39 protein-coding genes (1 of these 39 only partly in view) are annotated in these 43,041 nt (G+C 64.9%); 9 read left to right on the forward strand and 30 right to left on the reverse strand.

Annotated elements, in window-relative coordinates:
* On the forward strand, nucleotides 1–723 hold the 3' portion of the coding sequence (rsgA, locus tag CH305_RS25110; protein ID WP_052077613.1) for a ribosome small subunit-dependent GTPase A. It extends 312 nt beyond the left edge of the window; only the last 723 of its 1,035 coding nucleotides appear in the window; its start codon lies off the left edge, out of view; its stop codon occupies nucleotides 721–723.
* A 45-nt stretch (nucleotides 724–768) separates the two neighbouring features.
* Here rsgA and CH305_RS25115 read toward each other — a convergent pair whose 3' ends face one another.
* The 5 genes from CH305_RS25115 to CH305_RS25135 all read right to left on the reverse strand — a co-directional run bounded on the left by CH305_RS25115 (nucleotide 769) and on the right by CH305_RS25135 (nucleotide 6,769).
* Nucleotides 769–2,019, reverse strand: coding sequence for a fatty acid desaturase (locus CH305_RS25115; protein ID WP_094705164.1), 1,251 nt, complete (start codon nucleotides 2,017–2,019; stop codon nucleotides 769–771).
* Between the two features lie 122 nt (nucleotides 2,020–2,141).
* Entirely contained in the window at nucleotides 2,142–3,443 is a 1,302-nt protein-coding gene (locus CH305_RS25120) for a fatty acid desaturase (RefSeq protein WP_032403549.1), read from the reverse strand.
* 108 nt (nucleotides 3,444–3,551) lie between these two features.
* On the reverse strand, nucleotides 3,552–4,667 hold the full coding sequence (locus tag CH305_RS25125; protein ID WP_037156208.1) for a ferredoxin reductase: 1,116 nt from the start codon (nucleotides 4,665–4,667) through the stop codon (nucleotides 3,552–3,554).
* 120 nt (nucleotides 4,668–4,787) lie between these two features.
* The gene (locus CH305_RS25130; protein ID WP_032376904.1) at nucleotides 4,788–5,312 is read right to left on the reverse strand and encodes a hypothetical protein; all 525 of its coding nucleotides are present in this window, start codon (nucleotides 5,310–5,312) and stop codon (nucleotides 4,788–4,790) included.
* A gap of 11 nt (nucleotides 5,313–5,323) precedes the next feature.
* Nucleotides 5,324–6,769, reverse strand: a complete 1,446-nt coding sequence (locus CH305_RS25135) for a wax ester/triacylglycerol synthase family O-acyltransferase (RefSeq protein WP_037155777.1) — start codon at nucleotides 6,767–6,769, stop codon at nucleotides 5,324–5,326.
* 197 nt (nucleotides 6,770–6,966) lie between these two features.
* On the opposite strand from CH305_RS25135, the gene CH305_RS25140 reads away from it, so the two are divergent.
* The gene (locus CH305_RS25140) at nucleotides 6,967–7,533 is read left to right on the forward strand and encodes an Rv3235 family protein (protein WP_141215925.1); all 567 of its coding nucleotides are present in this window, start codon (nucleotides 6,967–6,969) and stop codon (nucleotides 7,531–7,533) included.
* A gap of 32 nt (nucleotides 7,534–7,565) precedes the next feature.
* Here the strand turns inward: CH305_RS25140 and secA are convergent, their stop codons facing one another.
* The 14 genes from secA to CH305_RS25210 form a co-directional block, all read right to left on the reverse strand.
* Complete coding sequence (secA, locus tag CH305_RS25145) at nucleotides 7,566–10,472, reverse strand: preprotein translocase subunit SecA (protein WP_094610672.1); 2,907 nt, start codon at nucleotides 10,470–10,472, stop codon at nucleotides 7,566–7,568.
* 352 nt (nucleotides 10,473–10,824) lie between these two features.
* Entirely contained in the window at nucleotides 10,825–11,493 is a 669-nt protein-coding gene (gene hpf / locus CH305_RS25150) for a ribosome hibernation-promoting factor, HPF/YfiA family (protein ID WP_032376902.1), read from the reverse strand.
* Nucleotides 11,494–11,728: 235 nt separating this feature from the next.
* Entirely contained in the window at nucleotides 11,729–12,412 is a 684-nt protein-coding gene (locus tag CH305_RS25155; protein ID WP_080734611.1) for a ComF family protein, read from the reverse strand.
* 45 nt (nucleotides 12,413–12,457) lie between these two features.
* Nucleotides 12,458–14,239, reverse strand: a complete 1,782-nt coding sequence (gene lpqB, locus CH305_RS25160; protein WP_094705168.1) for an MtrAB system accessory lipoprotein LpqB — start codon at nucleotides 14,237–14,239, stop codon at nucleotides 12,458–12,460.
* Complete coding sequence (mtrB, locus tag CH305_RS25165) at nucleotides 14,236–15,936, reverse strand: MtrAB system histidine kinase MtrB (protein WP_032403073.1); 1,701 nt, start codon at nucleotides 15,934–15,936, stop codon at nucleotides 14,236–14,238. The genes lpqB and mtrB overlap by 4 nt, the downstream gene beginning before the upstream one ends.
* A complete protein-coding gene (mtrA, locus tag CH305_RS25170; RefSeq protein WP_027496508.1) occupies nucleotides 15,933–16,610 on the reverse strand; it encodes an MtrAB system response regulator MtrA in 678 nt (225 codons plus the stop codon). Before mtrA ends, mtrB begins: the two co-directional genes overlap by 4 nt.
* A 4-nt stretch (nucleotides 16,611–16,614) precedes the next feature.
* Nucleotides 16,615–17,280, reverse strand: a complete 666-nt coding sequence (locus CH305_RS25175; protein ID WP_094618769.1) for a dTMP kinase — start codon at nucleotides 17,278–17,280, stop codon at nucleotides 16,615–16,617.
* 6 nt (nucleotides 17,281–17,286) lie between these two features.
* The gene (gene ahcY, locus CH305_RS25180) at nucleotides 17,287–18,771 is read right to left on the reverse strand and encodes an adenosylhomocysteinase (protein WP_037155789.1); all 1,485 of its coding nucleotides are present in this window, start codon (nucleotides 18,769–18,771) and stop codon (nucleotides 17,287–17,289) included.
* 102 nt (nucleotides 18,772–18,873) lie between these two features.
* The gene (locus CH305_RS25185; protein ID WP_230592470.1) at nucleotides 18,874–19,977 is read right to left on the reverse strand and encodes an alkane 1-monooxygenase; all 1,104 of its coding nucleotides are present in this window, start codon (nucleotides 19,975–19,977) and stop codon (nucleotides 18,874–18,876) included.
* 251 nt (nucleotides 19,978–20,228) lie between these two features.
* Nucleotides 20,229–21,737: an amino acid permease gene (locus CH305_RS25190; protein WP_032403069.1), complete on the reverse strand. Its 1,509-nt coding sequence runs from the start codon at nucleotides 21,735–21,737 to the stop codon at nucleotides 20,229–20,231.
* 151 nt (nucleotides 21,738–21,888) lie between these two features.
* Nucleotides 21,889–23,118: a mannose-6-phosphate isomerase, class I gene (gene manA / locus CH305_RS25195; RefSeq protein ID WP_094705170.1), complete on the reverse strand. Its 1,230-nt coding sequence runs from the start codon at nucleotides 23,116–23,118 to the stop codon at nucleotides 21,889–21,891.
* Nucleotides 23,118–24,260 (reverse strand): tobH protein, encoded by a 1,143-nt coding sequence (locus CH305_RS25200; RefSeq protein WP_094705344.1) that lies wholly within the window; start codon nucleotides 24,258–24,260, stop codon nucleotides 23,118–23,120. Before CH305_RS25200 ends, manA begins: the two co-directional genes overlap by 1 nt.
* Before the next feature lie 69 nt (nucleotides 24,261–24,329).
* Entirely contained in the window at nucleotides 24,330–25,712 is a 1,383-nt protein-coding gene (locus CH305_RS25205) for a phosphomannomutase/phosphoglucomutase (protein ID WP_037155792.1), read from the reverse strand.
* Nucleotides 25,713–25,898: 186 nt separating this feature from the next.
* The gene (locus CH305_RS25210) at nucleotides 25,899–26,306 is read right to left on the reverse strand and encodes a DUF3499 domain-containing protein (RefSeq protein WP_170944848.1); all 408 of its coding nucleotides are present in this window, start codon (nucleotides 26,304–26,306) and stop codon (nucleotides 25,899–25,901) included.
* A 72-nt stretch (nucleotides 26,307–26,378) separates the two neighbouring features.
* On the opposite strand from CH305_RS25210, the gene CH305_RS25215 reads away from it, so the two are divergent.
* Nucleotides 26,379–26,864 carry a metallopeptidase family protein gene (locus tag CH305_RS25215; protein WP_032376893.1) on the forward strand — a complete coding sequence of 162 codons (486 nt, stop codon included), beginning with the start codon at nucleotides 26,379–26,381 and terminating at the stop codon, nucleotides 26,862–26,864.
* 48 nt (nucleotides 26,865–26,912) lie between these two features.
* Here CH305_RS25215 and CH305_RS25220 read toward each other — a convergent pair whose 3' ends face one another.
* Nucleotides 26,913–27,146 (reverse strand): WhiB family transcriptional regulator, encoded by a 234-nt coding sequence (locus tag CH305_RS25220; protein ID WP_027496498.1) that lies wholly within the window; start codon nucleotides 27,144–27,146, stop codon nucleotides 26,913–26,915.
* A 718-nt stretch (nucleotides 27,147–27,864) separates the two neighbouring features.
* Here CH305_RS25220 and cofD point away from each other — a divergent pair.
* From cofD to CH305_RS25235, 3 genes are all read left to right on the forward strand, one after another.
* A complete protein-coding gene (gene cofD / locus CH305_RS25225; RefSeq protein WP_094705172.1) occupies nucleotides 27,865–28,839 on the forward strand; it encodes a 2-phospho-L-lactate transferase in 975 nt (324 codons plus the stop codon).
* A 23-nt stretch (nucleotides 28,840–28,862) separates the two neighbouring features.
* The gene (locus tag CH305_RS25230) at nucleotides 28,863–30,215 is read left to right on the forward strand and encodes a coenzyme F420-0:L-glutamate ligase (protein WP_094705346.1); all 1,353 of its coding nucleotides are present in this window, start codon (nucleotides 28,863–28,865) and stop codon (nucleotides 30,213–30,215) included.
* A 106-nt stretch (nucleotides 30,216–30,321) separates the two neighbouring features.
* A complete protein-coding gene (locus tag CH305_RS25235; RefSeq protein ID WP_094705348.1) occupies nucleotides 30,322–30,783 on the forward strand; it encodes an NUDIX hydrolase in 462 nt (153 codons plus the stop codon).
* Between the two features lie 16 nt (nucleotides 30,784–30,799).
* On the opposite strand, the gene CH305_RS25240 is transcribed toward CH305_RS25235, so the two are convergent.
* Genes CH305_RS25240 through rfbD form a run of 3 tightly spaced genes read right to left on the reverse strand, consistent with a single transcriptional unit; the run spans nucleotide 30,800 to nucleotide 33,684 of the window.
* Nucleotides 30,800–31,894: a sugar phosphate nucleotidyltransferase gene (locus CH305_RS25240; protein WP_032376891.1), complete on the reverse strand. Its 1,095-nt coding sequence runs from the start codon at nucleotides 31,892–31,894 to the stop codon at nucleotides 30,800–30,802.
* Nucleotides 31,884–32,795, reverse strand: coding sequence for a glycosyltransferase family 2 protein (locus CH305_RS25245; RefSeq protein WP_032376890.1), 912 nt, complete (start codon nucleotides 32,793–32,795; stop codon nucleotides 31,884–31,886). Before CH305_RS25245 ends, CH305_RS25240 begins: the two co-directional genes overlap by 11 nt.
* Before the next feature lie 34 nt (nucleotides 32,796–32,829).
* Nucleotides 32,830–33,684, reverse strand: coding sequence for a dTDP-4-dehydrorhamnose reductase (gene rfbD / locus CH305_RS25250; protein WP_094705174.1), 855 nt, complete (start codon nucleotides 33,682–33,684; stop codon nucleotides 32,830–32,832).
* A 446-nt stretch (nucleotides 33,685–34,130) separates the two neighbouring features.
* Between rfbD and CH305_RS25260 the strand changes: the two genes are divergently transcribed.
* On the forward strand, nucleotides 34,131–35,567 hold the full coding sequence (locus tag CH305_RS25260; protein ID WP_032403064.1) for an LCP family protein: 1,437 nt from the start codon (nucleotides 34,131–34,133) through the stop codon (nucleotides 35,565–35,567).
* Between the two features lie 94 nt (nucleotides 35,568–35,661).
* Nucleotides 35,662–36,387: a TIGR03089 family protein gene (locus tag CH305_RS25265; protein ID WP_373454588.1), complete on the forward strand. Its 726-nt coding sequence runs from the start codon at nucleotides 35,662–35,664 to the stop codon at nucleotides 36,385–36,387.
* Between the two features lie 30 nt (nucleotides 36,388–36,417).
* On the opposite strand, the gene CH305_RS25270 is transcribed toward CH305_RS25265, so the two are convergent.
* From CH305_RS25270 to CH305_RS25280, 3 genes are read right to left on the reverse strand one after another with little or no spacing between them, the layout of a single operon-like run.
* Nucleotides 36,418–36,807, reverse strand: a complete 390-nt coding sequence (locus tag CH305_RS25270) for a hypothetical protein (RefSeq protein WP_249305490.1) — start codon at nucleotides 36,805–36,807, stop codon at nucleotides 36,418–36,420.
* Nucleotides 36,804–37,322: a 5-(carboxyamino)imidazole ribonucleotide mutase gene (gene purE / locus CH305_RS25275; RefSeq protein WP_032376886.1), complete on the reverse strand. Its 519-nt coding sequence runs from the start codon at nucleotides 37,320–37,322 to the stop codon at nucleotides 36,804–36,806. Before purE ends, CH305_RS25270 begins: the two co-directional genes overlap by 4 nt.
* The gene (locus tag CH305_RS25280) at nucleotides 37,315–38,517 is read right to left on the reverse strand and encodes a 5-(carboxyamino)imidazole ribonucleotide synthase (protein WP_371828263.1); all 1,203 of its coding nucleotides are present in this window, start codon (nucleotides 38,515–38,517) and stop codon (nucleotides 37,315–37,317) included. The genes purE and CH305_RS25280 overlap by 8 nt, the downstream gene beginning before the upstream one ends.
* A gap of 197 nt (nucleotides 38,518–38,714) precedes the next feature.
* On the opposite strand from CH305_RS25280, the gene CH305_RS25285 reads away from it, so the two are divergent.
* A complete protein-coding gene (locus CH305_RS25285; RefSeq protein ID WP_032376884.1) occupies nucleotides 38,715–39,275 on the forward strand; it encodes a GtrA family protein in 561 nt (186 codons plus the stop codon).
* Nucleotides 39,276–39,281: 6 nt separating this feature from the next.
* On the opposite strand, the gene CH305_RS25290 is transcribed toward CH305_RS25285, so the two are convergent.
* From CH305_RS25290 to CH305_RS25305, 4 genes are read right to left on the reverse strand one after another with little or no spacing between them, the layout of a single operon-like run.
* Nucleotides 39,282–40,601: a HAMP domain-containing sensor histidine kinase gene (locus CH305_RS25290; protein WP_094705182.1), complete on the reverse strand. Its 1,320-nt coding sequence runs from the start codon at nucleotides 40,599–40,601 to the stop codon at nucleotides 39,282–39,284.
* 6 nt (nucleotides 40,602–40,607) lie between these two features.
* Entirely contained in the window at nucleotides 40,608–41,288 is a 681-nt protein-coding gene (locus CH305_RS25295) for a response regulator transcription factor (protein ID WP_032403539.1), read from the reverse strand.
* 39 nt (nucleotides 41,289–41,327) lie between these two features.
* Nucleotides 41,328–41,927, reverse strand: coding sequence for a PH domain-containing protein (locus CH305_RS25300; RefSeq protein ID WP_037156216.1), 600 nt, complete (start codon nucleotides 41,925–41,927; stop codon nucleotides 41,328–41,330).
* Nucleotides 41,928–41,976: 49 nt separating this feature from the next.
* Nucleotides 41,977–42,804: a biotin--[acetyl-CoA-carboxylase] ligase gene (locus CH305_RS25305; protein ID WP_032403537.1), complete on the reverse strand. Its 828-nt coding sequence runs from the start codon at nucleotides 42,802–42,804 to the stop codon at nucleotides 41,977–41,979.
* Nucleotides 42,805–43,041: the final 237 nt, after the last annotated feature.

The raw sequence follows: 43,041 nt of genomic DNA on the forward strand, positions 1-43,041 counted from the left end.
GCTCGTATCGTGCGCGTGGCCGAGCGCCGCACGGTCCTGCGGCGCACCGCGGACGACACCGACCCGTTCGAGCGCGTCGTGGTGGCCAATGCAGACAGGTTGCTCATCGTGGCGGCACTCGCAGACCCGCCGCCGCGCACCGGTTTCGTCGAACGAGCTCTGGTCGCCGCGTACGTCGGTGGCCTCGAACCCGTGCTGTGCCTGACGAAGAGCGACCTGGCCGCCCCCGAGGAATTCACCGCGGCATTCGCCGATCTCGACGTTCCCGTGGTGTTGGCAGGTCAGTCCGAGGACCTCACTGAACTGACCGCGATGCTGACTAACGACGTGACCGCCCTCATCGGCCACTCGGGCGTCGGAAAATCCACTCTTGTCAACAGATTGGTGCCCGATGCCTATCGGGCCACCGGGGTGGTCTCGGGCGTCGGAAAAGGCCGTCACACCTCGACGCAGTCGGTGGCGCTACCGCTGCCGGGCGGCGGCTGGGTGGTCGATACGCCGGGTATCCGGTCGTTCGGACTCGCGCACATCTCCCCCGAGAACGTCGTCGCTGCGTTCTCCGATCTGGCCGACACGATCGAAGACTGCCCGCGTGGGTGCACCCACCTCGGCCCTCCGGCCGACCCCGAATGTGCCCTCGACTCCCTCACCGGGGACGCGGCACGACGCGTCGCTGCCGTTCGTCTACTTCTCGAAGCCGTTCGAACGAACGAAGCCTGGTAGACACCCGAAAGTGTCTACCAGGCTTCGCTACCCAATCGGCGGCGGTCAGGCTGCCTTGCCGACCAATTTGCGAATTCCCTTGCGCTTCTTGGTTTCCGCGATTGCAGTGCGCAGACCGCGACGCTTGCCGGTCTCCGGGTCGACGGTGAACAGGCCGGCGGGAGCATCGGCCCACTTGCGCTCCGACGCGGTCTCGGGAGCATCGTCGCTCGTTGCCTTCAAGTACTTGTTGGGCAGCGACAGCTTCGCGATGGTGCGCCACGACAGGAAGTACTGGTGCACGATCGAACCGGTCGTGTACGGCAGGTCGTACTTCTCGGCGAGCTCGAGAACCCGAACCTTGATCTCCCGCAGTCGATTGCTGGGGAGGTCGGGGAACAGGTGGTGCTCGATCTGGTAGCACAGGTTGCCGCTCATGAACTCCATGACGGGACCGGCATTGAAATTCGCGCTGCCGAGCATCTGACGCAGGTACCACTGCCCCTGCGTCTCGCCTTCCATGTCGGACTTGGTGAACTTCTCCGCACCGTCCGGGAAGTGACCGCAGAAGATGACGGTGTTGGTCCACACGTTGCGCATCATGTTGGCGACGATGTTCGCCGTCAACGTGCTCTTCCAGGCGGGACCGGTGAGCAACGGATGGAGGACGTAGTCCTTGCCGATCTGCTTGCCGACCTTCTCCAGTACTTCGCGCCGCTTCTGCTCGAATTCCTCGCGCGGGACTCGGCCCTTGGCCACCTTGCCCAGTTCGAGGTGCTGAAGCGCCACTCCGTACTCGAAGAACAACTGCAGCAGCAGGTTGTAGACGGGGTTGCCGATATTGAAGGGCTTCCACCGCTGATCGCGGGTGACCCGGAGCAGGCCGTAGCCCACGTCGTCGTCCATACCCAACACGTTGGTGTACTTGTGGTGGATGTAGTTGTGCGTCTGCTTCCAGTGCGCCGACGGACCCGTGTTGTCCCATTCCCACGAGGTGGAGTGGATCTCCGGATCGTTCATCCAGTCCCACTGTCCGTGCATGACGTTGTGACCGAGTTCCATGTTCTCGATGATCTTGGCGACCCCGAGCATGGCAGTTCCGACCAGCCACGCCGGACGATGGCGGCTGGCGAACAGAACGGCCCTACCGCCGATATCGAGGGAGCGCTGCAAGCGGATCGTGTTCTTGACGTACCGGGCGTCGCGTTCGCCTCGAGACGCCTCGATGTCCCGCCGAATCGCGTCGAGTTCGTGGCCCAACGTTTCGATGTCGGCATCGGTCAGATGCGCGTATTCTTTGACGTCCGTAATCGCCATGGCAAACAACCTCCTGGCAGTCGTGAACACACAGCACGCATGTATGCGCTATGTGCAATTCCGTCCCTACCGTACCGTAACTTACGGTTCCGTAGGTTACGGGCGGAAATCTGTGTGACGATTCACAATGAAACGCGGTCGCCCGAACGGCGAAGAGCCTTGGCCTGACGCTTGGCTTCCTTCTTGGCGTTGCGCAAGCTCACGCGCGCCTCTTGCATGGCCGAACGCAGGCCGCGACGCTGCCCGGTGAGCGGATCGATTCGGAGCGCATGAACTGCGGGCGAATCGCCGACCCGCCAACGCCGCTCGGACGACGTCTCGGGAGCGTTGTCGGACGTGGCTCGCAACCACGAGTCGGGCAGTGACAGCTTGTGGATGGTCCGCAGCGCAAGCAGGTACTGCTTGCCGAGCGACCCTGTGGTGTAAGGCAAGTCGTACTTCTCGCACAGTGCGTGCACCTTCTCCGCGATCTCCGAGTACCGGTTGCTCGGCAGGTCCGGGAACATGTGGTGCTCGATCTGGTAGCAGAGGTTGCCGCTCATGAAGGCCATGACGGGACCGGCCTCGAAGTTGGCGCTTCCCAGCATCTGACGCAGGTACCACTCTGGGCGCGTCTCGGTCTCGAACTGGCCGATCGTGAACTTCTCCGCACCGTCCGGGAAGTGGCCACAGAAGATAACCGCGTACGCCCACAGATTCCGGACCAGATTGGCGGTGGCGTTGGCGGTCAGCGTGGACTTCCACGCCGGGCCGGACAGTGCGGGAAACAGGACGAAATCCTTACCGACCTGCTTGGCGATCTTGCGCGCGAACGCGCGGCTCGCCGGAGACTTCAACAGACCTTTCTCGCCCTCGCCGTCCAACTGCTTCTGAGCGTCGTAATCGTGCAGTGCGATGCCCCACTCGAAGGTGGTGGCCAGCACGATGTTGGCGAGCGGCTGAATGAGATTGATCGGCTTCCACGGCTCGTCGCGGGTCATGCGCAGGATGCCGAAGCCGATGTCGTCATCCATGCCGACGATGTTGGTGTACGTGTGGTGCGAGTAGTTGTGGGCGCGTTTCCACTGCTCAGACGGTCCGGTCTGATCCCACTCCCACGAGGTGGAGTGGATCTCCGGATCGTTCATCCAGTCCCACTGGCCGTGCATGACGTTGTGACCGAGTTCCATGTTCTCGATGATCTTGGCGACGCTGAGCATCGCGGTCCCGGCAAGCCATGCCGGTCGATACTTGCTACCGAGCAACACCGCGCGCCCACCGAGTTCCAGTAGTCGCTGCAGTCTGATCGTTCGGCGAATGTAGGCGGCATCGCGCTCGCCGCGGCTGTCTTCGACGTCGCGGCGGATCGCATCCAGTTCGCGACCGAATGCTTCCATGTCTTCTTCGCTCAGGTGCGCGAATTCTTTGATATCGGTGATGGCCACCGGGTCCTCCAACAGTTGAGTGCAGTGCCCGAAATATCGTGGTTCGGCATGGGCAACCTACGTAAGCGTAACCGAACAGCCTGAGAAGGCAGTGTGCGAAAAACAGACCTACAGTTCCAATGTGCAGTCGCCCGCAGCAGCGGAAATGCACGTTTGCACACGATCGCCCTCGCTGTGCTCCTTGCCGGAACGAAGGTCGATGACGTGCCCTGCGGTCAACGGGACCACACACGTCTGGCAGATACCCATCCGGCAGCCGAACGGCATCTGAACTCCCAGACTCTCGCCGGCTTCGAGAAGGCTCGTAGCCCCGTCGACAGCAATGTTCCTGTCGGATTTGGAGAACGTCACGGTGCCGCCGGCACCGGAAGTGTCGGCTCGGGAGATCTCGAACCTCTCGAGGTGAAGCCTGTCCTCGATGCCCTCGCGCTTCCAGGTCTTCTCGATCTCTTCGAGGAGAGCCGCGGGGCCACAGGCCCAGGTGTCGCGCGTCCGCCAATCGGGGTACAGCTCGTCCAGCGAGGCCAGCGCGAACTTGCCGTCTGACCGCGTCAGCTGCACGTGGGAGGTGAAGTTGGGATGAGATTTCTCCAACGCGGAGAGCTCGGCGGCGAACATGACCTCGTCCTCGGTGGGAGCCGAGTGGATGTGCACCGTGTCGGGCATGTCCCCGTGTCGATCGAGTGCCCGCAGCATCGAGATGATCGGAGTGATTCCACTGCCCGCAGTGACGAACAGGATCTTGTTCGGCGGCGGAACCGGCAGCGCGAAATTTCCCTTCGGCGCGGCCAGCCGAACGATTGTTCCCTGCGGCACGCCGCCGACGAGGTGCGAGGACAGGAAGCCCTCGGGCATCGCCTTGACCGTGATGGAAATCAGCTTGTCTTCCCAGTTCGGCGGCGAGGTCAGCGAGTACGACCGCCAGTGCCACCGTCCGCCGAGGTGCAAACCGATTCCGATGTACTGACCCGGCTGGTAATCGAAATTGAAACCCCAACCAGGCCTGATCACCAGCGTCACCGCGGTCGCGGTCTCCTGCTCCACTCGCACGATGCGGCCTCGCAACTCACGCGCCGACCACAGTGGGTTCGCCAGATGAAGGTAGTCGTCCGGCAACAAGGGAGTGGTGATGCGGGTGAATGCACCGCGCACCATGTTCAGTCTGGGACGCCTGGGTGCCGAGACGCCGGCCGCAGGAGCTTCCAGCCATTTCTTCAGATCCATCGGGTGTTCCATCCCCTCGATCGAGACTCCGAGCCGCATCCGGCCATCGAGGTTACGCTACCGTAGGTTCGCGGTCAGGGTCACCTTTGCCACGACGGTGCGGGGACGATCACAGCGTACTCACAGCAGTTCGAGGAGAAACGACAACTCCTGCGGGGCGTACCACGCCAACGTGTGATCCTCGGCGTCTCCGAGCACGAACTCCGCGTCGGCGTCACCCATGTCGGCAGCATCGACTGCCGCCGCAGCCTTCGCGACTGCCGATTCGGCCCCTTCGAGGTCGACGTGCACCGACGCGACCTGATCCATCCGCAGGGGCTCTTTCAACCGAACGACGGCATCGTCGAGATCGGGTCGCAGGGTGGGGTCGTCCACATCGGCTGCGATCACCGCTCGTCGATACACCACACCCTCGGCGACCGTGCCGGAGTCGGCTTCGTCGTCGACGGCCGCTGCGATCAAGCGCAGCGAGGCCCTGGCGGCCTCCCCCATCGCCACCTCGGCCAGCTCCTCGTCGTCGCCGGAGGAATATGCCTCACGCAGAGTCGGCGTCACCGCGAACGCCGTCCGCGAGACCGGGCTGAATTCACCGTCCGCCGACAACACTTTCAAGAACTCCAGCGTCGCTGGAACGTAGACACGCATTGCAGAAGACCTCACACTCTCGATTCGTTACTCGCGTCGACCAATTCTTCCAGCGCCTCGTGCAGCAACGCCGTCACCACGTCCACGTCGGGCATGGCACCTCGATCGGCGTTGAGCCCGAAGAACACGAAACCGTCGTACGACGTCAAGCCGATGCTCATCGCCTGGTTCTCGAACAACGGCGAGACCGGATACATCTCGAGCATGCGTGCGCCGCCGACGTAGAGCGGAAACTGCGGTCCGGGAGCGTTGGTCACGATCAGATTGAACACCCGCTGAGACAGTCGGCTGCCTGCCCGCGCGCCCATGGCGTGCAGACTCGCAGGCGCAAATCCGGTGATGCGCATCAGCGTCTGCGCGGTCACGCCCCGGCTCTGATGTGCATGTGCCTCGGTGGCGTGTGCGATGTGCGAGAGCCGAACCACCGCATTCGACTCACCGACGGGCAGGTCGACGAGGAAGGACGAGATCTCGCTGCGATCGTCCTCGGCCGGCTCGGCAGGCCTGTCGCCCACATCGCCGAAACCGACGCGATCGGCGGAGACGTACACCGACATCGGCACCATGGCCCGGACCGTCGACGACGCGGTCACGGGTTCGCCGCGCGAAAGCAACCAGTTTCGCAGCGCGCCGGTGACGACCGCGAGCACCACGTCGTTGATCGAACAACCGAAGCGATTATGGATTTTGCGATAGTCCGACAGCTCGGTCTTGGCCACCGCGAATCTGCGGTTTCGCGAAATCGGAGCATTGAGCGGACTCGACGGAGCGCTCTGGGTCGCGGTGCGCAGCAAGGCCGCAACCTTGCCGGCAGCACGCACCGCGTCACCCGCGACACCGGCCATGCCGTTCACTGCGCCACGCAGAGCCTCGATACTCTCCCCCGGCCGCACGACCAACTCGGTCAGCGCGTCGATGACGAGAGCAGAATCCTTGGGCTCGCGAGCGGGCATCCACAGTTCCTCGGCAACCGGCGGCGGATTCTTGCTCGCGTCGAGGATCACCTGACCGATGTCGAGTGCGTGCTCGCCGTCGACGAGCGCCGAGTGGGACTTGGTGAAGATGGCAAAACGGTTCTTCGACAGTCCCTCGACCAGGTACATCTCCCACAAAGGCCGAGTGCGGTCGAGGGGTCGCGAGGTCAGCCGTGCGATCAGATCGTGCAACTGATCGTCCGAACCCGGCTTCGGAAGCGCCGAGCGCCGGATGTGGTAGGTGATGTCGAAATCCGCGTCGTCGACCCATACCGGTCTGGCCAGCCCGAAGGCGACTTCGCGAACTTTCTGCCGATACCGGGGAACCAGCGCCAATCGCTGTTCGACCAACGACAGCAGACGCTCGTAACTGAACCCGCTGCGAGGGGTTCGAAAGATCGCGAGCGAGCCGAGGTGCATAGGACTGCTACTGGCCTCGAGAAAGTAGAACGACGCATCCTGCGCTGTCAGCCTGGTCGCCATCGCGTGTTCCAGTCTCCGTCCTTGCGTGGAGTTCGCACCCGTTCGAGTAGGTCGGGCGCGCGGTGTGGCTCGAACCTAGAGTACGTGGCGGACCAGCGCCGGTCGTGGGGTCGGTCGAGGACACGTGTCGGCGGAATCGACCTGCTTCGTCGGGGAACCGAACGCCGCCGTGGACCGTCAATGTCGGTGTGAGCGTCATGGAAACGAACGAACCGCCGGACACCCCGCGTATTTCGGGGACGAGCCCCCGACCACACGCCGAGCCGCATTGCTTCCTCTCGCGTGCCGCTCCCTTCGAGCCGCCGCTCTCGTCCACGACCGTGCACACGTGGGATCCGGTGGCGGCCACCGAGCCGAGGCCGGTGGTACATCGAACGTCGGTGCGCAGCAACCGTTCTCGACGACGCACCGAGCCGGTCGGTCGACCGGTCGTACCCGCCGACGCGCGGTCGTCGGCGGACCGCGCGATGCGCATGCTGATCGAAGTGATCGACCGCCGACGGAGTGCCGATCAACTCTCGGTGTTGTTCACCACACCGATGATCGACCTGGTACGAACCATCGTGCGCAACCCACCGCCGGGGCGACGGCTCGGATTCGCCGCCGTGCACCGAGTCCACGTCGTGTATCAGTCCGATGTCTCCGCGGAGATATTCGGCTCGTACACCCGCGGCCCGCGAATGTTCGCCTTCGCGGGCCGGATCGAATTGGCAGTCGATCCACGCCGTCCCGGGTGGACGGTCACGTCGTTGCGAGTGGGGTGAGAGTCGCCTCGCGGTGAGGCGACCGTGATCCCCTACCTCTTGCGCTTGGAGCGAGCAGTCTTCTTGGGGGCCTTGCTCTGCGCCCTCGCCGCTTCGCGACGCTCACGGCGAGTGCCATCGACGGTGGAGTCACTGCCGCCGGCCGACGCACCCGATCGGCGGACATCGGTGCCGCCACCCTCGGCCGGACCGGAGAAGGTCAATCTCTGCTCTTCCTGCTCGTCGAGACCCTTCGCCCGCAGAGCCGAGGGCACTGCAGGAGTGGCAGGCGCAGGAGCAGTGGGTGTAGGAGCAGTGGGTGCCGGAGCCTTCGGTGCGGGTGCTGCTGCGGGTGTCGGTGCCGGGCGGCCCGAGCCCACCGGCGAGGCCAGTCCCGGAGCCACGGCAAGGCCTGCCGAGGCAGCAGGTCCTGTCGGAGCCGGCGTCGCCTCGACCTGCAGGTTGAACAAGAAGCCGACCGACTCCTCTTTCAGACCGTCGAGCATGCCCTGGAACATGTCGTAGCCCTCGCGCTGGTACTCGACCAGCGGGTCGCGCTGCGCCATCGCACGCAGGCCGATGCCCTCTTTCAGGTAATCCATCTCGTAGAGGTGCTCACGCCACTTGCGGTCGAGCACGGACAGCAGCACTCGCCGCTCCAGCTCGCGCATCCCGTTCTCGCCGGCGATACCGTCGATCTCGGCTTCACGGTTGGCGTAAGCGGACCGCGCGTCCTCGAGCAGCGCCTCACGTAGTTCGTCGCGGCTGAGGTCGCCCTTCTCGCCGTCCTCGTTCTCCCCGGCCAGAACCTTGTGGTCCACGCCTACCGGGTAGAGGGTCTTGAGCGCGGTCCACAGCTGCTCGAGATCCCAGTCCTCCACGTACCCCTCAGCGGTGGCACCGTCGACGTAAGCGGTGATCACGTCGGTGATCATCCCCTCGACCTGACCCTCCATGTCGGCACCCTCGAGGATGCGCCGCCGCTCCTCGTAGATGACGGTGCGCTGCTGGTTCATCACCTCGTCGTACTTGAGGACGTTCTTGCGGATCTCGAAGTTCTGCTGCTCGACCTGAGTCTGAGCACTCTTGATGGCCTTGGACACCATCTTGGCTTCGATCGGTACATCGTCGGGCAGGTTGAGCCGGGTCATGATCGACTCGAGTGCGCCGCCGTTGAATCGGCGCATCAATTCGTCGCCGAGCGAGAGGTAGAAACGCGATTCGCCCGGGTCACCCTGACGGCCCGAGCGGCCTCGGAGCTGGTTGTCGATACGACGCGAGTCGTGCCGCTCGGTACCGAGGACGTACAGGCCGCCGGCCTCGCGAACAGTATCCGCGTCGGCCTTGACCTGTGCCTTGACCTCTTCCAGAGCAGGCTCCCACGCGGCCTCGTACTCCTCGGGGGTCTCGACCGGGTCCAGGCCCTGCTTCCGGAGCTTCAGGTCGGCGAGGATATCCGGGTTACCGCCGAGAACGACGTCGGTACCGCGGCCGGCCATGTTGGTCGCCACAGTCACCGCGCCCTGCCGACCGGCCTCGGCGATGATGGTCGCTTCCTGCTCGTGGAACTTCGCGTTCAACACGTTGTGGGCCACGCCCCGCTTGGTGAACTGCTTCGACAGGTACTCCGAGCGCTCGACGCTGGTGGTACCGATGAGGACCGGCTGGCCCTTCTCGTGCCGCTCGACCACATCGTCGACGACGGCGTCGAACTTGGCCTCTTCGGTCTTGTAGATCAGGTCTCCGTTGTCCACGCGGACCATCGGACGGTTCGTCGGAATCGGAATGACGCCCAGACCGTAGATCTGATGCAGCTCTGCTGCCTCGGTCTCGGCCGTACCGGTCATGCCCGAGAGCTTGTCGTACAGGCGGAAGTAGTTCTGCAGTGTGATCGTGGCCAGAGTCTGGTTCTCGGCCTTGATCTCCACCTTCTCCTTGGCCTCGATCGCCTGGTGCATACCTTCGTTGTAGCGGCGTCCCACCAGGATGCGACCGGTGAACTCGTCGACGATGATGACCTCGCCGTCGCGGACGATGTAGTCCTTGTCCTTGGTGTAGAGCTCTTTGGCCTTGATCGCGTTGTTCAGGTAGTTCACCAGCGGCGAGTTGGCGGCCTCGTACAGGTTGTCGATGCCGAGCTGATCCTCGACCAATTCGACGCCTGCTTCGTGCACACCGATGGTCCGCTTACGAATGTCGACCTCGTAGTGGGTGTCCACCTTCAACATCGGCGCGATACGGGCGAACTCTCCGTACCACTTGCTCGACGCGTCGGCCGGCCCCGAGATGATCAGCGGCGTTCGAGCTTCGTCGATGAGGATCGAGTCGACCTCGTCGACGACGGCGAAGTTGTGCCCACGCTGCACGAGGTCGTCGAGCGAGTGCGTCATGTTGTCACGCAGGTAGTCGAACCCGAACTCGTTGTTGGTGCCGTAGGTGATGTCGGCGGCATACGCGGCGCGGCGTTCCACCGGCGTCATACCGGAGAGGATCACGTCGACCGAGAGACCGAGGAAGCGGTGGACGCGGCCCATCCACTCCGAGTCACGCTTGGCGAGATAGTCGTTGACCGTCACCACGTGCACACCGTCGCCCGAGATGGCGTTGAGGTAAGCGGGAAGAACACAGGTCAGTGTCTTACCTTCACCGGTCTTCATCTCGGCGATGTTGCCGAAGTGCAGAGCGGCACCGCCCATGACCTGAACATCGAAGTGCTTCTGCGAGAGAACGCGCCACGACGCCTCACGAGCAACCGAGAAGGCCTCGGGCAACAGCTGGTCCAGGCTCTCCCCTGCGGAGTACCTCTCCCTGAACTCCGCGGTCTTGCCGCGCAGTTCGTCGTCGGAAAGGCTCTCGACGTCGGGAGACAGGGTCGAGACGTGGTCAGCGATGTTCTTGAGGCGCTTGACCATGCGACCTTCACCAACACGGAGCAGCTTGGAAAACGACAGCGACGGCACGGGCTTTCTCGTCCTCGATCCTCGGTTCACGGGTACTGACACGAACAACTGCATCACGAACAACACTGCGTTGCGAACAACACTGCATCACAGTACGAGCTCACGGGTCCATCACCACGGCATCCGCGCGGCGGGTGACCCGAACGCGTCCATGGTAGGCGGTGCCGCTGCGGGCGCGGCAAACCGAGTGTCGGTCGTAGGAGATCCCGGGTTCGCCATCCGGACAACACCGACACGGCATCGACACAGCACTGCAGGCCCGACGTGGGGATCATGTCCCCCGGCATCGAGCCTGCAGCGGTGAAGTGATTTCACGGACGGCGAACGAACTCTGCCGCCGCGAACGGGCGGGTCAGGTGAGTCTGATCAAGCCGTAATCGAAGGCGTGCCGTCGATACACGACCGACGGTCGGTCGGTGGCACTGTCGTGGAACAGGAAGAAATCGTGGCCGACGAGCTCCATTTCGTACAGCGCATCGTCGACGCTCATGGGAGCGGCCGAGTGAATCTTGGTACGCACGATGTGCCCGGGGCCGCTCTGATCGTCCTCGAAGGAATCGAGCTTCGTATCGGGGTCGAGTGCCAGCGTGTCGTCCTCGGCGAGTTCGGCGGTGGCCTCGGCGACGGAGACAGGCCGTTTCTCTCCGTAGTGCACCTTCCGACGGTCCTTGGTTCGCCTGAGTCTGCTCTCGAGTTTCGACGTCACCGCTTCGAGGGCGGCATAGAAACTGTCGGCGCACGCTTCGGCTCGAACAACCGGACCCTTGCCCTTCGCGGTGATCTCCACGCGTTGACATGCTTTGGCCTGACGGCGATTTCGTTCGTGCTGCAGTTCGACATCGAACAAGTAGATGGAGGGATCGAAGCGCTCGAGGCGAGCCAGTTTTTCGGAGACATATATCCGGAAATGGTCCGGTATCTCGACGTTGCGGCCCTTGACCACAACGTCCGCGTTGCTCTTGGCGGGTTCTTCCGAAGGCTTCTCGTCGAAGAAAACCGAGGCTTGTGAAGGGGTCGTCACGCGTACCTCCCGATATCGGCCACGCCCACTGTTGGACGTGGCAAGTGTGCATGCCGAATGGGGAACCTTCCGGCATCAGAGTCCGGGGCATCACCTCGCATCACTGTCTCTTCGGGTCGTTCCTGGGGGCTTCGCTCCTACCCGTCAGGTACGTGTCCGCGACGTTAGTCGGTCATCGACTCGTGTGCCACCGTTCACCGGGAATTGGTTGTCGGCGTGTCTTCCTCGGGAGCTCTCAGGCACTGGCCACGACGAGTGCGCCGGCGATGGGTACTCCGAAATCGCTTAACACTCTTGCCGATTCGGCCAATGTGGCACCGGTGGTCACCACGTCGTCGATCAACAGAACGGTGAACGCCGCCGCCTGCGACGCACCTCCGCCGAATCGTGGGCGACGGACCCCCACTGCCTCGATCCGACCCGCCACGTTGTGCTGACGTTGTCCGGCCGACAACCCGACCGAATCTCTGGCTCCACCGGACATTCGCAGCAACTCGGGCACGAGAACTCGCTCCGGTGCCAATTCTTCGGCCGCGATCCGCGCGCATCGCAGGACAGGATCACCCCCACGCGCCCGGGCCGCGCGGGCCCGAGAGGGAGCGCAGACCAGAATCAGCGAGCCGAGCTCCGGGGGATCGATCTCACCCGCCTCACGCAGATGTCCGACGGCCACTGCCAACGCACGTCCGAGTGGCCGAGCCACCGACCGGCGACCCCGTTCCTTCACGGCGATGACGGCGCTGCGACGGGGTCCGCTGTACGTGCCGAGAGCCCAACACGGCACACCGGGATCGACACGCGGACGAACGGGGATGGGTGGAACGAACAGTGCCTCACGACACGCGCGGCACCAGTTCTCCCCCGGCACTCCACAACCGGCGCACTCGAGCGGGAGCACCAGATCGAGGAGTGTTCGCATGAGCGTCGAGTCTGCCCGCACCCACCGACACGGGACTCCGCGACATCAGCCGGGCAGAATCGGCACTGCTTTCACGCCGGCCAGGCCGGTGACCTCGCGCCAGTAACGGTCGCCGACCGGATCGGCGTTGTTGAGCGCAAACACCGCACGTGCGTCGGCCACGTACTCGGTTTCCGGCGACGCATCGACCGCCAGCACCGGAGTGGTCAGGTTGCGCGACGGAAGGGCGTCCATCCTGGATCCATCGACCGTCACCTGCACCACCGGTGTGTCCGTGGCGACTCTCGCGATCACGATGGTGTCTCCGGTGGACCAGTCCAAACTGGTGGCGTCACTGCCGAGTCCGATGGCCACAGCGCGGGGTGAGGTCAACGAGTACACGCCCGAGGGATCACGCACCACCGTCGCCACGTACACGACGCCGTCGACGATGAGCGCTGCTCGTACGCCGTCGCGGGCCAACCGCAGTTCGGTGATTCGGGTGCCCAAGGTCGTGACGGCGGTGGCGTCGACGGGGATCACGGAGACCTGACCGGTGGAGGGATCACGAGCGGCTCGGATGACATTGGTGCCGTCGATCACCGCCCAGGCCGCGTTGTCGTCCGACCCCCAGGTGGGCCGCGTGATCGACTGCCCTTCGGCCACCGGGAACGCGCCACCGTCGTAGCTGCCCACCATGAGAGTGCTCGACGGAGCAGGCGCGGGCCGCCCGGTGTCCGCGACTCCTGCCACGAGTGTGCCGTCGTTGGACAGCGCCACCGAGCGAAGATTGCGGGCCTGCCCGAAGTACCCGGGGGCGGGTGTGGTCTCCGTCTCGTCGACCTCGAGCAATCCGCCGGACGCGAGGGCGTGCAGCCCGATGGTGGCGTCGGTGCCGCCGAGTGGATCGAACGAGTCGACGCCCGCGGTCGTCCACCCGTCGGGCTTGGTCGTATCGATCGGTTGACCGTCGGCCAGCAGCACGTACGGGCCGGCCACCTCGGCCGACGCCAGGGTCCAGATCACCTGAGCGGCAAGGAGTTCGCGATCGCGGTCACCCTTGTTCTGTAGGCCGCCGAAGTCGATCTTGATGCCGCCGAGCCCCACCCCCACCTGAGAGGTCTGACCGTCGGCCTTGGTGATCGGCCCGCGGATGCTCACGTCGTCGGACAGTTCGTTGCTCACTGCCGCCGACAGAGCCGACTTGGGACCGTCGATGAGCAGCTGCACGAGTTGATTGGCCAGCTGGTCCTGCGATCCGCTCGTCCAGCGGACATCGGGCACGAGCACGCCGCCGAGAGGATCCACGAAATAGAGCGATCGCTGCTGATAGGTGTTCAGAAATGCGGATCGATCGATGACGACACCGGGCGGAAGCTTGGAGATTCGCCATTGACCGTCCACCCGCGTCATCTCGATCGCAACGTCGAAGGTGTCCGAACCTGCCTGATACTCCCCGCCCGAGGCCAGCATCCCGGCCGTCGTCGAACGAATCGTGAACTGCGCGGTATCGGCGGTACGTGGTCCGGACAGGGTGTCGATCCGGTCCGCGACGACGGTTCGCGCCCCGTCGTCCCAGGTCCCCGACGCCTCCTCGGTGAGAAATTGCCGAGCGGCCTGATGCCTGTTGGCGGAGACGGCGCTGGCCTCGAAGAAATCGTCCAGCAAGCGATCCGGTTCGCGTCCGGGCTCGGGGGCCGGCGCACTCGTCGGCACGGCACCGTCCGTCAGGGTTCCGATTGCCTGAGGGCTGGAGGACTCGGGCAGGCTGGCACACCCACCGACGAGCGCGATCGCCAGTGCGCAGATCGCCAGTACCCGACTACCGCGACGAGCCGATCGAATCACGTCACCGACTCCGAGGCCGACGACTTCTGCGCGGACGTCTTCGGGGCGGTGATCGCCGGAATCGGCTGCCCCTGCGCGTACTTCTTGGTGCTGGGCTTGAGGGGCAGCGGAGATCCGATGACCTTGTGCCCGCGCACGAGTGGCAACGTGAGTCGAAAGCATGCGCCTTCCCCCACTGCACCCCACGCTTCGAGCTTACCGTCGTGCAATCGGGCGTCTTCTACGCTGATCGCCAGCCCGAGCCCGGTGCCGCCGGAGCGACGGACGCGAGAGGGATCCGAGCGCCAGAACCGATTGAACACCAACTTTTCCTCGCCGGGTCGCAGGCCGATTCCCTGGTCGCGCACCACGAATGCTGCCGCGTCGGCATCCGAGCGCAGGCGCAGCAGCACCGGCTTGCCTTCGCCGTGATCGAGTGCGTTGGCCAGCAGGTTCCGCAGAATCCGCTCCACTCGCCGTGGGTCCACCTCGGCGACGACCGCGGTCTCGGGCATGTCGACGATCACTTCGGTGCCGGTCTCGCGCGCCAGGTGTCGAACGGTGGACACCGCTGCGCGCGCGCACATCCGAAGATCGAGTTGTTCGGCAGCCAGTTCGGCCACACCCGCATCGTGTCGACTGATCTCGAGCAGGTCGCCGAGCAAAGTCTCGAAGCGATCCAGCTCGTTGACCAGCAGCTCCGAGGATCTCTTGAGTGCGGGTTCGAGATCGTCACTGGCGTCGTGAATGAGGTCGGCGGCCATCCGCACCGTGGTGAGCGGGGTCCGCAGTTCGTGGCTCACGTCGGAGGTGAACCGGCGCTGCAGATTACCGAATTCCTCGAGCTGGGTTATCTGCTTGGACAGGCTCTCGGCCATCTCGTTGAACGACATCGCGAGCCTGGCCATGTCGTCCTCACCGCGAACCGGCATGCGCTCCTTGAGCCTGCCGTCGGCGAAACGTACTGCGATGCGCGACGCGGATCGAATGGGCAGCACCACCTGCCGTGCGACGAGCATCGCGATCGCGGCGAGGAGTACCAGCAGCACCACTGCCCCGATGAACAACGTGCCGCGTACCAACGACAGTGTCCGGTCTTCGCTGGCGAGCGGGAAGATGAGATACAGCTGCAGCGCCGAGATGTCGGATCCGGTGGGCGATCCCATGATGAGAGCCGATCCTGAATAGCCGCCGTCACTGTCGGTCACGGTCGCGTACTGCGAACTGATCAGGCCCTTCTTGACGAAGTCGCGCAAGCTGTTCGGGATCTGATCGACCGGCCCGACCGACGCCTCGGCCCGGGTGGCGTCACCCTCCACGATCAACACCGGATCGAACGATCCCGCCGACCCTGTGGTCGACGCGGCGTCCAGGTCCTGGTTGGTCAGTGCTGCTCGCGCTCGTTCCAGGCGCGTCGCGAGCCCGCTCGAATCGTCGGCACCCGCCAGATTGCCCTCGACGGTGGTTCGCGATCTGTCGAGCTCCTCGGTAGCCGCCGACAACTTGGCTTCGAGTAACCGATCGGTGATCTGAGAGGTCAACACCACACCGAGAATGAGGATGACCACCAGAGACAGCGTCAACGTCGACACGACGACGCGGAGCTGCAGAGACCGTCGCCAGGCATGGCCGAGCGACGTACTCAGCGAGCGAAACCACCGCAGCAAAGGGGAAAATTTGCCGTTGATTCGTCGCCGAGAGTGGGAAAAACCGATCACGGCGGTCCGGCCTTGTACCCGACCCCCCTCACGGTCAACACCACCTCAGGGTTTTCCGGATCTTTCTCGACTTTGGCGCGCAGACGCTGAACGTGCACGTTCACCAGTCGGGTGTCGGCGGCATGACGGTAGCCCCACACCTGTTCGAGCAGCACCTCGCGGGTGAATACCTGACGCGGCTTGCGGGCCAACGCCACCAACAGATCGAACTCGAGTGGTGTCAGCGACACCAGTTCGTCGCCGCGGCTGACCTTGTGTGCAGGCACGTCGATCACGATGTCTGCGATGGACAGCAATTCGGCGGGTTCGTCCTCGGTCCTGCGCAGGCGCGCTCGGACACGTGCGACCAGTTCCTTGGGCTTGAAGGGCTTCATGATGTAGTCGTCCGCACCGGACTCGAGGCCCAGCACGACATCGACGGTATCCGTCTTGGCCGTCAGCATCACGATCGGAACGCCGGAATCGGCCCGCAGTACGCGGCAGACGTCGATGCCGTTCATCCCGGGAAGCATCAGGTCCAGCAGCACCAGATCCGGCCGGTTCTCGCGCACGGCCGCCAACGCTTGGGTGCCGTCTCCGACCACGAAGGGCTCGAATCCCTCACCGCGCAACACGATGGTGAGCATCTCCGCCAGAGCCGAATCGTCGTCCACAACCAGAATCCGAGGCTTCATGCTCCTATGGTGTCACTTTCGGCTCGCCTGATGGCTGATTGGACAACTCGGCGGCGAGTCGATCGGGATCTACGTCGGCAGTGACGACCTGCCACGGCGATACCCAGTTCGCCGCCGCGAGAGCGGCGTACACGGCCGAGGTTCGGCTCTGCAGTGAGCCGTCCCGTTCGTACGCATCCCGGGTTCGGGCGACGTCCGCACTCTCACGCGCCGCAGCCCGCTCGGCGGCAAGTGCCACCGGCACGTCGAGCAAGATCTGAATGTCCGGAATCGGAACTCCGAAGCGCTCGAATTCGAGCGCCCTGATCCATTCGACGGCCCCACCGTCTGCAGTCTGTTCCAACCGAGCAGCGGTGTACGCGGCATTGGACGCCACGTACCGATCGAGAAGAACTACATCGTTGTGCGAGAGCAGCTTTCGGACCTCGTCGACCGCATCCCGGCGATCGAGCGCGAACAGCAGAGCCATCGCGTGCACGCTGCCGGCGGTATCGCCGTGTTCGCCGTGCAGCGCCTCCGCCGCAAGATCGGCGTGCACCGATCGGTCGTACCTCGGAAATCCGATACGCGCGACGTCGAGTCCGTCGCGTTCCCACGCCGAAACGAGCCGACGGGCGAGCGTGTTCTTGCCCGCTCCGTCGACTCCTTCGATGACGAAAAGCTGTCCCACCGTAGGTCAGTAGCGGTAGTGCTCGGGCTTGTACGGGCCCTCGACGTCGACGCCGATGTACTCGGCCTGCTCCTTGGTGAGCTTGGTGATCGAGCCGCCGAGTGCTTCGACGTGAATACGCGCGACCTTCTCGTCCAAGTGCTTGGGCAGGCGGTAGACCTCGTTGTCGTACTCGTCCGGCTTGGTCCACAGTTCGATCTGAGCAATGACCTGGTTGGAGAAACTGTTGCTCATGACGAACGACGGGTGACCGGTCGCGTTGCCGAGGTTCAGCAAGCGGCCCTCGGAGAGCACGATGATCGAGTGCCCGTCCTTGAACTGGTACTCGTCGACCTGCGGCTTGATGTTGATGCGCGTGACATCGGCGGCCTTCTCCAGCCCGGCCATGTCGATCTCGTTGTCGAAGTGGCCGATGTTGCCCAGGATTGCCTGGTGCTTCATCTTGCGCATGTGCTCGAACGTGATGATCGACAGGTTGCCCGTCGAGGTGATCACGATGTCGGCCTGCTCGATGAACTCCTCGACCGTGCGCACGTCGAAGCCGTCCATGAGCGCCTGCAGCGCGTTGATCGGGTCGGCTTCGGTGACGGTAACGCGTGCACCCTGGCCCTTGAGCGCCTCGGCGCAGCCCTTGCCCACGTCGCCGTAGCCACAGACCAGCACGGCCTTGCCGCCGATGAGGACGTCGGTGCCGCGGTTGATGCCGTCGATCAGCGAGTGGCGGGTGCCGTACTTGTTGTCGAACTTGCTCTTGGTCACCGAGTCGTTGACGTTGATGGCCGGGAACGTGAGTTCTCCGGCGGCCGCGAACTGGTAGAGCCGGAGCACTCCGGTGGTGGTCTCCTCGGTGACGCCCTGGACGGACGCGGCAACCTCGGTCCACTTGGACTTCGACGCCTCGAGCGAACGGCGCAGCAGGCCGAGGAACACCTTGTACTCGTCCGAATCGTGATCGTCGTCGGTCGGCGGGACGACACCGGCCTTCTCGAACTGCGCGCCGCGCAGCACCAGCATCGTGGCGTCTCCACCGTCGTCGAGAATCATGTTGGCGGGCTGCTCGGGCCAGGTGAGCATCTGCTCCGCCGCCCACCAGTACTCCTCGAGGCTCTCGCCCTTCCACGCGAACACCGGGACGCCCTTGGGCTCCTCGACGGTTCCGTACGGGCCGACGACGACAGCCGCAGCTGCATGGTCCTGGGTGGAGAAGATGTTGCACGACGCCCACCGGACCTCGGCTCCGAGCGCCACCAGGGTCTCGATCAGCACCGCGGTCTGCACGGTCATGTGCAGCGATCCCGAAACTCGCGCGCCCTTGAGCGGCTGTACGTCGGCGTATTCGCGACGCAGCGCGATCAGACCGGGCATCTCGTGCTCGGCGAGCCTGATCTCCTTGCGGCCGAATTCTGCGAGCGACAGGTCTGCGACCTTGAAGTCGATTCCACCGCGGTGCTCCACGGTGAGTGCCGATCCTGACGTAACTGAGGTCGTCATCTTGCCTCTCCTGTTGACTGAGTGTCTGTCCACCAGGCTATCGGGTCCGCGCGGTGGTAGTACCGACTGCCCGGGGGGACGAGTCCACACCGAGTGTCTGCGCTATCCGTTTCGTCCGGCTCGGGCCAGAATTCGGGCGCGCTTGCGGGGAAGGATGTTGGCACGGGTGACATCGCCTTGGTAGTGCGCGAGTACCCGTGGGTCCATCACTCGACGCCACAGCGGCGGGATTGCGGCGAGTATCACCATCGACGCGTAACCGGCCGGCAGCTGTGGAGCTTCGTCGCAGGAGAGCAGGGTCTGATAGCGCTTGCCGGGATTGGCGTGGTGGTCACTGTGTCGTTGCAGGTGGTAGAGAAATATGTTGGTGCAGATTCTGTCGCTGTTCCAGCTGTGGCGGGGTGAGCACCGAACGTATTTGCCGCGGTCGTTCGTTTCGCGGAGCAAGGCGTAGTGCTCCACGTAGTTCACCATCTCGAGCAACACGAATCCGACGACGGCCTGCAGCAGAAGATACGGCGCGATAGCGGGGCCGAACACGACCAGCAACGTGCCGAACAGCACTGCGCTCAGCAACCAGGTGTGCAGCAGCGCATTGGTCGGGCTCGCGACCGAGCGACCCTTGCGCCGTAGTCGCTGCGCCTCGAGCCTCCACGCAGAGACGAGTCCGAACACCGTGCTGCGCGGCACGAAGGTCCACACGCTCTCGCCGAGCCGCGCGCTCGCGGGATCGTCCGGGGTCGCTACTCGAACGTGATGACCGCGGTTGTGTTCGACGAAGAAGTGTCCGTAGAGCGTCTGAGACAGCGCGATCTTGGCCAGCCACCGCTCGTGCTGCTCGATGCGATGACCCAGCTCGTGAGCTGCGTTGATACCGGTGCCTGCCACCAGACCCACCGTCACGGCGAGTCCGATCTTGTCCACCACGGTCAGGTTTCCGTACGCCCACATCCAGCATGCAACGATCAGCCCGATGAACTGAATGGGTAGGAAAAGGTAGGTACACCAGCGGTAGTAGCGATCGTTCTGCAGTTTCTCGCTCGCCGACTCGTCCGGGTTGTGCCCGTCTTCACCGGCGATCAAGTCGATCACCGGAATGATCACGAAGAACACCAGAACACCGCTCCACCAGAAGATCTGCATGCCCGTCCAGTAGACCAACTGTGACGGCAGCAGCGCCGATGCCGGGGCCAGGAGCCCCAGCATCCACAAATAGCGTTTGTTGTCCTGCCAGCGAACCGAACGTCCACCGGCCTTCGAATCCCGCCCCCCGAAAGCGACACCCGAATCCTTCGTGGAAGTGATTCGGCCGTTCGCATTCACTGTGTCAACACCCTCTCATCGAACCGTAGGAGTCCTCCAAGTCTGTTTTCGAGGGTATAACATTCTGCGGGTCCGATGTGACGACGACCGAATTCGGCCGGGCATCCTAGGACGAGCTACAAAGACGGTACCGACTATTTCTCGGTCTTCACCTTCGCTGCTTCCCGCAGTCCCATCACCGAATGACGCCTGCTGTACAGCACGTAGATCACGACACCGGCGGCCATCCAGACCAGGAAGCGCAGCCACGTCTCGACCGACAGGTTGAGCATCAACCACAGGCACGCGAGCACGGCGAGGATCGGCACCAACGGAACCCACGGCACCCGGAACCCCCGCTCGAGGTCCGGTCGAGTCTTGCGCAGAACCAGAACACCCGCCGACACGAGCACGAATGCGAACAGCGTTCCGATGTTCACCATCTCCTCGAGCGTGCCCAGCGGAACGAAGGCCGCGAGAAGTCCGACGATGACGCCGACCAGAATCGTCGTCCGAACCGGCGTGCCCTTCTTTCCGGTATGTGCCAATCCGCGCGGCACCAATCCATCGCGCGACATCGCGAAGAGCACTCGGGTCTGGCCCAGCATCAACACCATCACCACGGTCGTGAGACCGGCAAGTGCGCCGAACGAAATGATGTTCTTGGCCCAGGTCAGACCGTTGAGCTCGAACGCCGTTGCCAACGTGGAACTGTCACCCGCCAGATCGGTGTACTTCACCATTCCGGTCAGCACCAGGGTGACGGCCACGTAGAGCACGGTCACGATCGCGAGGGAACCGAGGATGCCGCGCGGCAGTGCCTTCTGCGGCTCCTTGGTCTCTTCCGCCGTCGTCGCGACCACGTCGAAGCCGATGAACGCGAAGAACACCAGCGACGCTGCGGCCAGCAGCCCGTACCAGCCGAAGGTGCTACCTCCGGCACCGGTGACGAACGAGAACAAGGACTGATGGAGACCCTCGCCTGTGGAGCCGGGCTGCGACGGAGGAATGTACGGGTCGTAATTGGAGACCTTGATGTAGAAGGCACCGAGCACGACGACGAAGAGAACGACGATCACCTTGATCGCGGTGATCACGAGCGAGACCCGCGAGGACAACTTGGTGCCCGATGCGATCAGCACCGTCAGCACCACCACGATGAGCAGCGCGCCCCAGTCGAAGTTCAGCGAACCGATCTGGAGTACCGGCGCGGCCGTACCGAGCAGATCGCCCAAGTACAACGACCACGCCTTGGCCACAACAGCGGCCGCGAGGCCGAACTCGAGGATCAGATCCCAGCCGATGATCCAGGCGATGAACTCACCGAACGCGGCATAGGAGAACGTGTACGCGCTGCCGGCAACGGGAACCGTCGAGGCGAACTCCGCGTAACACAGTGCCGCCAGGCCGCAGGCGATCGCAGCGAGCACGAACGCCACCGACACCGCCGGTCCCGCCACGTTTCCGGCGGTCCGCGCGGTCAGGGTGAAGATGCCCGCACCGACGGCAACGGCGACACCGAACACGGTGAGGTCCCAGGAACCGAGTTCTTTCCGGAGTTTCGTATCCGGCTCGTCGGTGTCCTCGATCGACTGCTCGATCGATTTGGTCCGGAACCACCCCGTCGTGCGCGGGGTCTTGGCCGGCCGGTCTGCTCTGCTCATCTGGCCTCCGTAGCGCGTATTCGCCTCTGTCCACGGATCACACCCGTCGCAGAGTTCACTGTGACATCAGACTATTGCCTTCGGGCGCGCCGCTCGCGCACTTCCGCAGTTCGAAAAGACCTCCGCACAGGTGCGACAGGCCGCGAGGAATCTACTGGCGACCGACGGAGGCCACGAACACCTCGGCCACGCCCGAGTCGGCAGTCACCGTAACGGATCGATCCGCAGCCGGTATCCAGGCCGAGCTGCCCTGCGGCACCGTCAGCCCGGACTGGCTGCCGCCGGTACTCGCCACGACGGTGCCGTCGGTACACAGCAGAATGCGGGGACCGGATCCGGGTATTTCGACCGTCTCCCCCGGCGACACCGCCGTCCGACTCAGCGCGAATTCCGGTGCAGGCGTGCGGTACTGGTAGGTGGGCCGATCGTCCTCGCCCGGAGTGATGGGAGAGATATCGGCCGGCTCGAAGTCCAGTACGCGCAGCAGTTCCGGGACGTCGACGTGCTTGGGAGTCAGTCCTCCGCGCAACACGTTGTCGGAGTTCGCCATGATTTCCACTCCGGTACCACGCAGGTATGCGTGCAAGTTTCCGGCATCCAGGTACAGGCCTTGCCCGGGAGCCAAGGTCACCCTGTTGAGCAGCAGTGCTGCCAGCACACCGGCGTCGCCGGGATAGGACTCGCCGAGCTCGAGCAGAGTCCTGGCCTCGGCCGCGAATCGTCCCCCGTCGGTGCGCGCAGGACCGGAAAGGTAATCGATGCATCCCTGGGCAACGGCCGGAAGAATATCGTCCAGCGACTGCCCGGGAAGCGTGATCCACGAGGTGAACACCGTACGCAGTCCGGACGCATCGGGCTGTGCGGCCAGCAATGTGCGGTACCCACCGAGCGCGGCCACGGACAACGCGTCGAGCAGTTCCACGGTCTCCGCAGGGCTCCGGAAACCGGCCAGCGCCTCGAATTCGGTGAGCGCCACGATCAGTTCCGGCTTGTGATTCGGATCCCGATAGTTGCGCACCGGAGAATCGATGGGGACACCGGCCGCATTCTCGCGTGCGAAACCTTCATGTGCCTGCGCACTGCTGGGGTGGGCCTGCAACGACAAAGGCTCTTCTGCGGCAAGGAGTTTCAGCAGGTACGGCAGTCGGGACTCGTACTGCTGCGCCGAGCCTCCCAGCTGCGTTGCCGGATCCCCGTCGATCAATGTGAGCAGTGGGGTGCTGCCGCCCTCGTGCACCACGTGCGCCGAATCGGCTGGGTGAGCACCGAGCCAGATCTCGGCCTCGGGATGATCGGACGGAACCGGGCGACCCTGAATACGGGCCAGAGCGGTTCGCGACCCCCATGCGTAGGACCGAACCGCACCACGCAAGAGCTGCACTAGCTACCGCCCATCAACAACAGGTACGCGGCGGTCGTGTCCAACCGCGTCGCCAACACGGACATGGTGTCGAGCACCGAAAGTGTAGCCGGACCGGGAGACGCGACGGTGATGTCGAGCTCTGATCCCGGCCTCGCGCCGCCGAACAGCGCATCGGTCGACTCGGCGAGCAACAATTCCGACTCGGTGACACCGGCCAGTCGTCGTTCGGTCATGGCGCGATCGACGTCGGATGCGACGACGATGACGCGCATCGGCAGTGCGGGTGGTGGGCCGTCGAGCTGCTCGTCGTGAAAGAACGAATCGAATGTCTGTGCCGTGCCGGCAGATTCGGCAGTCCTCGCCCGGACGGACGCCGCGATGACATCGCCGAGTTCGCCGGCACCGACGAGCACACCCGCCACACGAAGTAGCACCTCACTGCCGTGCCGAGCCACCTCGACGGCTGCGGCGCTGCTGCCGGACAGCACCACCCGCCGACCGTTCATTCCGCTGGCGAGAGCCTTGGCCGGGTTGTGGAACACCTCGTTGGACGGGCTGTTTCGGACCGCCTCGGCATCGAGCAGGTCGGCCAGACGAGACAGATTGGGCAGCAACGTCTTCCATGATCCACCGGCAACCGCACCGAGAACGGCGACGAAGGCGGCGAGATAGCGCATCAGGGCGTTGTGGTCACGGACCGCGATTCGCGGCGGCAACCACATGACTCTGGCTCCTCGGACGGCACGCAGCGGGCCTTCCTCGGGTGCCACCACCACCACTTCCGCGCCACGACGTGCTGCGGCATCGACAGACTCGGCAAGGCGCGGATCGCCTGCGTCGTCGCCGGCAACCACCACCACATCGAGCGGGCCGATCCACGGCGGAGTTCCGGTACTACGCACCAGCGGAACACCGAGTCGGTCACCGAGCGCTGCGACGAGAAGTGACGCGGCACGACTGCTGCGCCCGTCACCGGTCACGATGACCACACTTCTGGGACGCAGATCAGCCAACCGAGAAAGCACCGCTTCGTCCACCGCCGTCGCGACAGCGCGAACCTGCGCGCCCGCCAGAGCAGCACTGCGCAACGCACCCTCGCGATCGGCCGCGATGAGAGCATCGGCATCATCGAGATCGACCAGAGACGACACTGCGGTCATGGCTGCGACACCTCCCTTCGTCACCGACCGGAAACGAACGCTTACCCACTCATGAACCCTCGGTAACCACTATTCCAGTCCGGCGCGAACGATGCCCAATATCTCGGTCGACAATGCATCGACATCCGCAGCGGTGCGCGCTTCCACGTTCAGTCGGAGCAGCGGTTCGGTGTTCGAGGCCCTGAGGTTGAACCAGGAACCGTCGGCGAGATCGACTGTCACGCCGTCGAGTCGGTCGATGCCCGAGGTTCGATCGGCGAACGCCGCGAGCACGGCCTCGGTACGACCCGCCGCGTCGTCGACGGTCGAGTTGATCTCGCCCGATGCGCTGTAGGTCTCGTAGTCGGCCATCATCTCCGACAGTGGGCGGTCCTGTGCACCGAAAGCGGCGAGGACATGCAGCGCGGCGAGCATGCCGGAGTCGGCACCCCAGAAGTCGCGGAAATAGTAGTGGGCAGAGTGCTCTCCACCGAAGATGGCTCCGGTGTCGGCCATCTGCTGCTTGATGAAGGAGTGGCCAACGCGGGTTCGTACCGGCGTGCCACCGAGCTCGGTGACCAACTCCGGCACGGAACGGGACGTGATGAGGTTGTGGATGATGACCGCGCCCGGTTCCTTGGCCAGTTCGCGCTCGGCCACCAGGCAGGTGACGGCCGAGGGTGAAACCGGGTCGCCCTTCTCGTCGACGACGAAGCAGCGATCGGCGTCGCCGTCGAACGCAAGTCCGATAGCAGAGCCGGTCTCGACGACGAAGCGCTGCAGATCCACCAGATTCGCCGGATCGAGCGGATTGGCCTCGTGGTTGGGGAAGCTGCCGTCGAGCTCGAAGAACAGCGGCTCGATCGTCACCGGCAACGGTCCGAACACTGCAGGGACGGTGTGCCCGCCCATTCCGTTGCCTGCGTCCACGGCGATCTTCATGGAACCGATTCCCGACAGATCGACCAGGTCTCGCAAGAACTGCGCGTACTCGTCGAGGACGTCGCGGGACGTCACCGTTCCGGCCGGGCCGTCGAACTCGGGTACCCCGTCCACCAGTTCGGCTTTGACGGTGGCCAGACCGGTGTCCTGTCCCACCGGCTTCGCGCCGGAGCGGCATAGCTTGATTCCGTTGTACTTCGCCGGATTGTGACTCGCAGTGAACATGGCCCCCGGGCATTCGAGCAGGCCCGAGGCGAAGTACAGCTGATCGGTGGACGCCAGGCCGATGTGCACCACATCGAGTCCTTGAGCGGTGACACCGTCTGCGAAGGCCCGAGACAGCGCCGGCGACGAATCACGCATGTCGTGACCGATCACGACCGACCGCGCGGCCCCCGCCTCGTCGCGTACCAGACGCGCAAACGCGGCTCCGACGTCTCGCACGAACGCCTCGTCGATCTGCTCACCTACGACTCCACGGACGTCGTAGGCCTTGATGACGGCGTTGACGGACTCTGCGGTTCGGGCCACGAAGATTCTCCTGGTGATCGTTCTTGCGACGCCGCACATCGGCGTCGTCGAGCGTGTGTGACGGTGCGTCCGCACCAGTATCGGCAGAACGGCACAGACCGTTTCGGTCCTGCTCGAAAACCTTGCCAGACGGCAGTCGGACCGGCCAGTCGGACGTCGCCACACCACACCGGTGTGCGCGGCGACTCAGGACGTGGGGTCGGGAAGAACTCGAAGGTGACCACGCCTGCCGGTTCGGACGGCCGGGGCGGATCGGCGTTCACCGTCGGACGGACGAGACGCCGACCGATCGATCTCACGGTCCTCGGAGCGGACGCGATCGCCGCGGCCCGCCTCTCGAACCGCCTCGGCAAGTGCCGTCAGGTCGTCCTCGTCGGGCGTCGACGTCGAGTAGCCACCCTCGTACCGAACGAGCTCCCAGCCCTTCGGCGCGGTGGTCGTCGACGCGTGAATCTCGCACAGATCCCACGAGTGTGGCTCGTCCACGGTGGCGAGCGGCCCGACGACCGCGGTGGAATCGGAGTAGACATATGTGAGCGTTGCAACAGCAGAACGGTTGCAACCAGGCCTGCAGCAGCCACGCAGTGATCTCACGAATGCAGAGTATCCGGTAGGCGCAACCGACCGAACGACCGACACACCGGACGAGCGCGATAACCTCCCCCCATGCCTCGATTCTCCTCCGCGCGCAGGATCACTTCTCGGTCCGTGGCACGGCACGGCCGCGGCATCCGCGGACCGGTTCTGCCCGAGGACATCCCTGCCAGGCGCTCACGGGCAGAGAAGTTCGACCGACTGGTACTCGACGCGTTCGCGCGAATCGATCATCGATGGCACGACAAGCTCTCGAAGCTGGATATCGCCGTCGACGATGTGCCCAAGATCAGGGCGTTGGATCCGGAGTCCGTGACATGGCCACCCGAAGTGGTGGCAGAGGGTCCTGTGCCGCTGTCGCGATTGGTGCCGGCCGGGATAGACAAGCGCGGAGAGACGACACGCGCCAGAGTGGTGCTGTTCCGGCGACCGCTCGAGCGTCGCGCAAAGCACCCCGAGGATCTGGAGGATCTGTTGTTCGAGGTTCTCGTGGAGCAAGTAGCGACATATCTCGGGATCGACCCGGACGAAGTGGATCCGAACAGCGCCGCAGAGTGATCTGCGGCAGGGTGCTCGATCGAGCACAACCGAGCGTCGGTGGAACGCTCAGCCGATACCGCGCTTGAGTCGACGCCGTTCCCGCTCGGACAGCCCACCCCAGATACCGAAACGCTCGTCGTTGGCGAGTGCGTACTCGAGGCATTCGTCCTTGACCTCGCAGCCGAGACAGATGCGTTTCGCCTCGCGGGTCGAGCCACCCTTCTCCGGGAAGAAGGCCTCGGGATCGGTCTGAGCGCACAGTGCGCGCTCCTGCCACTGATCCTCGATCTCCTCGAACATCTCGTCGAAACCTGCGACAAGACTGAGGAACGGCTTGGCCGGCGGAACCGACTCGGCAACGAACGGCATCAGGTCGGCGTCGGAATCGACATCGTTGTCGGTATCGGCGTCGGTCTCGATCTGCGTCTCGATCGTTCGACCCACGTACGCAGAACCCGCGTCGGCCGTGACGCTCGAATCTGCCCCGTTGTCGGCCTCGGTCTGCGGCGCGTCGTCGACAGCGCTGAGATGTGCAGTGGGTCCGCCCCGCTGATCACGTGTCACGTGCTCGTCATACATCGCTTCCGCCTCCTCACCTGTGGTAGCGCAGATACTTTCGGTCTTCGTGTGCTCGAATACCTTGCCCCGCGCAGGTATTCGATCCAACTGGCGCGTCCGAACGCTCGCGCGTTCGTCCAACTCTCGACCTCTACTCGACGTCCATGCAAGGACGAACAGGAAGGGAACGAGTGTTCGAAACCAGGCTCGCTGCAATCGAACTCGTGCTGCGAACACTGAATGACATACCTGTGATTAGACACGCACAGGTGTGTCGCGGTCAAGCCGATCGCGCAAATCCAATACCATCACATGCCCGAAATCGGCTGTCTCCCCGAATCGGAGCCCGTCCCGTGCGTGTCGCGGCGGTTATGGCACCTCCACACGGTCCGCTCGTACGGGTGCAGCACCGGGTGGGCGCTCGCCCGGCACCGCCGCAACCCCACTAGGCTCGTGCGTTGTGAAAGTTACTGTTCTGGTCGGTGGCGTCGGTGGCGCGCGGTTCCTTCAGGGTCTCAAATCCTTGTTCGGCGACAACCCCGAGCACGAGATCACTGCGGTGGTCAACGTAGGCGACGACGTGTGGATGCACGGTCTTCGCATCTGCCCGGATCTCGATACGTGCATGTACACCCTCGGTGGTGGAATCGACACCGATCGTGGATGGGGCCGCATCGCCGAGACCTGGAACGCTCGTGACGAGTTGGCGGCCTACGGTGCCGATCCCGACTGGTTCGGACTCGGCGACCGTGACATCGCCACACACCTGATCCGCAGTCGGATGTTGCGCACCGGATTTCCCCTGTCGGCCGTCACCGAAGCCCTCTGCAACCGGTGGCAACCGGGCGTCCGGCTGCTGCCCGTCACCGACGATCGGTCCGAGACCCACGTCGTCGTCACCGATCCGGACGATCCGAGCGGCGAGCAGCAACGCGCAATTCACTTCCAGGAGTGGTGGGTTCGTTACCGAGCGCAGATCCCGACCCACAGTTTCGCCAACATCGGTGCCGAACAGGCAAGCCCGGCACCGGGAGTGGTCGAAGCGATCACAGAATCCGATGCCGTGATCCTGGCCCCGTCCAATCCAGTGGTGAGCGTCGGCGCGATTCTTGCGGTCCCGGGCATCCGCGGGGCCCTCAGAACCACAGCAGCCAAGGTGGTCGGCCTCTCCCCCGTCGTCGACGGTAAGCCGTTGCGCGGCATGGCCGACGAGTGCCTGTCCGTCATCGGTGTCGACACCACAGCACAGGCAGTGGGCCGTTACTACGGAAGCCGAAGCGGCACCGGCATTCTCGACGCGTGGCTGGTGCACACCACCGACGCCGCGGTCGTCGACGGAGTGGACGTGCAGTCGGTCCCGTTGCTGATGACCGACCCCGAGACCACAGCGGTGATGGCGCGTACCGCGCTGCTCGCGGCTGGACTCGACCTGTGACCGATTCACGCGAGACCGCCTCGATGTCCACGGTACCGAGCGATCATGCACCGGGCGGTTCGATCGAAATGCTGCCGATCACCGGACTCCCGGAATTCAGGCCGGGTGACGACCTGGCTTCGGCGATCGCCGAGCGAGCGCCGTGGTTGCGCGACGGCGACATCTTGATCGTCACCAGCAAGGTCGTCTCCAAGGTGGAGGGCCGGTTGGTGCAGGCACCGCACGATGCCGACGAGCGAGACGCTGCCCGCAGAGTGCTGGTGGAGCAAGAAGCTGTGCGCATCGTTGCGCGCAAGGGCCGAACCCTGATCACCGAGAACCGGCTGGGCATCGTGCAGGCCGCGTCGGGCATCGACGGCTCCAACGTCGACGGTGGCGAACTGGCACTGCTGCCCGAGGACCCCGATGCCAGCGCCGCAGCCTTGCGCGCCGCTCTCGGCGAACTGCTGGGGGTGACGGTCGCCGTGGTCGTCACCGACACCATGGGTCGCGCCTGGCGGATCGGGCAGACCGACGCTGCCATCGGCTCAGCGGGTCTCCCGGTTCTGCACGCCTATGCCGGAGCCGAGGACGGTCAGGGCAACGAGCTCGTGGTCACCGAGGTCGCGATCGCGGACGAGCTCGCTGCCGCAGGTGATCTGGTGAAGGGCAAGCTGGGCGGTGTCCCGATCGCGGTCGTACGCGGCTTGGCACCGGTCGACGACGGTTCCACCGCGGCGGCTCTCCTTCGCGGCGGCGAGGACGACTTGTTCTGGCTCGGCACCGCCGAAGCACTCGATCGTGGCCGTCGGGAGGCTCTACTGCTGAGACGGTCGGTGCGCTCGTTCTCCTCGGACTCGGTCGATCCCGAGCTGATTCGAGCTTCGGTCGCCGACGCTCTCACCGCCCCCGCTCCGCACCACACTCGACCGGTCCGGTTCGTGTGGGTCAGGACCCCGGCGCTTCGGCGTCGGCTGCTCGAGACGATGCGCGAGCAGTGGCGCGCCGACCTGACCGACGACGGCCTCAGCGAGGAGCGGATCGCCGCGCGGCTGAGCCGCGGTGACATTCTGTTCGACGCACCGGAAATCGTCGTTCCGTTCTGTGTGCCCGACGGCGCGCACTCGTACCCCGACGAGAGGCGTCGAGCCGCGGAGGAGACGATGTTCACCGTGGCGGTCGGTGCCGCGGTCCAGGGTCTGCTCGTTGCCCTTGCAGTACGCGAACTCGGCAGCTGCTGGATCGGCTCGACCATTTTCGCCGCCGATACCGTGCGTGCCGAACTCGGACTGCGTGCAGATTGGAAAGCCATGGGAGCCATCGCAATCGGGCACCCCAACGAGCCGTCGACGGTCCGGGATCCGGTGGTTCCCGGGTCGTCACTGTTGGAGCTCTGACGTGTCGGCAACGACGCCGCCTCATTCGACTCTGTGGAATTCGGTCGGAGCATCGCTCGATCGATGGGCACCGTCCGATTCGAGCGACGAATCGCTCCGGCACACGATGCTGGCGTTTCTGCACAGCAACCCGGATGCGTGTCTGCGCGCCAACGAGGCCGGCCACTTCACGGCGTCCTCGCTGGTGCTGAACGAGTCCGGCACCCACGTGCTACTGACTCTTCACCCGAAGGTCGGTCGGTGGATTCAACTGGGCGGCCACTGCGAACCGACGGACCACACGGTGGTCGACGCGGCGCTGCGTGAGGCCACCGAGGAATCCGGGATCGCCGATCTGACCATCGATCCGGCACTGCTCTCGGCGCACACGCACCCGATCACGTGCTCGCTGGGTAGGGCGACCCGGCACCTCGACCTGAGGTTCCTGGTGCGCGCCCAGGACGGTGCCCGGGCGGTCCGCAGCGAGGAGTCGACAGATCTTCGATGGTGGCCGGTCGACGCTCTGCCGGACACCGCCGAGCACGAGACGATCGACCGTCTCGTCGCGCTCGCTGCACGCCGCCGGTAGCGACGAGCGGATCGGGTCAGACGTCGGTGGAGAAACGCACTCCGCCGTCGGGGAGCTTGACGCCGGGCCACACGCGCGCACCGCGGAGCAGTTCGCATCGAGCTCCGATGTCCGCACCGTCGCCGATGACCGCGTCGCGCACCAGGGCGCGGGGTCCGATGCGGGAACCGAAGCCCAGAATGGATCGCTCGACAACGGCCCCGGCCTCGACGACCGCACCGTCGAACACGACGGCACCGTCCAGGCGAGCTCCCGCTCCGATCTCGGCACCGCGGCCGACGACGGTTCCGCCGATCAACAGTGCGCCCGGTGCCACTCCTGCGCTCGGGTGAACCAAGGATTCGCCGCGATCTCCGTGCAGCGCGGGCGACGGCGCGATGCCGCGGACCAGATCGGCCGAGCCCTTGACGAAGTCTTCCGGCGTACCCATGTCACGCCAGTACGCGCTGTCGACGTGTCCGTAGACCTTCTTGTCCTCGGCGAGCAAGGCAGGAAACACCTCTCGCTCCACCGACACCGGACGGCCGGCCGGGATCGACTCGATGATCTCGCGCTTGAAGACGTAGCAACCGGCGTTGATCTGGTCGGTCGGCGGATCCTGAGTCTTCTCGAGAAACGCTGTCACGCGGCCGGATTCGTCGGTGGGCACACAACCGAACGCGCGCGGGTCGCCGACCCGAACCAGATGCAACGTGACATCGGCGTCGGTGGTTCGGTGCGTATCGAGAACTGCCGTCAGATCGGTGCCGCCCAGCACGTCCCCGTTGAAGACCATGACGTTCTCGGCGCGCAGTCGCGGCAGAACGTTCCTGATGCCTCCGCCGGTGCCGAGCGGCTCGGTCTCGAAGACGTATTCGAGATCGATGCCGAGTGAGGATCCGTCTCCGAAATGCTGCTCGAACACTTCGGCTTTGAACGACGTTCCGAGGACGACGTGCTCGATGCCCGCGGCCTTGATGCGGGCCAAGAGATGGGTCAGGAACGGCAGTCCGGCGGTGGGGAGCATCGGCTTCGGCGCCGAGAGCGTCAGCGGCCTGAGCCGAGTTCCCTTGCCGCCGACCAGAATGACTGCATCGGTACGTGCGGCGACCGATGGGGAACTATCCGACATGTCCAGCCTCTGTTCTCTCGTCCGTGAGTCGTCCGTCAACTGCGCGGGCCCGAAGCGCCGAGGTCACAACGATCTTCGAGCGAAGACCGAGACCAGCACGCAGAGCCAATCGTAAGGGAGCCTGCCACGTCCGAGCGTGTCTGTCGGCCTGAAAGCGGTATGCACTGGTGTGATGTGCGGGCAACATCACTTCCGGATGCCGTCCTGCGGCATGGCCTTTCGAATGGGTGACCTCGACGCCGGGAACGTAGACGTTGTGCCAGCCCGCTCTGCCGAGCCGGTCACCGAGATCGACGTCCTCCATGTACATGAAGTAGCGCGAGTCGAATCCGTCGATCGAATCGAACGCCGACCGCCGCAACAACAGGCACGATCCAGACAGCCACCCCACGGGACGCTCGGTCACCGTTTCGTTCTCCTGGCGATACCGCTGAGTCCACGGGTTCTTCGGCCAGAGCTTGCCCAATATCGCGTGTCCCGCGCCCGACGTCAGATCGGGCACCGACCGAGCCGAGGGGTACCGAGAGCCGTCGGGCTCGCGGATGAGCGGACCGAGAGAACCTGCGCGCGGCCAACGAGCCGCCGCGTCGAGGAGTCCGTCGAGTGAACCGGGGTGCCAGCGCACATCGGGGTTGGCCACGACGACGAACTCGACAGCCGGGTCCACGGCGGCGACCGCGCGATTGACCGCAGCTCCGTAACCGATGTTCGCGCCGGTGCGCAGCAACTCGGCCTCGTCGAATGCTGCCTCGGCTGCCTCGGGGGTGCCGTCGACCGAGCCGTTGTCGGCCATGATCACCCGATAGGGGCGCGTCGTGGCCTCACGTAGAGACGTCAGGAATTGATCCAGGTATTCGCCGGGCGAATAGGTCACCGTCACTACGGCCAGCTCGGAACTCACGCGGGCAAGAGTAGCCCGAGCGCGGGTGAAAGCCTCACCTCGACTGCGTCAAGGCTGCCGTCAGTGCGGCCGACCACGGGCGCGCCGGCGTCAGGCCTGCGTCGACCCAGGCGGTCGGCGAGAGGACCGAGTAGGCAGGCCGGGGTGCCGGCACGACATATTCGGCGCTCGAACACGGCTGCACGCGCTCGGCATCGGCACCGATGTGCGTGAACACCGCGCGAGCGAGATCGAACCAGCTGGCCTGCCCCGCGTTGGTGTAGTGCAGGGTCCGTCCCACCACGGTGGGGTCGGCTTCGATCTCGAGCAGGCCCGACGCCAGGTCGAAGGCGAACGTGGGCGAGCCGATCTGGTCGTTCACCACCGAGAGGGTGTCGCGCTCACCTTCGAGCCGTTGCATCGTGGTCACGAAGTTCTTACCGGTGTTGTCGTACACCCACGCGGTCCGCACGACGACGGCCTCGGGCAACTCCTCGCGCACCGCGAGCTCGCCGGCGAGCTTGGTGCGTCCGTATGCCGACTGCGGCGCGGTCTTCGCGTCGACGTCGTACGGTTCGGTCGCTGTGCCGTCGAACACATAATCGGTGGAGACGTGGATCAACCGGGCACCGACACGCCCGCAGGCGCGCGCGAGATTTCGGGGGCCGTCTGCATTGACGGCCATGGCCCTGTCCTCGTCGGTCTCGGCAGCGTCGACCGCGGTGTAAGCAGCACAGTTGATCACCGTTGCTCCCGCACTCACCACGGCAGCGACCGCATCGGGGTCGGTGATGTCCAGGTCGGCGGACGAATACGCGAGAACCTGCGCACCGCTACCTCGTTCTGCGGCCAGAGCCACCACTCGGCGGCCCAACTGGCCGTGTGCACCGGTTACCAGGATCGCGTTCACGGTTGCCAAGTGTGGCACGCCGGGTTCGGTTGGGCGAGGCAGCGACCGCCGACAAGTAACCTTCGAACAGCGGGGGGAGAACGAAGCAGTCGGCTGCCGAGGTCGGTCGGAACGAGAGAGGGTCGTGAACGGTGCCACGAGATTCAGGCACGCCCGGAGGTGAGCGCACTCCCCCGCCGCGGCGGCGCACTCCCCGGCGACCCGACGGTTCCGATGCACGCGGCGCGTACCGCCCCGACGATCTCGATGCGCGTATCGCACGTCGACACCCCGACGAAGAACAGCGCGGAGAGCGCCGGTCCCGCGAACGCGGCCGCGACCGCAGCGAATCGACCGGGCGATCGCACCGGACGAGGCAGCGTGATCCCCGCGGTCCCGTCGGGCGACCGGAATCCGAGCGCGGCGCTCCTACCGCGGGTAGCGGTCGCCGTTGGCCCCCGACTCACGTGGCTGTTGCGGTCCTGTCGATCCTCGTTCTTCTCGTGACCGGTTTCGCGTGGCGCAGTGTCGACAGTCTGCGATCGAACATCGCCACCGCAGGTGGTCTGGGTCTCGGCGGCGCCGCAGACGGTGCCGTGGACATCCTGATGGTCGGTACGGACAGCCGCACCGACGCCCACGGCAACGCGTTGTCGCCCGAGGAACTCGCATCGCTCAATGCCGGTGAAGAGGTGGCGTCGAACACCGACACGATCGTGTTGATCCGCGTCCCGAACGACGGATCGTCGGCCACCGCCATTTCGATTCCACGCGATTCGTACGTGGAGGTACCGGGCATCGGGATGTCGAAGATCAACGCCGCGTACGGCGCGACCAAAGAGAACAAGCGGCTGGAATTGGTGGAGCAAGGTGTCGCGGACGCCGATGCGGAGTCCCAGGCCACCGAGGCCGGGCGCGAGGCTCTGATCGATTCGGTCGCCAACTTGACCGGGATCACCGTCGACCACTACGCCGAGGTGGGTTTGCTCGGCTTCGTGCTGTTGACCGATGCCGTCGGCGGCGTCGAAGTGTGCCTCAACAACCCTGTGCAAGAACCGCTCTCGGGTGCGAACTTCCCGGCCGGCGAGCAGAAGCTGGCTGGTTCGCAGGCTCTGAGCTTCGTTCGACAGCGGCACGATCTCCCCCGCGGAGACCTGGACCGTATCGTGCGTCAGCAGGTGTTCATGGCCTCGCTCGTTCGGAGTGTGTTGAGCGCCAAGACACTGAGCAATCCCAGCAAACTGGGTCAGCTGAGCACCGCGGTGCAGCGGTCGGTGACGCTCGACTCCGACTGGGACATACTGCAATTCGCTACTCGACTCCAAGATCTCGCCGGAGGCAAGGTCAAGTTCGAGACCATCCCCGCCGTCGACATCAACGCCACGACCGACTATGGCGAATCGATCGTCCAGGTCGATCCCGCCGCGGTGAAGAAGTACGTCGCGAGTTTGCTCGGCGATGGCAATTCGGCGGAGGCCAACGCAGAGAATTCCGAGGCTCCGGAGGTCGATCCGTCGACGGTGACCGTGGACGTCGCGAACGACAGCGGAATCGAAGGACTCGCCAACGGCGTCGCCGGTTCCCTGACGGCGTTGGGGTACGTCGGCGGGACCATCGGAAACTACGAGGGCTCGTCCATCTCGTCGAGCCGCATCCAAGCTGCCGACGTCGACAGTGACGCCGCGCGCGCCGTCTCGGCCGCGCTCGGCGGACTGCAGATCACCGCGGACGACACGCTGACGTCGGACACCGTTCGGGTGGTGCTCGCCGACGACTACGCGGGCCCCGGTTCCGGGCAGGCGGCAACAGCCGAAACCATTGCACCCGAGTCGGGTACAGCGATTCCTGAGGAGCCCGCGGCTCCGATCGACGCGGGCTCCACCGGCCCGATGTGCGTCAACTGACAGGCGTCGATCGACCTGTGCGTCGACTTCGACGGTGCTGCTCTCAGCGTGTGGAACGCAGCGTGTGAACAGGCGTGCCGAGTCGTCATCTAGGGTGCGTGGTGTGGCCTCGAATCTGACTCAGACCCTGCTCGACCCGATTCTTGCCGCTGACCCGGCCGGTCCGCGCATCACGTTCTACGACGATGCGACCGGCGAGCGGGTAGAGGTGTCGGCAGTGACACTCGCCAATTGGGCCGCGAAGACCGCCAACCTGTTACGTGACGAGTTCGCGTTCGAGGTAGGCGGCAAGGTCAGCGTGCTGTTGCCCGCACACTGGCAGACGGCCGCGGTCCTGCTTGGCGCTTGGTGGGCGGGCGGCGAGGTGGTCCTGGGTGCCGACGACTCCGCAGACGTGGCCATGGTGTCGGCAGATCGCCTTGCCGAGGCACCGGATGTCGACGAGGTGTTGGCCTTCTCACTCGACGCGTTCGGTAAGGCTGTCCCCGACCTGCCGATCGGAATGACCGATTACGCGACCTCGGTGCGGGTGCACGGCGATCAGTTCCGGACCTCGGGAGGCGCAACCGGGACAGCGGCTCTGGACGGTCGTTCGGTGGACGAGGTGCTCGCTGCCGCGCGTGCCGGTGCCGAGACTCGTTCGTGGACAGCCGCCGATCGCGTGCTGTCGACGGCATCCTGGAACACCCCCGACGAGATCATCGAGGGCTTGCTGTCGGTGCTCGTCGCAGGAGCCTCGCTGGTTCAGGTGACCAATGCGGACGAGGCGAAGTCCGAGCGACGTACCGAGACCGAGAAGGTCACCGCCATCCTGACCTGAACCTCGGGCCCCACCGCGCGAGCGCAGCACTCACCCGGGCTGTCGATAGCCGCCGTCTGCGAGACCCGCCTGGATTTCGTATTTGTTCGCAGGCCCACGATGCCGTATCTCCTCGGCGAGGTATCGAAACGGGAACGTCAACCCGAAATGCGCCCACTGATCCGCGTGCACGGCCTCGTGCCGCAGTACCCGACGAGCAGTGTTGGCTTTCGTCAGGTAAACGCCACCGAATGTCGTTCCGCCACGGCCGAATCCGCCGCGCAGGCCGGTACAGACGAAGATCGAGAACTCGTCGTCGAAGTGCGCGGTTCCGCGCCACACGCGCGCGTAGACCAACGCCAGCCGCGTCACCAGCATGGACTGCCACCGACCCCGGCCGGCTCGCCGAATCTGCTCCTGCCGAGACACAGCCGTCCTCACCCCAACAACGTGGTGCGCAGAGCCTTGTCCTTTTCCAACACCATGGCCTCGAGTGACGCCTGGAAGGCAGCCATTCGTTCTCGAAGCGCGGGATCGGACGCACCCAGAATCCGGACCGCAAGCAGCCCCGCATTGCGGGCACCGCCGATGGACACCGTGGCCACGGGAACACCCGCGGGCATCTGAACTATCGAGAGCAGCGAATCCATACCGTCGAGATACTTCAGCGGTACCGGCACACCGATGACCGGCAATGGCGTCGCCGACGCCACCATGCCGGGCAGGTGCGCCGCTCCACCGGCACCGGCGATGATCACCTTGATGCCACGACCAGCGGCCTCGCGGGCATAGTCCAGCATCCGCTGCGGGGTTCGATGGGCCGAGACGACACCGACCTCGAACCGAATGCCGAACTCCGCCAACGCTTCTGCAGCAGCTTCCATCGTCGGCCAGTCGGAATCGCTGCCCATGATCAGGCCGACTGCGGGGCCGGGATCAGGAGTGTTGTCAGTCATCGTGCGGGTCCCATCCGTCGGTCCATTCGGCGTGTGACATCCAGTGCGCTGCACGTTCGGCCCGCTCGCGTACCGACGCCACGTAGGCAGGATCGGCGAGGGAACCGGACGACGAGCCCAGGATGTTCACGTGGCCGATCTTGCGGTCCTTGCGTTCACCTTTTCCGTACAGGTGCACCTTCGCATCGGGCATGCGGGCGAACAGGTGATGCAGCCGCTCGTCCATCGTCATCTCCGGTGCCTCCGGCGCGCCGAGAATGTTGGCCATCACGGTGAGCGGAGCAAGTGGATCGGTGTCTCCGAGTGGATAGTCCAACACCGCACGCAGATGTTGCTCGAACTGCGAGGTGCGGCACCCGTCCATGGTCCAGTGTCCGGAGTTGTGTGGCCTCATCGCCAGCTCGTTCACCAGCAGCTTGCCCGAGGTGGTCTCGAACAGCTCGACCGCAAGATCCCCTACGACACCGAGCGCGCCTGCGATGTCGAGTGCGAGTCGGCCCGCGAAAGTGGCCACGTCCTCATCGAGATCGGGAGCAGGTGCCAGCACGACGGCGCACTGGCCGTTGCGCTGCACGGTCTGCACGACGGGCCACGCGGCACCCTGACCGAACGGCGATCGTGCGACCATCGCCGACAGCTCGCGGCGCATGGCGACCTTCTCCTCCACCATGAGCGGTACACCCAGGTCGAGTTGAGCCGTGACGATCGCCTCTGCTTCCTCGGCGTCCGCGGGCATCCAGACACCGCGCCCGTCGTATCCGCCGCGCACGGCCTTGAGGACCACCGGCCACCCGTGCTCGTCTCCGAACGCGATGGCGTCCTGCGCCCACGCGACCTCCGCGTAGGCGGGGCCGGGCGCGCCCAGTTCTGCCAGCTTGCGCCGCATCCGCAGTTTGTCCTGCGCGAAGATCAACGCGCTCGGTGGCGGTTGCACGTTGACACCTTCGGCGACCAGAGTCTCGAGATGCTCGGTCGGCACGTGCTCGTGGTCGAACGTGAGCGCGTTGGAACCGGTGGCGGCGGTGCGCAGCGCCTCGAGGTCGTCGTGGTGACCGAAGACGACGTCGGGGCTCACCTGGGCTGCCGGCTCGTCCGAGCCCGCGGCCAGAACCCGGAGCGTCTGCCCGAGCTCGATGGCGGATTGGTGGGTCATTCGGGCGAGCTGACCACCGCCGATCATCGTGACCACGGGCATTCCGGTCGACGGCGGGCGCGCAGCTGTGGGGCGCGGTTCGGTACCTGTCACGGCTCACCATGGTGTCATGTCCTGCGCCTTCGGTCCGAACCGGCAGCCGCACACGTCACTGCCGGCCCAGCGAGCACCTGTGGAAACCCTGATGATCAGAGCGTCGGTTCGTCGGATCGGTTGTTCGTTTCGTAGACTTCACCGTTGTGCCGACGATCGACAGCGTGCTTCGACGCTTACCCAAGCCCATCAGGGATCTTGCGATTCGGCACAGCGAGCTGATCAAGTTCGCCATCGTGGGTGGCACGACGATGGTCTTCGACCTCGTGATCTTCTATTCGCTGAGCTTGACGGTGCTCGAGCAGAAGCCGGTGATCGCCAAGATCATCTCGGGCGTGCTCGCCACCCTGCTGAGCTACTTTCTCAATCGCGAATGGGCCTTCAAACACCGCGGCGGACGCGAGAGACACCACGAGGCCCTGCTCTTCTTCGGCATCAGCGGAATCGGAGTGCTCATTGCTGCCGGTCCCCTGTGGATCGCGAACAACATCTTCGACATCCGCGACACCAGCGAGTCGCTGACGATGGTCGTCATCATCGACTTCGTCCTGAACTACATCATCGGCAATCTTCTCCAGATGGCGTTCCGGTTCTGGGCGCTCAGGCGTTTCGCTTTTCCCGAGGACAATGCGCGCACGATTCTCGAGATCGACGCCGAGCGCAACGAGGACCCTACCGACGCTGCAGACGCGCTCGACAAGCCCTGATCGTTCTCAACGCGGCTCACGGCGCGACACCGCAGGCGAAGGTTCACGCCACGCCGGTATGAACACCGAGAACAAGGCAGGTCGGCGACGTTGCAATTCCAGCCTGCCGCCGTCCGCTTCGATCAGGGCCCGAGCCAGCGCCAGCCCGACACCGGTGGATCCGGCACCGGAGAATCCGCGATCGAAGATGTGTGGCGCAAGTTCGTTGCTCACACCCGGCCCCTCGTCGGATACCTCCACGCAGACCAGTCGTTCCCGCCGTCGATCGGTGCTCTCGACCGCCGAGACCGCCCTGACGGCGACTGTGCACGTACCGTCGCCGTGCACCAGGGAATTGTCGACCAATACCGACACCGCCTCCCGCAGTCGCGATCCCGTCACCGACGCCTTGAGATCCATGTCGCCCTTCAGCTCCAGGCTGCGGCCTGCGTCCTCGAAATTGCGCTGCCATTCGACGACGGTGCCGGTCAGTTCCTCGATGACCGACACTTCGTGAGCGCCGGCCGCTCCGTCGCTGCGGGAGGACCGGACGAGCTCGTCGATGGCGAGCGTCAACCGGTCGACCTGGTCCATCGCCTCGTTTGCCTCGTCCACCACCGCCGGATCCGGGTGCGTGGAAATTTCGTCCAGACGTAGCCGGACCGCCGTCAAGCGGCTGCGGAGCTGGTGAGAGACATCGGCGACCAGCGTGTGTTCACGCTGCAGACGGCCGGCGATCTCGACGGTGGCCGAGTCGAGTACTTCCGAGACCCGGTCGAGCTCGGCGATCCCGTGCCGTCGTGGGTCCGGCCGAAAGTCGCCCTCGGCAAGTCGGGCAGCGCGCCGGGCCACGTCCTGCAGCGGATCGGCCAAGCGCTTGGCCGTCAGAACAGCGACAACCGTGCCTGCCATCGCGGACGCGAGTACCACGAGAGTCACCGCTCCGAGCGCCTGGCGTTGGAGGGACCGCATGTCATCGGACGGCACTTCGAGTCGCAGTGAACCCGAGGTACCCATCGACAACGACTCGACGAGCGGCCGATCCACGAACGCCTGGCCGATGTCCGCCCGCGACGCGGCATCCTCGGGGGTCGGGTAGATGACCACCAGCCGTCCCCCCTCGGGGATCGCCAATCGAAGCGAACCGATGTCGAGTTGGCCTTCGATCAGACCCGCCGACCCCTCCTGCGAAATGATCTCCGCCGCCATCCGGTCGAGACGGGCTTGCAGGTCGTTGCGGGTGAAGTCCTCGACCCACAACCACGCCGTGTACATCAAGGGCAAACCGAGCAACAGCGCCGTCATGACGACGACAGCGAGAATCGAGACCAGAATTCGACGCCGCATCGACGACTAGTCGCTGTTGATGCGGAATCCGACGCCGCGCACCGTCGCGATACGACGCTCGGCAACGGGTCCCTCGTCGCCGATCTTGCGGCGCAGCCAGGACATGTGCATGTCGAGAGTCTTCGATCCGCGCAGCTCGGCATCGCCCCAGACCTCGCGCAGAATCACATCACGGGAGACCACTTGGCCCGCGTGATCGAGCAAGACTTTCAGCAGCTCGTACTCCTTGTTCGCGAGCGAGATCTCGGTGCCACCGACGAGGACGCGACGGGCCGCTGGTTCGAGACGAATGGCTCCGACCTCGATCGGCGCGTCCTCCCCCGCCCCACGGCGGCGGAGCAGGGCACGGACCCGGGCCATGAGCTCGGCGAGCCGGAAGGGCTTACCGACGTAGTCGTCTGCGCCGGCATCGAGACCGACAACAAAATCGACCTCGTCGGTTCGCGCGGTCAGCATGAGGACGGCCAGCTCGGATCGGTTGGCCCGCACCTGCCGGCACACCTCGAGTCCGTCCATACCCGGCAGCCCCAGGTCGAGGATCAGCAGATCGAATTTTCCATCCAAGGCGCGTTGGAGGGTGGCAGGGCCGGTCTGTTCGACGGTCACCGTGTACCCCTCACGCCCGAGAGCGCGGGACAAGGGCGCAGCGATAGCTTCGTCGTCTTCGGCAAGCAGCACGTCGGTCACATCGGTCACCCTACGGTTCGAAAGTGAGAACAGCCTGTGTTACCTGCGTTTTCCAGCGCGCCATCCGGGCTTGGACTCGACGGGCGAATCGTCGGCCATCGGCTCGAATGCAGCCTCTCGGCCGTGCACGGACTCGCGGCGGTATTCCATCGAGTCGAATACCTGCTGGTAGAGCAGGGAATGGACACGCTGGACGTGCGGAATGTCGTCGAACTCGAGTGGATCGTCCGACGCCGAGGCAATGATCAGTGTTCCGGTGCCCAGCATCCGATCGAGCAGGCCGTGGCGAAACTGCACGTTGCTGATTCGACTCATCGGAATATCGATGCCGGAGTGGGTCAGCACGCCCTGGCGAATCAACACACGCCGGTCGGTGACGATGAAGTGCGTGCACTTCCAACTGATCAGCGGAACCAGACAACGCCACCCCACGATCGCCGCCCACGCCACTGCCGCGGCAATCATGGCGACGTGTGAGGCGGTCGATTGCAGTCGCGCACTCGCGACGCCGAGGGCTACACCGGCGACGCCGGTGACGAGCACGAACGTGATCGACGGAAGTATCAGCATCTTCCAGTGCGGGTGATGATGGAGCAGTAGCTCCTCCTCGTCGGCCAACGCGTCTTGTGGATACCCCACGTGCACTCCTGACTACTCGCTACGGCATCCGACTGAAGGTGTGATGGTCTCACGAGACGGGCCGGAGATGAGTGACGTCACCGGCCGCGACCGCCAGCCGACCGGAATCGGGGTGCTCCATCTCGATCACCATTCTGCCGTGCTCGTCGACGTCGACGGCAGTGCCGAACTTCTCCTCGCCGCCGGGAAGGTCGACTCGAACGCGTTGCCCTATGGTTCCGCACCGATCCCGGTACCGGTGCGCGAGCGCGTCGGTACTCCAGTTCGAGTCACGCCACGAGTCCACCTCTGCGGCCACCCCCCTCAGAATCGCGCGCACCAACGTGTCGCGATCGAGAACCGCTGCCTTCTCGAGAGCGAGCGACGTGGCCGTCGACACCGGCAACTCGTCCGCGGTCATCGACACGTTGACCCCCAGCCCGATGACCACCGTCGGGGACGGTCCGTGCGCAGCAACCTCAGCGAGGATGCCCGAGACCTTCTTGCCTTGGATGAGGACGTCGTTGGGCCACTTCAGTCGCGCATCGACTTCGCCGACGGTCCGTAACGCGTCGACCAGAGCGATTCCCGTCATCAACGGCAGCCATCCGAGTACCGCTGGATCGATCCCAGGGAACTTCAGCAGCATCGACAAGAGGATCTGCGACCGGGGCGCGCCGGAAAACGATCTCGAGTGCCGACCGCGACCGTTGTCCTGATGCTCGGCGATCAGCGCGGTCCGGTCGGCATAGTTCACTGCCCCTGCCACCAGATCGGCATTGGTCGAACCGGTTTCGGCAACCACGTCCAGACGGGACCACGACGCCTGCGGTCCGTCCACCAGTGCCCGCCGAAGTGCGCGGACGTCGAGCGGTGGGCGATCGAGGTTTGTCCACATGAGCACCAGCATATGGGCTCGGCAACGACCTACGCCCTTCGCGAACCACCCTCGGTCGGGTCGCAGATCACACTCGCAGTTAAAGTGTTGCCCCATGACCAGCGTCCAGGAATCCACTGCACCCGGGTCGGCCCAAACACCCGATATCCATACCACTGCGGGTAAATTGGCCGATCTTCGTAAACGTCTCGCGGGTGCGGAGCATCCCTCGGGTGAGGCGGCGGTGGAGCGGGTCCA

The organism is Rhodococcus sp. 15-649-2-2 (assembly GCF_002258645.1).
In the GTDB taxonomy this organism is placed as follows: Bacteria; Actinomycetota; Actinomycetes; order Mycobacteriales; family Mycobacteriaceae; genus Rhodococcoides.

Excerpts from the sequence above, each read along its gene's own strand:
- CH305_RS25230 (WP_094705346.1), top strand. The coding sequence starts at position 28,863 with ATGTCCACGGTACCGAGCGATCATGCACCGGGCGGTTCGATCGAAATG.
- CH305_RS25140 (WP_141215925.1), top strand. The coding sequence starts at position 6,967 with ATGGAAACGAACGAACCGCCGGACACCCCGCGTATTTCGGGGACGAGC.
- CH305_RS25130 (WP_032376904.1), bottom strand. The coding sequence starts at position 5,312 with ATGCGTGTCTACGTTCCAGCGACGCTGGAGTTCTTGAAAGTGTTGTCG.
- CH305_RS25185 (WP_230592470.1), bottom strand. The coding sequence starts at position 19,977 with ATGCTGGGGCTCCTGGCCCCGGCATCGGCGCTGCTGCCGTCACAGTTG.
- CH305_RS25235 (WP_094705348.1), top strand. The coding sequence starts at position 30,322 with ATGCTGGCGTTTCTGCACAGCAACCCGGATGCGTGTCTGCGCGCCAAC.
- CH305_RS25190 (WP_032403069.1), bottom strand. The coding sequence starts at position 21,737 with ATGAGCAGAGCAGACCGGCCGGCCAAGACCCCGCGCACGACGGGGTGG.
- mtrA (WP_027496508.1), bottom strand. The coding sequence starts at position 16,610 with ATGAAGCCTCGGATTCTGGTTGTGGACGACGATTCGGCTCTGGCGGAG.
- CH305_RS25135 (WP_037155777.1), bottom strand. The coding sequence starts at position 6,769 with ATGGCGACCAGGCTGACAGCGCAGGATGCGTCGTTCTACTTTCTCGAG.
- ahcY (WP_037155789.1), bottom strand. The coding sequence starts at position 18,771 with ATGACGACCTCAGTTACGTCAGGATCGGCACTCACCGTGGAGCACCGC.
- CH305_RS25290 (WP_094705182.1), bottom strand. The coding sequence starts at position 40,601 with ATGCGGCGTCGAATTCTGGTCTCGATTCTCGCTGTCGTCGTCATGACG.
- purE (WP_032376886.1), bottom strand. The coding sequence starts at position 37,322 with ATGACTGACAACACTCCTGATCCCGGCCCCGCAGTCGGCCTGATCATG.
- CH305_RS25215 (WP_032376893.1), top strand. The coding sequence starts at position 26,379 with ATGCCTCGATTCTCCTCCGCGCGCAGGATCACTTCTCGGTCCGTGGCA.
- CH305_RS25155 (WP_080734611.1), bottom strand. The coding sequence starts at position 12,412 with ATGCGAACACTCCTCGATCTGGTGCTCCCGCTCGAGTGCGCCGGTTGT.
- CH305_RS25240 (WP_032376891.1), bottom strand. The coding sequence starts at position 31,894 with ATGTCGGATAGTTCCCCATCGGTCGCCGCACGTACCGATGCAGTCATT.
- CH305_RS25125 (WP_037156208.1), bottom strand. The coding sequence starts at position 4,667 with ATGGATCTGAAGAAATGGCTGGAAGCTCCTGCGGCCGGCGTCTCGGCA.
- CH305_RS25220 (WP_027496498.1), bottom strand. The coding sequence starts at position 27,146 with ATGTTCGAGGAGATCGAGGATCAGTGGCAGGAGCGCGCACTGTGCGCT.
- CH305_RS25200 (WP_094705344.1), bottom strand. The coding sequence starts at position 24,260 with ATGACCGCAGTGTCGTCTCTGGTCGATCTCGATGATGCCGATGCTCTC.
- CH305_RS25280 (WP_371828263.1), bottom strand. The coding sequence starts at position 38,517 with ATGCCCGTGGTCACGATGATCGGCGGTGGTCAGCTCGCCCGAATGACC.
- CH305_RS25115 (WP_094705164.1), bottom strand. The coding sequence starts at position 2,019 with ATGGCGATTACGGACGTCAAAGAATACGCGCATCTGACCGATGCCGAC.
- CH305_RS25305 (WP_032403537.1), bottom strand. The coding sequence starts at position 42,804 with ATGTGGACAAACCTCGATCGCCCACCGCTCGACGTCCGCGCACTTCGG.